Genomic DNA, 57,671 nt, shown 5'->3' on the forward strand with positions numbered 1-57,671 from the left:
GGTTGGTAGGAGCTCTCTTGGTTGGTATGGCTGCGGCAAAGGCTTTTGCGTGGGCTCACAATCTCCCGCTAATCCCTGTTAATCACATGGCAGGGCATCTGATGGCTGCGAATCAGACGCAGGAACTCCAATATCCCTTGATGGCGCTTTTGGTCAGTGGTGGCCACACGGAGTTGGTTTACGTGGAAAAAGCTGGCGCATATGAAATTGTCGGTGAAACCAGAGATGATGCAGTTGGTGAGGCCTATGACAAGGTCGGCCGTGTTATGGGCTTGACCTATCCAGCAGGTCGTGAAATCGATGAGTTGGCACACAAAGGTCAAGATGTTTACAATTTCCCACGAGCAATGATTAAAGAAGATCACCTAGAATTTTCGTTTTCTGGTCTGAAATCAGCTTTTATCAATCTCCATCATAATGCTGCTCAAAAAGGAGAAACGTTAGTAACAGAAGATTTATGTGCCTCTTTTCAAGAAGCAGTGCTAGACATTTTATTGGCAAAAACGAAAAAAGCTTTAGAACGTTATCCTGTTAGGCAGTTGGTTGTTGCAGGCGGTGTGGCGGCTAATCGAGGACTTAGAGAGCGATTGGCGAAAGAAATTACTGATATCGATGTCGTTATTCCTCCGCTTCGTCTCTGTGGTGATAATGCAGGAATGATTGCCTTAGCAAGCGTTGTTGAATATGAAAACGGACATTTTGCTGACTTATCTCTTAACGCCAAACCAAGCCTTGCTTTTCCCACAAAATAAAGCGAAATAAAATGATTTTCTAAGAAAAAATAGTTGACTTAAAGTACCGTATTTGATATTATATTAGACGGTACTTTTTACTTTTGGTCTCTCAAAAGTGTACAGAGACGTGCTGACAAATGTTGCAAAAGTACACACAGGATTGAGGTTGTCACCAAACGCTCTTTCCAACCAGAATTAAAAAAACACAGGAGAAATGTAGATGCCTACTATCAACCAATTGGTACGTAAACCACGTCAATCAAAAGTTGAAAAATCTAAATCACCAGCACTTAACGTTGGTTACAACAGTCACCGTAAAGTTCAAACAAACGTTTCTGCACCACAAAAACGTGGTGTTGCAACACGTGTTGGAACAATGACACCTAAAAAACCTAACTCAGCCCTTCGTAAATTTGCCCGTGTACGTTTGAGCAACCTTATCGAAGTTACTGCATACATCCCAGGTATCGGACACAACTTGCAAGAGCACAGTGTTGTTCTTATCCGTGGTGGACGTGTAAAAGACCTTCCAGGGGTACGTTACCACATCGTTCGTGGTGCACTTGATACTGCAGGTGTTGCTGATCGTAAACAAAGCCGTTCTAAATACGGTGCTAAACGCCCTAAAGGCGCTAAATAAGGAAGGGAGATAAGATAAATGAGTCGTAAAAACCGTGCTCCAAAACGTGAAGTTTTGCCAGATCCATTATATAATTCTAAACTTGTAACACGTCTTATCAACCGTGTTATGCTTGACGGTAAACGTGGTACTGCTGCGTCAATCGTTTACGGTGCTTTTGAAACAATCAAAGAAGCTACTGGTAATGATGCAAACGAAGTATTCGAAACAGCTATGGAAAACATCATGCCTGTTCTTGAAGTTCGCGCTCGTCGTGTCGGTGGTTCTAACTACCAAGTCCCAGTTGAAGTTCGTCCAGAGCGTCGTACAACTTTAGGTCTTCGTTGGTTGGTAAACGCATCACGTGCACGTGGTGAACACACTATGCAAGATCGTCTTGCAAAAGAAATCATGGATGCTGCTAACAACACAGGTGCATCAGTTAAGAAACGTGAAGATACTCACAAAATGGCTGAAGCTAACCGTGCGTTTGCTCACTTCCGTTGGTAAGATAGGATATTTTAGCGTTAAACAAATACTAGCCAAAATAGGGAAATTGACGCAGGAATCTCAGTTTCTAGGAAATTTTATCTTCTTGGCAGACATTTGTAGCTAAAATTCAACTAAGAACAGGATGCGAGGGCGTCAAGAAAAGTCTAGGAAGATTTATCTTTTTGACCGTTCGCTCTCAAGTCGAGTTCAATTTAACGCATAAACGTTAAAACGGGTGGGCCTCTGCCTATCCGTTTTTGTTAAAATATGCTATAATAAAACGTAAACAAATTTTTATAGGAGAAATAACCTAATGGCACGCGAATTTTCACTTGCAAAAACTCGTAACATCGGTATCATGGCTCACGTCGATGCCGGTAAAACAACAACAACAGAGCGTATCCTTTACTACACTGGTAAAATCCACAAAATCGGTGAAACTCACGAAGGTGCATCACAAATGGACTGGATGGAGCAAGAGCAAGAACGTGGTATCACAATCACTTCTGCTGCGACAACAGCACAATGGGATGGTCACCGCGTTAACATCATCGATACCCCAGGACACGTTGACTTTACAATCGAAGTTCAACGTTCACTCCGCGTACTTGATGGTGCGGTAACAGTTCTTGACTCACAATCAGGTGTTGAGCCACAAACTGAAACAGTATGGCGTCAAGCGACTGAATACGGTGTTCCACGTATCGTATTTGCTAACAAAATGGACAAAATCGGTGCTGACTTCCTTTACTCAGTAAGCACACTTCATGACCGTCTTCAAGCTAACGCTCATCCAATTCAATTGCCAATCGGTTCAGAAGATGACTTCCGTGGAATCATCGACTTGATCAAAATGAAAGCTGAAATCTATACTAATGACCTTGGTACAGATATCCTTGAAGAAGATATTCCAGCTGAATATGTTGATCAAGCAAATGAATACCGTGAAAAATTGGTTGAAGCAGTTGCTGAAACTGATGAAGAATTGATGATGAAATACCTCGAAGGTGAAGAAATCACTAACGAAGAATTGAAAGCTGGTATCCGTAAAGCGACTATCAACGTTGAATTCTTCCCAGTACTTTGTGGTTCAGCCTTCAAAAACAAAGGTGTTCAATTGATGCTTGATGCAGTTATTGACTACCTTCCAAGCCCAATTGATATCCCTGCAATCAAAGGTATCAACCCAGATACAGACGAAGAAGAAACTCGTCCAGCATCTGACGAAGAGCCATTTGCAGCCCTTGCCTTCAAGATCATGACTGACCCATTCGTAGGTCGTTTGACATTCTTCCGTGTGTACTCAGGTGTTCTTAACTCTGGTTCATACGTATTGAACACATCTAAAGGTAAACGTGAGCGTATCGGACGTATCCTTCAAATGCACGCAAACAGCCGTCAAGAAATTGAAACTGTTTACGCTGGTGATATCGCCGCTGCAGTTGGATTGAAAGATACAACAACTGGTGACTCATTGACTGATGAGAAAGCGAAAGTTATCCTTGAGTCAATCAACGTTCCAGAACCAGTTATCCAATTGATGGTTGAGCCTAAATCTAAAGCTGACCAAGACAAGATGGGTGTTGCCCTTCAAAAACTTGCTGAAGAAGATCCAACATTCCGCGTTGAAACTAACGTTGAAACTGGTGAAACAGTTATCTCAGGTATGGGTGAACTTCACCTTGACGTCCTTGTTGACCGTATGCGTCGTGAGTTCAAAGTTGAAGCTAACGTAGGTGCTCCTCAAGTATCTTACCGTGAAACATTCCGTGCATCAACTCAAGCTCGTGGATTCTTCAAACGCCAATCTGGTGGTAAAGGTCAATTCGGTGATGTTTGGATCGAATTTACACCAAATGAAGAAGGTAAAGGATTCGAGTTCGAGAACGCTATCGTCGGTGGTGTGGTTCCACGTGAATTCATCCCAGCGGTTGAAAAAGGTTTGATCGAATCTATGGCAAACGGTGTTCTTGCTGGTTACCCAATGGTTGACGTTAAAGCTAAACTTTACGATGGTTCATACCACGATGTCGACTCATCTGAAACTGCCTTCAAGATCGCTGCTTCACTTGCTCTTAAAGAAGCTGCTAAATCAGCACAACCAGCTATCCTTGAGCCAATGATGCTTGTTACAATCACAGCACCAGAAGATAATCTTGGTGATGTTATGGGGCACGTGACAGCTCGTCGTGGACGTGTTGACGGTATGGAAGCTCGTGGTAACACACAAGTTGTACGTGCTTACGTTCCGCTTGCTGAAATGTTTGGTTACGCAACAGTTCTTCGTTCTGCAACTCAAGGACGTGGTACATTCATGATGGTATTTGACCACTATGAAGATGTTCCTAAGTCAGTTCAAGAAGAAATCATTAAGAAAAACAAAGGAGAATAATTCTCCAAAGCGCCTGCCTAGTGTAGGTGCTTTTTTGTGGTTGTAGCTTTAGAGATTATTAGAAGGTCTCTGTCAAAAATAATACTCATCCAAAATCAAAATTAGCAGTTTAAGTCAAATCAAGAACCAATAAATGGATTGATTTTCCAGAGCTTCTTCCGCCATAGTGGTATTCTTATTAATGAAACTGTCCAGTGGACAGTTTCAGCCTGAGCTTAGAAGTTAAAGTCAATTAGTTTTTATTTAGTATTTTTGTTAGCACTTCTCCTAATGTGGTGTGGGGCGCTCAAAAGGTCTCCCAGACCTTTTGAGCGTCCGCACTTTTAAGAAAGAAACAAAAAGTAATTTTTTATTTTTGTTAAGTATAAAGTGAGAATAAATGAATTTTTTATGTTGTGAAAAGACTAACAAAAAAAGCAGAGGAAAGCGGTTTAAGAATTTGCATTTTCTTCTTATAAGTTATATAATAGATATGTTGAAAGTTGCTTGTACCTTTTCAAGTTAAGCTTTTCACAATTGCTAAAGGGGTAACCCTTAATAAAAATATTTACTTGATTTTCATAAGGAGGAAATCACACATGGTAGTTAAAGTTGGTATTAACGGTTTCGGACGTATTGGTCGTCTTGCTTTCCGTCGTATCCAAAACGTTGAAGGTGTTGAAGTTACTCGTATCAATGACCTTACAGATCCAAACATGCTTGCTCACTTGTTGAAATACGATACAACTCAAGGTCGTTTCGACGGTACAGTTGAAGTTAAAGATGGTGGATTTGAAGTTAACGGTAAATTCGTTAAAGTTTCTGCTGAACGCGAACCAGCTAACATTGACTGGGCTGCTGACGGTGTAGAAATCGTTCTTGAAGCTACTGGTTTCTTTGCTTCTAAAGAAAAAGCTGAGCAACACATCCATGCAAATGGTGCTAAAAAAGTTGTTATCACAGCTCCTGGTGGAAACGACGTTAAAACTGTTGTTTTCAACACTAACCACGACATTCTTGACGGTACTGAAACAGTTATCTCAGGTGCTTCATGTACTACAAACTGTCTTGCACCAATGGCTAAAGCTCTTCACGACAACTTTGGTGTACAAAAAGGTCTTATGACAACAATCCACGGTTACACTGGTGACCAAATGGTTCTTGACGGACCACACCGTGGTGGTGACCTTCGTCGTGCTCGCGCTGCTGCAGCTAACATCGTACCTAACTCAACAGGTGCTGCTAAAGCTATCGGTCTTGTAATCCCAGAACTTAACGGTAAACTTGACGGTGCTGCACAACGTGTTCCAGTTCCAACAGGTTCTGTAACTGAATTGGTTGCAACTCTTGACAAAAAAGTTACTGCTGAAGAAGTTAACGCTGCTATGAAAGCTGCTTCAAACGAATCATTTGGTTACACTGAAGACCAAATCGTTTCTTCAGATATCGTAGGTATCTCATTTGGTTCATTGTTCGACGCAACTCAAACTAAAGTTCTTGAAGTTGATGGTGAGCAATTGGTTAAAGTTGTTTCATGGTACGACAACGAAATGTCATACACTTCACAACTTGTACGTACTCTTGAGTACTTCGCAAAAATCGCTAAATAATTAGTGTGAAAAGAACCTTAGGGTTCTTTTCTTTTGTAATAAAATGTTATCGTTTTCAAAAAATGATACCTGAACGACATTTTCCTCTTTACAGATAATATGCTGAGTTGTAAAATAAGCTTATAAAAATTAAAGGAGCTATTTTATGACGGTTGAAACAAAGGTTTTAGAGGTTATTGATGGTAAAGAAATTGTTCAAATTCGGTTAGTCAATAAAAATCAAATTACTGCAAGTTTTTTAACATTGGGAGCGACCTGGCAAGAATTTTTGGTACCAACAGGTGCTGGTGACTCTAAAAATCTGTTATTAGGGTTTGATAAACCTAATGATTATGGGAAAAATACACTCTATGCTGCTCATACCATTGGGCGAACAGCGGGACGAATTGCAAATGGTCAGGCGACTATTGATGGAAAAGTTCATCGATTACCAGTCAATAATAATGCTAATACGCTTCATGGTGGTCCTAATGGATTTCACAACCAAGTTTGGGACTATAAAATTGTTGAAGGTGATGGATTTGTAGCAGTTAAATTTAGCTATAAGGCGAAGCAGGAGATTGATGGTTACCCAGGGGATATGGATGTTGTAGCTACTTTTGCTTTAAGCGATGATAACCGTTTGACGATGACTTTCACTGGAAAAAATGCTACTGAGACAACTCTTTTTAACCCAACGACTCACCCATATTTTAATCTGAGTCAGTATCAGGATCTGCATACGCACCGCTTGGAAGTTCGAGCAGATCATGTTTTGGAAGTGAATCATGAATTGATTCCTTCAGGAAATTTCTTAGATGTGACGAATACTCCTTATGATTTTAGAGGAGGACAAAATTTAAGCTCTGCTATTTCCAAAAACGATGGTTTCGATGATGCTTGGGTGGTTAATAGCAAAGTTGGCGAGCCGATTGTAATTTTAACTGATGAAGAAAGTGGCGATCAACTTAGAATCTTCTCAGAGCGGCAAGGAGTTGTTATTTATACGATGAACTCACTTGAAAATGGAGTCTATTTTGCGCGTGATAATGGACTAGTAGGCAAGGCGAAGGAAGGTGTTGCGATAGAGCCTCAAGATTTGCCAGATGCCGTTAACCATGACAATTTTAACCAAGTTTTCTTGAAACCTGGTGAAGAAAAAACATATGAAATTGTTTTTGTTTATGAGAATGTGAATTAATAAAAAAGAAGGAGCCTCTCACAAAAAGGCTCCATTTTCATTGTGGTTTGCGAAAGCTGGTAGGTGATTTTTTGAAATACTGTTTAAAAGCCTTTGAAAAATATAGAGGATCTGAAAAGCCGACAGAATAGGCGATGAATTTGATAGGTTCTTGAGTATTTTCAAGGAGATACTTTGCCCGTTTCATTCGAACTTGATTGAGGTATTCTTTGGGAGATATTTTAAAATAATTACCGAATGTGTTAGTGAGATAGCTTCGGTTAACATTGAGTGTATCGGCGATTGTTTGGATTGTGAGGTTGGTTGATGTGTAGGTTGTTTCAATGATACGACGGCAATTGATGCAAAGCTGTTCAGAGGGATGGATTTCCTTGTGTTTTATTTCTGGTGCTATTGTTGCAAGGTTAAAAAGAAGTTCATAGACCCCGCCTAGGAGATGGAGTTGGCTTGGAACAGAGTGTTGCATTTTTTCGCTTTGTTCAATGATTGATTTGACTAAACGATAAATTGTCTTTGTTTTTGATTTATTGGTTGTCATCAAGATAGCGTCTCTGTTAATTTTTGATAGGTTAAAGTAATCGGTGGCTTTACTTCCGCTTATCCCAATCCAGTAGTAGCTCCACGGATCGTGCTCATCTGCTTCGTAGTAGGTTAATTCATTGGGTTTTAGGAGAAATAAATCACCTGCATTTAATTGTGTTTTAGTTCCTTTATAATAGAATGTCCCTTTTCCGCTTTCGATGTAATGCAAAACGTAATTTTCTCGGATAGCAGGACCAAATCCATATTTTGGTAGACATTGCTCAAAACCGTAAAAGTCAATGCTGAGATCAATCGTATCGTTTTGAAATTCAGAAAAAATCATAAAACACCTCCACCTAACATTTTACCATATTATAAGAACATAATTCCATTTATTAAAACGTTTTCAAGTCCTATAATGTAATCATAAAAGGAGAGAGAGTATGATTGAATATAAGGAATGTAAGCGGCTTTTTCATTTGAAAACACGAGAATTTTCGTATGTTATACAAATTTTAGAGAATAATCTTCTTATTAATCGTTATTTTGGGAAAAAAATAAAATACTTTAGTGATGATAACAAAATAGCATATCAAGATCGTGCATTTTCTCCAAATCCAACAAGTAAGGATAGAACATTCTCCTTAGATACGTTGCCGTTGGAGTTTAGTAGTAATGGTTTAGGAGATTTTAGAACTTCTGCAATTGAGGTGTCTAATGAGTATGGTACAGCATTAGATTTGAAGTACAAGAGTCATAGAATTTATCAAGGTAAAGATTATCTGAAAGGCCTACCAGCTAGTTTTGGTAATGAGGATGTGGTTGAGACACTTGAAATTGAGTTGTATGATTCTCTGTCAGATGTTACGGTGGTTTTATCTTATAGCGTCTTTGAAGAGCGTAATGTCATTACTCGGTCAGCTAAGGTTATAGCTGGAAAAACAGCTATTCATCTTGAAAAATTACTCAGTTTCACTTTGGATTTTCCTCATAAAGACTTTGATGTCCATACTTTAACTGGTAGGTATGGCTATGAGAAAGAATGGACAAAGACACCCTTAACTCAAGGAAAATATAGTATTGGTAGTATTCGAGGGGCCTCAAGTCACTCACGTACACCATTTATAGCTCTTGCTAGTCCAGAAGCGACTGAGCAAAGTGGAGAGATTTATTCTGCTCATCTGATTTATAGCGGAAATTTTACAGCCTTTGCTGAAACGACTGCCATTCATACTACTCGTCTGGGAATGGGCCTAAATGATGAGAAATTTAGATGGGTCTTAGAACCTGGTCAAGAGTTCCAATCACCAGAAGCAATCTTGTCTTACACAGATAAGGGATTTACAGGAATGACTAGAGATAGTCATGAATTTATTCGTCACCATTTGACTAGAGGAACATTTGCTCAGAAAGAGCGTCCTATTTTAATTAATAACTGGGAAGGGACTTACTTCGATTTTACCGAAGATAAATTAATTTCTCTAGCTTCTGAGGCTGCTAAGGTTGGTATTGAGTTATTTGTTCTTGATGACGGTTGGTTTGGTAAACGAAACTCTGATACCTGTTCGCTAGGCGATTGGGTAGAAAATAGAGAAAAATTGCCTAATGGTCTTAAAGGTCTAGCTAAAAAAGTTAACGATTTAGGAATGACTTTTGGTCTATGGTTTGAACCAGAGATGGTTTCAGAAGATAGTGATTTGTATAGAGAACATCCTAACTGGGCTATTCAAATTACTGGAAGAGGTCATACTTATAGTCGTGAGCAATTAGTGCTTGACTTATCTCAGGATGAGGTGTGCGACTATATTATTGAAAGTGTCTCAAATGTTTTAAATTCTGCAAATATTGGTTATGTTAAGTGGGATATGAATAGAAATATAACAAATATTCCTGAGAATCAAGCTAACCATGAAAAACATGAATTTTACCATCGTTATATATTAGGTCTGTATCGTATTTTAGAGACGCTAAATCAGCGATTCCCGAATGTTTTATTTGAAAGTTGTTCGGGAGGCGGAGGTCGTAATGACTTAGGTATGCTTTACTATATGCCTCAGGCTTGGGCTAGTGATAATACAGATGCGATTGGTCGATTATCAATTCAAGAAGGGACTAGTCTGATTTATCCAACAATCAGCATGGGTTCTCATGTATCAGCTGTTCCTAACCATCAAGTTGGACGTATCACACCACTAGAAACTCGTGGAAATGTTGCTATGTTAGGAAATTTGGGTTATGAACTTGATTTGACACAATTAGAGTCAAGTGAATTAGAAGAGATTGCGGAACAAGTAGAAACCTATAAATCAATTCGTCAAACTGTTCAATTCGGTGATTATTATCGTTTACAAAAAACTGATAATACCTATGCTTACAATTTGATATCAAAAGATAAGAGTCAAGTTGTATTTACCTTTGTCAAAATTTTATCACAACCAGAAGCTCCCTTTATTAGAGTTCGATTAGAAGGTTTAGATCCAGAAGCTACCTATTACTGTGAGAAATTATCTGCTAGTTTTGGTGGAGATGAATTAATGAATATTGGGTTAACAATTCCCTATGTTCAAAAAGATTATTTTAGTTTACAATATATTTTCAATAAAAAATAAGGAGAATTTTTATGAAATTCAAAACAGTTTTAAAATGTGCTGCAGTTTGTAGCTTTGCAAGTTTCCTAGTAGCTTGTGGTAACGGTGGTTCAGGTAGTGATGCTAAAGAAATTGAATTTTTCTCACAAAAACCTGAAATGCAAGCCACTTTACAAGAAATTGTAGATAATTATAATAAATCACAAGACGATGTTAAAGTAAAATTAACAAGTGTACCAGATGCAGGAACTGTTTTAAAAACACGTATTGCAAATGGAGAAACACCGGATGTTGTGAATATTTATCCTCAAAATGCAGATTTTAAAGGATGGGCTAAGGATGGTCAATTCGTTGATTTAACAAAAGAAAAAGATATTCTTGGTAACTTGAATGAAGGTGCAGCAGAAGCATATGCAGTAGATGATAAAATTTATAATGTTCCTTTAACCACAAATGTGTCTGGTGTTTACTATAATAAAACAGCTTTTGAAAAATTAGGTATTGAAGTTCCAAAATCATTAGCTGAATTCCAAGATATTGTTAAGAAAATTAAGGAAGATGGTCAAACACCATTTGCAGAAGCACTCGGAGATGCTTGGACAGTGAATGGATTTGCACAATTAGCTTGGATTCAAAGTGCTGGTGGTGCTGATAAGGCAAACGATGTTCTTCGTTTCAGTTATAAAGGTGGTATTAAATCCGACGAAGTAACTAAAAACGTAGCGGCATATTTGGATTTACTTGCTGGCAATGGTCAATCTAACTCTGATGGAGCTCTTTATGCAGATACAGTAGCAGTCTTTGCAGAAGGTAAAGCTTTGATGATGGCTAACGGATCATGGGCATTGACAGTTATCAATCAGCAACAACCTGATTTTGAAGTTGGCTTCTTTGCGATGCCAGGCTTGGCAGCTGATGCTCCGGCAATGACAGTTGGTGCAGCAGATATGGCTGTTTCAGTTTCTGCGGATTCTAAGAATGTAGATGGTGCAAAAGACTTTGTTGAATATTTAAGCTCAAAAGAAGCAATGCAGAAATACTATGATGTTGACGGCTCACCAACTTCTGTTAAGGGTATTAAGACAGATGGAAAATTTGAAGAATTGGCTGACGTAGCTTCACTTGCCTTCACAGATAAACAAGCGATTTGGTTACATTCAGAATGGACTTCTGAAGAAACATTCTGGGACGCAAATGTATCTTACATCAAGAACAAAGACTTAGACGGTTACATTGGTAATTTGAATACATTCTTTGATACAATGAAATAAACCATCATAGTATCTTATTGAAAGTAAGGAGTCTGGATAGTTAACCAGACTCTTTGACTTAGTGATTAAGGAGACTTGCATGAAAAAACAAGGTTTTATTAGTAAATATTGGGCATATCTTTTTGTAGCTATACCAGTGCTTCTTCAGTTAATTTTCTTCTTTTACCCGCTTGTCAATGGATTGATTTATTCATTGACAGACTGGACTGGTTTAACTCGCAATTATAATATTATAGGTTTTGAAAACTATGTCAAGATCTTTCAAGATCAGGCTTTCTATAAAAGTTTAGGATTTACTCTTCTTTTTACAGTAGGGTTAGTTGTTGGGGAAATTACAATTGGTATTTGGCTAGCAACTTTATTAAATCGTAAAATTCGTGCGGTTGGATTCTTTAGAACTTGGTATTTCTTTCCAGCAGTTCTATCAACGGTAACGATTGGTTTAATTTTTAGTCAATTGTTTAACTATGGATTGCCTCAGATTGGTGAGTTATTTGGAATCAAATGGTTAAGTTCCAATCTTCTTTTTCAAGAAAAATCAGTATTTTGGTCTGTTCTATTTGTAGCCCTATGGCAAGGTCTTGCAATGCCGGTCGTTATTCTCTTATCTGGTTTGCAGTCTATTCCTGAGGATGTTAAGGAAGCGGCAGCCATTGATGGAGCCAATAAGCGTCAACAATTTTTCCAAATTGAACTACCATTCTTGCTTCCTTCTATTTCTATGGTTTTTATTTTAGCTATGAAATCTGGTCTTACAGCCTTTGATTTGGTTTATTCATTGACAAAAGGTGGTCCAGATGGGGCGACTAGGACCTTGGGTCTATTGGTTTATGATAATGCATTTACTAATAACCAATTTGGTTATGCTAATGCCTTAGCAGTTGTTCTGTTTGTAATTATTACCATTATTTCAGTGATACAAATTACTCTTTCTAAAAAATATGAAGTGTGAGGTAAACTATTATGAAATCTAAGAAACAAAATAATATCGTTGCCTACACTGTGCTAAGCATCGGGATTTTTCTCATGTTAATCCCATTAGCGGTAACGATTATTAGTTCGTTTAAGACAACTAAAGAGATTACAGGGAATTTCTTTGGTTTGCCTGAAGAGTGGACCTTGTCTAACTATGAACGTCTATTTAATGATGGCATTGTTCATTATTTTCTTAATTCAGCCTTTTTAACAGTTGTTAGTGTGGGATTAATTATCTTGGTAATTCCGATGGCAGCTTTTGCCATTGCCCGCCATATGGATCGTAAGAAAGTATTTGCTATCATGTATACTTTGTTAATCATAGGGATGTTTGTTCCTTTTCAAGTTATCATGTTGCCAATGGCTAAATTGATGAGTAATCTTGGGATGACTAATCTGGTTGGTTTAACTATTTTGTATCTTACTTATGCGATTCCTCAGACCCTGTTTCTATATGTGGGATATATTAAAACTATTGTCCCAACAGAAATGGATGAGGCAGCAGCTATTGATGGTGCCGGTCGCTTTATGATGTATCGAAAAATTATCTTTCCTTTGATGAAACCGATGCATGCCACTGTATTGATTATTAATGCTTTGTGGGTCTGGAATGACTTCTTGATGCCTCTTCTTGTACTTAACAGAGATTCAAGTACATGGACAATGCCACTTTTTCAATATAATTACCAAGGACAATATTTTAGTGACTACGGACCAAGTTTTGCTTCATATGTCGTCGGTATTATACCAATTCTAATCGTTTATCTAATCTTCCAAAAGAATATCATTTCTGGAATGACAAGTGGTTCAGTTAAATAGAAAAGAAACTTTTATAGAAATTAGAAATAAAATCATGTTTATCACATGCTCAGATAGCAAGGATAATATAAAAGAATATGATTAGATTTTAGATGAGGATTTTTAGAGGGACAGTTAGTGATAGTTACTTTTTGCACTTTTTCTGTCAATGGATAAGTAAGTTTTTGCTCCGTTTAACGACTCAGCAGTGAATTTAGACTTAGTGAACTCAGCTCATGCTATGGCGGAAAAGGATTAAGTAATTGTATTTGAGTAATGCTCCCTTAGAGTTGGCTGATTGAGTCAACTCTTTTTATAGAGAAAGAAGGTCAACATGGAAAAACATTGGTGGCACACAGCAACTATCTATCAAATTTATCCAAAATCTTTTATGGATAGTAATGGAGATGGTGTTGGTGATTTACAGGGTATCATTAGTAAATTAGATTATCTGGAGAAGTTAGGGATTACAGCGATTTGGTTATCACCAGTTTACCAATCTCCTATGGATGATAATGGTTATGATATATCCGATTATGAAGCTATTGCTGATATTTTTGGAGATATGTCTGATATGGAAGAACTAATTGAACAGGCACATCAAAGAGGCATTAAGATTATTATGGATTTGGTTGTCAATCATACCTCGGATGAACATGCTTGGTTTGTTGAAGCTAAAAATAACCCTCATAGTGAAAAGAGAGATTTTTATATTTGGCGTAACGAACCTAATGAATTAGTCTCTACCTTTTCCGGTTCTGCTTGGGAATTTGATGAACAATCACAACAATACTATCTTCATTTGTTTAGTAAAAAGCAGCCTGATTTGAATTGGGAAAATGAAGTTCTTAGGCATAAGATTTATGAGATGATAAATTTTTGGGTTGACAAAGGTATTGGTGGTTTCCGCATGGACGTCATCGATTTATTAGGAAAATTACCTGATCAACTTATTAAAGAAAATGGGCCAAAGCTTCATGATTATTTAAAAGAGATGCATCAGTATACACTAGCTGGCAAGGACTTGCTAACTGTGGGTGAGACTTGGGGAGCAACACCTGAAATTGCAAAACGTTATTCTAATCCGGATGAAAAAGAATTGTCAATGGTTTTCCAATTTGAACATATTGGTTTACAACATAAAGAAAATAGACCGAAATGGGAATACATCAAAGAATTAGATGTTCCTGCGTTAAAAATGATTTTCAATAAGTGGCAGACAGAATTGAAATTAGGCGAGGGATGGAACTCTTTATTTTGGAATAACCATGATTTACCTCGGGTTCTATCTATTTGGGGTAATACAGGTGAATATAGGGAAAAATCTGCTAAGGCACTTGCTATCTTACTTCATTTGATGCGTGGTACGCCATACATTTATCAAGGAGAAGAAATTGGAATGACTAACTATCCTTTTGAAAGTTTGTCTGAATTGGATGATATTGAGTCCCTCAACTACGCTAAGGAAGCCTTAGACCTTGGACAATCAGAAGCAGTTATTATGGATAACATTCGAATGATTGGTCGAGATAACGCTCGTACACCTATGCAGTGGAATACTGAAAAGAATGCAGGATTTTCAACATCTGATGAAACTTGGTTACCAGTTAATCCAAACTTCACATTGATTAATGTAGAAGAAGCAGTAAGTAACCCTAATTCTATTTTTTATACTTATCAAAAGTTGGTTAATCTTCGTAAAGAAAAAAGTTGGCTGATAGATGCCGATTTTGAATTACTGGAAACGGAGGATAAAGTTTTTGCCTATAGAAGGTACACTGATGAGGAATCTTATTTAGTGGTCGTGAACTTATCAGATGAGGAACAGTCATTTAGTATTGATGTTGATTACATTGAAATTATTATTTCAAATACAGATGAAGCGGTTATTATTAATAATCATTGTCTAGCTCCTTGGGATGCTTTCTGCGTAAAGATTAGATAAAAATATGAAAACTGAACTAGGACTCAAATCACCAGTTCAGTTTTTTGGTTAATTAGACATGCTTCTGTATTGTATGTTAATCAAGTAATTTTTTAATAACTCGACAAGGTTGACCATATGCTAGAACCCCACTAGGAATATCCTTAGTTACTAGGCTACCAGCTCCTATGACGGTATTATCACCTATTGTTACTCCTGGAAGTACGGTCACATTAGCCCCTAACCAACAATTTTCACCTATAGTAACTGGCAAGTTAAATTGATAAGAGAGGTCACGTAGTTTTGGAGAAAGAGGGTGGCTGGCAGTTGCGATAGTTACATTGGGACCAATCATTGTCTTGCTACCGATTGTAATCGTTGTATCATCAACAAGAGTTAGATTGTAATTGGCATAGACATTATCACCTAGTTTACAGAAGTGGCCACCCCAATTCGCATGAAGAAGTGGTTCTATGTAAACATTATGACCGACCTCCGCAAACATCATTTTTAATAAATCGTTCCGTTTTTCTTTCTCGGAGGGATGTGTGTGGTTATAAATCATATAAGCGTTCTTGACATTTTAATTGCTTTTCAAGAATCTCAGGATCATTTGGAAGATAAAGGTCTCCGGTGTGCATTTTAGGATTAACTGGCATAATGATATATTTCTCCTATAAACTACTATCTCTAATGGTTAATGTAGTAGCTAGACGTGTCATTGTTGGTACTGTGTTGGAGTTAATTAGCTGACGATTTAAAATATCAACTGCAGTCCGTCCCATTTCGTGTGTATGGACTGTCACACTGCTTAATAGTGGAAAAACTTGGCGTGTTAAAGGTGTGTCATTAAAAGAGATGAGGCTGACTTGCTCAGGAACGGCAATTTTTTCCTCGTGTAAGGCTCGAAGAGCGCCGATTGCCATGGTATCATTTGCGATGAAAAAGGCAGGTGGAAGTTGCTCACCTAATGTTGATATGGCTTTTTTCATTAAATCATATCCAGATTGTGTTGAAAAGTTTCCTTGAAAAATCAAGTCACGATTGGAAAGACCCTTATTTACAGCATATTGTTGGAAAAATGTTAGCCGTGGATCTGATAGTGTTTCCTTTTGATCTGTAGTTATTTCCTGACCAGCTAGCATACCTATAGGAGTTAGCTTTTTATGGGAAAAATCATCAATAACAGATTTTACAGCATATTCAAAATCAGTTGTGATACAGGAATAACCTAAGCTGAGTGTGTCACTATCTACAAAAACTAATTGGAAAGAAAGTTTAGCTAGTTTACGTAATTGATTTTTACTAAATTTACCAATTGCAATCAACCCACAAATATCTGTAGAATTTGTAGGAATACTATCGTTAAAAAAGCGGACAATATCGTAGTCCAATTCTTGGGCTCGTTTTTCAATTCCCATGCGGATAGCATAGTAGTAGAGATCATTTAATTCTTCTTGCTCACTATACCATTGTAAAATAGCAATTTTTTGCTTAGTTTTAGAGGAGTTTGTCGATTTTTGATGTTTAGTGTACCCTAGTTCGTCAGCGATAGCTAAAATGCGATGTCTTGTTTCTTGACCTACAGATAGGCTTTCATCACGATTAAGAACACGTGAGACAGTAGCTTGGGAAACGTTGGCCAGTCTAGCTATATCTTTAAGTGTAGCCATAATATATCCTTATTTTTTGTTTTTTATAGTATAACATAAGATGATTATTTAGTAAAACTTTAGTAAAAATATTGACTGTCTATTTATATCATTTTATAATATAACTGAAAACGATATCAAAGGAGTATTTTATGGATACTGAACAATTAAAACAGGCTTTTCTAGACAATTTTGGTGTTGCACCTGATGCAACTTTCTTTTCACCGGGTCGTATCAATTTGATTGGGGAGCATACCGATTATAATGGTGGTCATGTTTTTCCAGCAGCGATTACGCTTGGGACTTATGGGGCTGCTCGTAAACGTGATGACCGCACCTTACGTTTTTATTCAGGCAACTTTGAAGATCTGGGAATCATTGAGTTGAGTTTGGATGATCTTGTGTTCAAAAAAGAGGATAATTGGACTAACTATCCTAAAGGAGTGATTAAGTTTTTGAAAGAAGCAGGGCATGTGATTGAATCTGGTATGGATGTCTATGTTTATGGTAATATTCCAAATGGTTCGGGATTGTCCTCATCTGCTTCGCTGGAATTGTTGATAGGTGTTATTTGTGAAGAGTTGTTTGGGTTGACACTTAATCGTCTTGATTTGGTTAAAATTGGGAAACAAACTGAAAATGACTTCATTGGTGTTAACTCAGGTATTATGGACCAATTCGCTATTGGAATGGGCGCAGATAAGCAGGCAATTTATTTGGATACAAATACTTTGGAATATGAGCTTGTACCACTTGATTTAGGTGACTATGTTGTTGTTATCATGAACACTAATAAACGTCGTGAATTAGCGGATTCCAAATATAACGAGCGCCGTAGCGAATGTGAAACGGCTGTGACCGAATTAAATGCTCTGCTATCTATCGAAACTTTAGGTGAGCTTGATGAAGCAACCTTTGATCAATATGCTTATCTCATTAAAGATGGCAATCGTATCAAGCGTGCTCGCCATGCAGTTTCGGAAAATCAACGGACTCTGAAAGCCAAGGCGGCCTTGGTTGCTGGTGATTTGGACCAATTTGGTCGTTTAGTCAATGCTTCTCATGTGTCTTTAGAGCATGATTACGAGGTAACTGGTGTTGAGCTTGATACTCTTGTTCATACAGCGTGGGAACAAGAGGGTGTCCTTGGTGCTCGAATGACTGGTGCTGGTTTTGGTGGCTGTGCCATTGCAATTGTCCAAAAGGACAAGGTGGAGCAGTTTACTGAAACTGTTGGTCATATTTATGAAGAAAAAATTGGGTATGCGCCAGCTTTTTATATTGCAGAAGTAGCCGGTGGCAGCCGAGTTCTTTCTAGAAAGTAAGCTTATGACAATATTAGAACGTTTTGTAGTAGGTGTTATTGCGAATAGCGATTACACTGACTTAGATGCTATTTACTTAAAAAATCGGATCATGGCCTTGGTTGGTGAGGAACAGGTTAATGAAGAAACGGATGAGACATTCTTAATTCCTCTAAAAAATCGTCTTGTGGATATAGCTGTGGAAAATGGGAAATGTGGCATTTGCAGGAGGAAAAAAACTGTTTGGGTGCGGAATTGATGGATTTCATCACGCCCATTCCGAGTGTGCTCAATCAAAGTTTTTGGCAAACCTATAATGAAAGTCCAGCAAAAGCTATTGCAGATTTCTATGAACTTAGTCAGAAAAATGACTATATTAAAGTTGATGCCATTGCTAAAAATATTGCTTTTTCAACGCCTTCTAAATACGGGGATATGCAGATTACCATTAATTTGTCTAAACCTGAAAAGGATCCCAAAGCCATTGCGGCGGCCAAGCTAGCCAAGGCTAGTGATTACCCTAAGTGCCAGTTGTGCATGGAAAATGAAGGTTATCAAGGCCGCATTAACCATCCAGACCGTGCCAATCACCGCATTATTCGGATGAAGCTAGGTGAGGAAACATGGGGCTTTCAATATTCGCCCTATGCTTATTTCAATGAGCACTGCATTTTCCTAAATACGGAGCATGTACCAATGGTGATTAGCCGTGAGACCTTTGTGCAGTTGCTAGATATTGTAGAGATGTATCCAGGATACTTTGCTGGCTCTAATTCTGACTTACCAATTGTTGGTGGCTCCATCTTGACTCACAATCATTATCAAGGTGGGCGACATACCTTCCCTATGGAAATAGCAGAGCTGACAGAGTGTTTCACCTTCAAAGGGTTTGACAGTGTAGAAGCAGGGATAGTCAACTGGCCTATGTCAGTGATTCGTTTGACATCAGAGAATAAGGATGATTTGGTTGACCTGGCTGAGAAGATTCGTCTAGCTTGGAGAGATTATAGTGATGATGCTGTGGATATTATTGCCTATACAGGCGATACACCACATCATACGGTAACTCCGATTGCTCGTAAACGCGATGGCAAATTTGAATTAGATTTGGTCTTGAGAGACAATCACACGTCTGAAGAACATCCAGATGGCGTCTATCATCCACACCAAGATGTGCAACACATCAAAAAAGAAAATATTGGTCTCATCGAAGTGATGGGCTTGGCTATTTTACCGCCTCGCTTGAAAGAAGAATTGCAAGAGGTTGAAAAATATCTTTTAGGCCAAGAACATAAGGTGGCGGACTATCATTTGGATTGGGCAAAACAAATCAAAATCACTCATCCAGAGGTGACAGCTGAGACAGTGACTGGTATTATACAGGGAGCGGTTGGTAATGTTTTTGCACGTGTGCTAGAAGATGCTGGGGTGTACAAAACGGATGTGACTGGACAAGCTGCTTTTAAACGTTTCATAGCGTCTGTTGGTATCAAATAGTCAAATAAAACGTTTTTTGATATAATAAGGGCACTTAAATAAAAGGAGATAAGCATGACAGTAGTCGTTCTAGGTGGGGCTGGGTATATCGGTTCTCACATGGTTGACCGTTTGATTTCAGAAGGAAAAGAAGAAGTTATCGTAGTTGATAACTTGGTGACAGGACACCGTGCAGCGGTCCATCCAGATGCAGTCTTCTACGAGGGAGATTTAGCCGATAAGGCGTTTATGCGCCGTGTCTTCGCTGAGAATCCTAATGTAGATGCTGTGATTCACTTTGCGGCCTTTTCATTGGTCGCGGAGTCTATGGAAAATCCTTTGAAATACTTTGACAATAACACCTCAGGTATGGTGAATTTACTGGAAGTGATGAATGAATGTGGCGTGAAAAACATTGTTTTTTCATCAACAGCAGCCACTTATGGCATTCCAGAGCAAATTCCAATCCTTGAGACCACACCACAAAATCCAATCAATCCTTACGGTGAGAGTAAGTTGATGATGGAAACTATTATGAAATGGTCTGACAGTGCCTATGGCATTAAATTTGTAGCCCTTCGTTATTTCAATGTTGCTGGTGCTAAGCCAGATGGGTCTATTGGTGAAGATCACGGACCTGAAACACACTTGCTTCCAATTATCTTGCAAGTTGCTCAAGGTGAGCGCGAGAAAATCATGATCTTTGGTGATGATTACAACACTCCAGATGGAACTAATGTTCGTGACTATGTACATCCATTTGACTTGGCAGATGCTCATATTTTAGCGGTTGATTATTTACGCAATGGCGGAGCGTCAACAGCCTTTAACTTGGGATCATCGACAGGTTTCTCAAACTTGCAAATCTTAGAAGCAGCGCGTAAAGTGACTGGTAAAGAAATCCCAGCTGAATTAGCAGACCGTCGTCCTGGTGATCCAGACACGCTGATTGCAAGTTCAGAAAAAGCGCGTGAAGTACTTGGCTGGAAACCACAATTTGATGATATTGAAAAAATCATTGAAACTGCTTGGGCATGGCACTCAAGCCATCCAAAAGGTTATGATGATCGTGCATAAATGCTAAAGCCTCAATTAGGGGCTTTTTGTGATGATTTCTTTTATGAAAATAGCGGTACAGGCGTCTTTATGATATAATAAAAAAGATTATGTAGACTAATAGAAGAGGTAACTCATGAAAATTTCTGAAGAAGAAGTACGCCATGTTGCTAAGTTGTCGAAATTGTCATTTTCAGACGAAGAAACAGCTGAATTTGCAACAACATTGACAAAAATTGTCGATATGGTGGAATTGTTAAATGAAGTCGATACAACTGGTGTGCCAGTCACCACAACGATGGCAGATCGCAAAACAGTTATTCGTGAAGATAAAGCTGAAGTGGGAACAGATCGTGAATTGTTATTTAAAAATGTACCAGAAAGTGCAAATAACTTTATCAAGGTACCAGCTATCTTTGAAGAAGGAGGAGATGCTTAATGTCATTCAATCATAAAACGATTAACGAATTGCACGATCTCTTGGTAGCCAAAGAAATCTCAGCAACAGAATTGACACAGGCCACGCTTGATGATATCAAGTCACGTGAAGAAGCGGTCGGCTCTTTCATCACTGTCTCAGAAGAAGCTGCGCTTGCCCAAGCAAAAGCGATTGATGAAAAAGGAATTGATGCAGACAATATCATGTCAGGGATTCCCCTTGCGGTTAAAGACAATATCTCAACTAAGGGAATATTGACAACCGCTGCCTCAAAGATGCTTTACAACTACGAACCGATTTTTGATGCGACAGCGGTTGCCAATGCCTATCAAAATGGCATGATTGTGGTTGGTAAGACTAACATGGATGAATTTGCCATGGGTGGTTCAACGGAGACGTCTTATTTCAAGAAGACGAAAAACGCTTGGGACCATTCAAAGGTTCCTGGAGGGTCATCAGGTGGTTCGGCGACAGCGGTTGCTTCTGGACAAGTGCGTTTATCATTGGGATCTGATACAGGTGGTTCCATTCGTCAGCCGGCTGCCTTTAACGGCATTGTCGGTCTCAAACCAACTTATGGAACCGTATCCCGTTTTGGTCTCTTTGCTTTTGGTAGCTCGCTGGATCAAATCGGGCCGTTCTCTCAAACGGTTGAAGAAAATGCTCAGCTGCTTAATGTCATTGCAGGAGCAGATAGCAAAGATGCGACTTCTGCACCAGTACAAGTGGCTGATTTTACCAGCAAGATTGGCCAAGACATCAAAGGGATGAAGATTGCTCTTCCTAAAGAATACTTGGGCGAAGGAATTGATCCTAAAATTAAGGAAAATATTTTGGCGGCCGCTAAACAGTTTGAAAAATTGGGTGCCATTATTGAAGAAGTTTCTCTTCCACATAGCAAGTACGGGGTAGCGGTTTACTACATTATTGCGTCATCAGAAGCGTCATCAAACTTGCAACGTTTTGATGGGATTCGTTACGGTTTCCGTGCAGAAGACGCGACAAATCTTGATGAGATTTATGTTAACACACGTAGCCAAGGTTTTGGTGAAGAGGTGAAACGTCGTATCATGCTTGGTACATTCTCATTGTCTTCAGGTTATTACGATGCTTACTTCAAGAAAGCTGGTCAGGTTCGTACCTTGATTATTCAAGATTTTGAGAAGGTCTTTGCGGATTATGATTTGATTCTTGGTCCAACGGCTCCGACAGTTGCTTATGATTTGGGCAGTCAAAGTCAGGACCCAGTCGCTATGTATTTGGCTGACTTGTTGACGATTCCAGTGAACCTTGCAGGACTTCCAGGGATTTCTATTCCATCTGGATTTGTCGATGGTTTGCCAGTTGGCTTGCAGTTGATTGGTCCAAAATACAGTGAAGAGACGATTTATCAAGCAGCAGCAGCTTTTGAAGCAACAACAGATTATCACAAACAACAACCAGTGATTTTTGGAGGTGACAACTAATGAACTTTGAAACCATTATCGGACTTGAAGTCCATGTGGAATTAAATACCAATTCAAAAATTTTCTCACCTTCATCAGCGCATTTTGGTGAGGATCCTAATGCCAATACCAACGTGATTGACTGGTCGTTCCCAGGAGTGCTTCCAGTGATGAACAAAGGGGTTATTGATGCGGGTATCAAGGCTGCGCTAGCTTTGAATATGGACATTCACCAGCACATGCACTTTGACCGTAAGAATTATTTCTACCCAGATAATCCCAAAGCTTACCAAATTTCACAATTTGATGAGCCAATCGGTTACAACGGCTGGATTGATATTACCTTGGAGGATGGTTCGACCAAGAAAATCCGCGTGGAACGCGCCCATCTTGAAGAAGATGCTGGTAAAAACACTCATGGAACGGACGGTTATTCTTACGTTGACCTCAACCGTCAAGGGGTGCCATTGATCGAAATCGTGTCGGAAGCCGATATGCGTTCACCAGAAGAAGCCTATGCCTATTTGACAGCGTTGAAAGAAATCATCCAGTACACAGGGATTTCAGATGTCAAGATGGAAGAGGGATCAATGCGTGTGGATGCTAATATTTCCCTTCGTCCGTATGGTCAAGAAAAATTTGGTACTAAGACTGAGTTGAAAAACTTGAACTCTTTCAGCAATGTTCGCAAAGGGTTGGAGTATGAGGTGGAGCGTCAAGCAAAAATCCTTCGCTCAGGTGGTATTATCCAGCAAGAAACCCGTCGTTATGACGAGGCGAATAAATCAACCATCCTCATGCGTGTCAAAGAAGGTGCGGCAGATTACCGTTACTTCCCAGAACCAGACCTTCCGCTTTATGAGATTTCAGATGAATGGATTGCGGAAATGCGTGCGGAATTACCAAAATTCCCTGCAGAGCGTCGCGCGGAATATGTTGAAAAATTGGGTCTTTCGGGCTACGATGCTGGTCAGTTGACGGCTACTAAAGCCCTTTCTGATTTCTTTGAACAAGCTGTGGCTATTGGTGGTGATGCTAAACAAGTCTCAAACTGGTTACAAGGTGAAGTGGCTCAATTCCTCAATGCGGAAAACAAAACCATTGAAACCATCGCCTTGACTCCAGAAAACTTGGTGGAAATGATTGGTCTCATCCAAGACGGTACGATTTCATCTAAGATTGCTAAGAAAGTCTTTGTGCATTTAGCTAAAAATGGTGGTTCTGCTAAGGAATACGTTGAGAAAGCTGGTCTAGTACAAGTATCAGACCCAGCCGTCTTGATTCCAATTATCCACCAAGTCTTTGCGGATAACGAAGCTGCCGTAGCAGACTTTAAGTCAGGAAAACGAAATGCAGACAAAGCCTTTACCGGATTTCTTATGAAAGCCACAAAAGGTCAAGCCAACCCGCAGGTTGCTCAGCAACTCCTTGCTCAAGAATTGCAGAAATTATTGGAAGACTAAGATTAGAAAGCTAAGCAGAAATGCTTGGCTTTTTCTAGTACGACGGGCATGTCGTACATCTGAGGTGCAAGTCCTCCGTGGGGACCCGTTGAAGGTAGAACCCAATAGCGATTCCCAAGCCTGACTATCGTGAGGTAGAGGGGAGAGGAAGGGATAGCGAAATCGTGGCTCTACGAACAGAAACGTGATACTAAGGCGTATATAGCGGATGAGGGGGCTAGAAACTCTAAAGTCCAAATAGGTAGTCGTAACCTATATGCGTAAATCACGAGAGTAAACGAGGAAAGATGTACGACTTATCCCGTGAGGTCTCATGAGCGTCAAAGACGTAGTAACAACGAATCATGAGAAGTCAGCCGAGGCCATAGTAGTGAAGAAACTTCTGTAATGGAAGTGGAGCGAAGGGCTGAATATTCAAACAGTCTGGGGAGAGACTGTTTGAAGTCTGGTGTTGAAAATACAAGATACCAGATGATTATCGCTTAAATTAGAGTTGTCTATTCAATTCTTGGTCTGAAAAGACGGTAGACTGAAAACGTAAATGATGGCTATTGTTCATAAATATAGGACAGGACAAATAGAACGACTCTACAGAATGAGAGATGAGGGAGTTTAGGCTCTCTCGTTAAAATTTAGTTGAACCGCCGTGTGCCGAACGGCACGCACGGTGGTGTGAGAGGGGCTCAAAAAATAGCAATGAAACTCCGAAGGAGGTTATGACACTGACTTCGTCAGCTTTATTTCCTACCTCAAAAGGTCTCCCAGACCTTTTGCGCGTCCGCACTTTTAAGAAAGAAACAAAGAAAGTCATTTTTGAATTTGGTTAAGTATTAACGCTAATAAGCAGGTGAGGATTCGGATAAAAGAATAAAATTATAAAAAAATAGCATATTTTTTTAAAAAGTGCTAAAATAATACAAACGTTTAAATTTAAGGAGAACTTTTATGAAAAAGATTAAAATGTTACTTGCCCTGCCGCTGGCGCTGACTTTGGCCGCTTGCTCAAAATCACCTAAGGATGAATTCCTTGACTTGATTAAAAAGCAACAGAATGAAGACAAGGGTGCTTATGAATATGTGATTAAACTAGACGAAGCTAGTGGTGAAATGGCTTCTCAATTGGAGTCTTTTAAAGGTAAGAGCGTAAAAGCGACAGCTTCACAAGATTTGAAAAATGGTTTGATTGGATTGACAGTAAACTTATCAGATTTTAACAGTGAGTTATCAGATTTTGATTTTATTTATTCTGACGATAAAGCTTATATGAGCGTTGCTCCTGTTGCGCAATTTTCAGCAGGTCTCGCTTCAGATTCTCTGGATGGAAAATTTGCAGACCTTGAGGAATTTTCTGGTGAAAAAATGCCTTCACTAGCAGAGTTGTCAAAAGAAAACAAGGCAAATGCTGAGCTATTTGAAGAGGTAGATGAGAAGAACTTTACAAAAAATGGCGATAAAGTTACGATGACCTTATCATTTGATGAGTTATTTGATTTGACTAATAAAGTCGTTAAAAACTCTCAAAAAGAGCTCAAAGATGTAAGTGCTGAACAACTAAAAACGTATTTGGATTTAGCTAAAGCAAGCATTGATGACAGTTCAAAATTTGTGATGACTCTAGATGAAAAAGGAAATGGTAAAGCAAAAATTCAGCTGAAAACAGCAGCTGGTGTTGGCGAATCTGTTTCAGAATTAAAATTGACTCTTGACTATAAGAAGGTAACTTACAAAGCACCAAAAGTTCCTTCAAAATCTGACATTGTCTCTCAAGACGAATTGACAAACTTGATGACGGAAGAAATGAGTGCGTCAACTGAAGAAGTTAAAATGACTGATGAAGAGTTCAATGAACTTTATGCTAGTTTGGAAGCAGAGGCGTCTAAGGCAACTAAAGAAGAAATCCAACTCTACATTGACGCAATGGCTCCATACTTAACAGAAGAACAAGCTAAAAAAATGCAAGAGCTTTTGAAAAAAGCAAGTGATGCTTAATGTGATGAGATAGACAATCAAGTGCATAGCAGCATTGTTAATGACGATGCAATTCTATGCACTTTTAATTTGTTTTCAACAGATACAACTGCTGTTTTTGGTATGGGAATAATTTGGATTGTAATGCGTCTGGAATAGTTTGTCTAATAAAATCACTTCAATAATGAAATTATAATTTCATTCAAAAATTTATAATTTTATTCAAAAAAACTTTACATTTTATGAAAAAGTGATAAAATTACTTTGAAAAGAAAATGGTTTCTTTTTAAAAATATTTTAGGAGAAAATATTTATGAAATTTAAGTGGTTAAGTATGCTATCACTTTTGTTTTTAATCTTAGGAATTATTTCTGTTCCGAAATGGCATATCAAGGCTAATGAAATTACAGATTATAGCGGTGAAGCGACATTGTATTATGATCCAGACAGAAGTAATATTCAGATTACGAGCGAAACTGTTAATGTTGTGGCAGAGCCGGGAGTTGATTTTAGATTTGTGAACAAATTGTCTTTCCCAGATAGTCAAATCATCAAAGAAGGCGATACGCTGGTTTTGAAAATTCCAGAGGAATTTAATCTCATTACAGTAATGACCTTTCCAGTTAAAAATGCAGAAGGAACAATAGTTGCTCAAGCGGTAGCAAATCCTGAAACGGATACGATAACGCTGACCTTTACGGATCACTTCTCGAAAGTTCCTGAAAATAAAAAATTAGAAATTTCATTTGATGCTGTTATTGACCGTAGTAATGTGGCTGATGGCGAAAAAATGGTTCAATACGGTGGTGGTCTGTTCAAGTTTACCTTCAAGAATAACCGAGGCAGTGCTGGATTTACTGAGATGAAATACGGCTACCAAGATGCTAAAAATCCAGATCAAATCCAATGGCGCATTGTGATAAATGCGGGGCAGTCTGTTCTTGAGGATTTAGTGATTGTTGATAGTTTTGGCGAAAATCAAACCTTAGTTGAGGGAAGTCTACGTATTGTTGATTACGCAAAACAGCCTGAGGCGATAAAATCAGAAGATCAGCTATGGGGATTGGATGCCTTAACAAATCTTACAGATAAAGCTATTCTTAACCGTAATGTTACAGGTGATGTTACAGGTTTTACTTTACCATACGGTAATAACGAGGGGCGCGTGGTTTATTTTGAGTATGCGACTCATATTCCAGAAGATACTGTGGAAGGTGCAACGCTTAGCAATGATTTGTCATGGTCCTCGACAACTACTGCTGGTAAAGTTATCGAAGCTCTTGTTAAATTGCAGGCTGGTTCTGGTAAAGCTTCCTCTGAAAAATCTGAAAATGTTGTTTTAAAGGCAACGAAACTTCTAGAGGGACGTGAGTTGAAAGAGGGTGAGTTTACATTTGCACTTTATGCTGCAGATAATTTAACAACGCCACTTCAAACAAAGACAAATGCCAATGATGGTACAGTAACCTTTGATACGATCCGTTACAGTCAAGAGGGAGTCTATCAATATGTCATCAAAGAGCTTGCAGGTTCAAATCAAGAAATTAGTTACGACTCGACAGAATATCATGTTACTGTTTCAGTGACAGATGTGAATGGAGTTAAAATGGGAGAGGTTAGCTATGATCAGAAGCCTGTATTTAAAAATGTTTATACTCCAATAACAACGGAAAGTACAACTGAAGTAACGACTGAGTCAACAACGGAAAGTACAACTGAAGCAACGACTGAGTCAACAACGGAAAGTACAACTGAAGCAACGACCGATTCAACAACGGAAAGTACAACTGAAACAACGACCGAGTCTACTACCGATTCAACAACGGAAAGTACAACTGAAACAACGACCGATTCAACAACGGAAAGTACAACTGAAGCAACGACTGAGTCAACAACGGAAAGTACAACTGAAGCAACGACTGAGTCAACAACGGAAAGTACAACTGAAACAACGACCGAGTCAACAACGGAAAGTACAACTGAAGCAACGACCGAGTCAACAACGGAAAGTACAACTGAAACAACGACCGAGTCAACAACGGAAAGTACAACTGAAGCAACGACCGAGTCAACAACGGAAAGTACAACTGAAGCAACGACTGAGTCAACAACGGAAAGTACAACTGAAACAACGACCGAGTCTACCACCGAGTCAACAACAGAAGGCAAGAAAAAGACTCCTAAATTACCTAAAACGGGTGATGCTTCAGGACTTAGTGCTTTTGTTGCTGGAGCCGCCCTACTTACTTTAGGTATGCTTAGTAAAAAAGCATATAGAAAAAAATAATGGGTAACGTTACGATGGGTAAGTCATAAAAACGTAAAGAGGCTGAGACAAACCAGCACGATGGCAAAGCCCACGCCCTCAAAACAATGAAAACCAATAGGCAAAGAACCCTCGCTAAGTGCTATACTCTTAGTGAGGGCTTTTTTGAAGTTTTCGTATAAAATGTATTCCAGTCTTTTTATACTTAACAAAAATCAAAAATTACTTTTTGTTTCTTTCTTAAAAGTGCGGACGCTCCAAAGGTCTGGGAGACCTTTGGAGGTGGGAAATGAAGCTGAAGAATTCGGCGTCAAAACCTCCTACGGAGTTTCATTACTAGATTTGAGCTTATCTCTATCGCAGTAGATGATTGGCTGTACTTGTCGACGACTCGACAGCGTCCACCCCAATCATCCTTGCGGAGGAACTACTACGAAATTGACTTTCAATTTCTGTAGTTCTCCCAAAAATCCGTTCATATCAAGCCAATTACCCTCGCTTTTTGATTTCTAAGCTAAGGCTGAAATTGTCCACTGGACCGTTTCACTAATAAGAATACCACTATAGCGAAAGAAGCTCTGGTAAATCAAGCCATTTATTGGTTCTTGATTTTACTTAAACTGCTAATTTTGATTTTGAATGAGTATTAGTACTGATTATTTGATGTAGTGGGTGGTTGGAGGTATATAACTGGATATTTCTTCATTTTCCAGTATCTACCTAAAACATTCACTGGATTATCCTCGCTCTATGATTTTCAAACTTGAACCTAAACATACTGGATGGTTTATACCCCACAATCGTTAGCGGTCATCATATAACCATTGTTCGTCACATTCAGCATATACCAGATTGTTCCAGCCTGATTTTAGAAATAAGATAGCAAAGGGAATCCGATTTCTTTGGAATCGTGACTTCAGTCCCTATCTCTTTCAGTAGTGATAGGTTGTGGCTAATTACAATACGCTACCTTCTGAACAAAGACTATTTTTGAAGTTAACGTTTCTCCGGCGATGATAGTTTTATATTATATCAGTGATAACTTTTCTGTATTAGCCAGCGTTTTAATTTTACGATAAAATATAAGATATTAGAAATGGAAAGTGAGGGTATCGCATGAAACCAGTTATTATTGGCATTACAGGAAATGAAAGGACATGTACATTTATGGCTGGCGTTCGTCTTGATGCCGTCTCACGTCACTTGTCTGAAGGAGTTAAGGCGGCTGGGGGCGTGCCGATTATTTTGCCCCTAGGGACTCCAGATTTAGCTAAAACCTACATTGATATGATTGATAAATTAATCTTATCTGGTGGTCAAAATGTTGATCCTCGATTTTATGGTGAAGATCGTGAAATTGATTGTGATGATTATCATGTAGAGCGTGATGAATTTGAATTGGCTCTTGTTAAGGAAGCCTTGAAACAAGGCAAGCCTATTATGGCGGTTTGTCGTGGGATGCAGTTGCTTAATGTTGCTCTTGGTGGAACCCTTAATCAAAAGGTTGAGAACCATTGGCAAAATGAATACACAGGAACTTCTCATGAAGTTATCATTGAAAAAAATAGCCGTGTTAGTCAACTCTTATCACCTAATAGTCGTGTTAATTCTATCCACAGACAATCGGTTAAAAAATTAGCACCAGGTCTTAAAGTTACGGCTCGTGACCCTCGTGATGGGACAATTGAAGCTTATGAGGCTAAAAACGGAGCGCCACTCATAGGTTTACAATGGCACCCAGAACTTTTATTAGAAGATGGGGAAACACAAAGTCAAGGACTTTTTAACTATCTAGTCCAATCATTATAATAAGCATTTTAGAAACTTAAAATCACTTAATCGGATTTTAAGTTTTTTGATTTTTGTTAAGTAATAAGTTGAAAATACGGCCTGTCATATTTTTATAATAAATTAGAAGAAAACTCTTTTAAAACATGATGAATATGCTAAAATAATAACATTATAGATGGGAGAGATTTGAATGAGTAAAGCATTAAAAGGTTCACTCATGGTTGTTATTGCAGGTATCGCTTGGGGGATTTCAGGAGTGTCAGGGCAATATTTGATGGCGAATGGTGTGCATGTTAATTTATTGACTAGTTTGAGATTGTTGGTTTCTGGAATAGCCTTGACGGGCCTAGCGTTCATGACTCAGCGAGAACGTCTTATGTCAGCTATGAAGCGAAAAGATGTCTGGCTTGGAATAGCCTTGTTTAGCCTGTTTGGGCTCTTATTAAATCAGTATGCTTATTTATCAGCCATTCATTATACAAATGCAGGAACAGCAACGGTTTTACAGTATCTTACGCCAGTTTTAATATTGGCAGTTGTATGTTTAAAAGGCCGAGTAATGCCGACAGTTGGTGAATTGTCTGCCATTATCTTAGCTATTTTGGGAACCTATATCATTGCTACCCACGGGCAGTGGACGAGTTTAGCGATGACACCCAAAGGGCTCTTCTGGGGACTTCTATCCGCGGTGACCTACGCCCTATACATTTTAATTCCTGCTCGCTTAATCCGTAAATTAGGAAGTTTAATCGTTATTGGACCAGGCATGTTATTGAGTGGCATTCTTTTTCCAGTTGCCGTTCAAGCGTGGCGGTATGAATTGACGTTTTCTACGGAAAATGTGCTGGCGCTGATAGGAATAGTAGGGATTGGTACCATTTTTGCCTATACCGTTTTTCTAAAAGGAACAACCATAGTCGGAGCCGTCAAAGGCAGTTTACTAGCTTCAGTAGAACCAATTGCCTCTGTCGTCTTTGGCATACTCATCATGAAAGAGACTTTTTATCTGATTGATTTGCTGGGAATGCTCTTGATTTTACTAGCCGTCTTTTTAATATCACTTAAAGACCTTTATCAGCAAAAACGACACGCCGCTCCCAAATCGTAAGTTATCTCACCAAAAAGACCGATAGTTATCTTGTTATGTTTTCAAGAATCTATCGGTTGTTTTTTGTTTTAAAGTCAATTAGTTTTTATTTAGTATTTTTGTTAGCACTTCTCCTAATGTGGTGTGGGACGCTCAAAAGGTCTAGGAGACCTTTTGAGGTGGGAAATGAAGCTGACTAAGTCAGTGTCAGAACCTCCCCTCCTACAGAGTTCCATTTCTTCTTGGCAAGCCTAGGTTTCCTTCGCTCTCTATTTTCTAAGCTCAGGCTGAAACTGTCCACTGGACAATTTCAGCCCCACGAGGTTGGGACATAAATATCTCAACCTTCTATTTTTAATGGTAATAACAGATTGACGCAGTGGTTGATTGGAGGTCTGCAACTGGACACTTCTTCATTTTCAAGTGTCCACCTAAAATAGTCCACTGGACTATTTTACTACCACGCAATCGTTAGCGGACATCCTAATCAAACTGTGCGGAGGTGGGACGACGAAGTCAATTTCTTCGAAATTGCGGAAAGTGCTAGTTGTGGCGACTTCGTCGCTCGCAGTGATTGCAGAAAATACCAGCAATAAGATATTATAAAACAACCGTATGTTGAAGGGAAATTCATTGTGACTGAGACAATTTATCTTAAACGAGTTTACTATTTTATACTCAACCAAAATCAAAATTAGCATATTGAGCAAACTCAAGGACCAATAAAGGTATCAATTTCCCAGCGCTTCTTTCGCCATGGTGGTATTATAATCAAGAGTTTACTCTTGATTATAACGGACTTTTTGAGACCTAGGCTCAAAAAGTAGCAATGAAACTCCAAAGGAGGTTGCTTGCGTCCGCACCTTTTTAGAAAGAAGCAAAAAAGTAATTTTTGATTTTGGTTAAGTATTAAAGCTAAAACACTATATCCGAAGTAATATTAAAGAGGCTGGGGATTTCCAACCTCTTTTTAAGTGTTATTAACGGATTATTCTACTCAAAGAAAGCGTCGTAGAGTGCGCGCACAGCTGTTTTTTCGTCCTCAGTTCTAACGACAAACATGACAGAAAGTTCGCTGGCTCCTTGCGAAATCATCATCAGGTTGATGCCTGCTTCTGATAGTGCTTTGGTAGCAGTTGCAGTAACACCGATTTTACTCTTCATGTTTTCGCCCACAATCATTAGAATAGAGAGATTACGCTCGATAGAAACTTCATCTACTTCTAATTTACGGGTCAGTTGAGAGATGATTTCTTGTTCCTTGATAGGGGTTAACTCACGTCCACGGACAATAATGGACATGTCATCAATTCCAGTTGGCATATGTTCAAAGCGGATATTGAGTTCTTCAAGGATTTGGAGGACTTTTCGTCCAAAGCCAACTTCTCGATTCATCAAGTATTTGGACATATTGATACTTACAAAGTCGTTATCGCCAGAAATTCCCACAACAGGGGTAGCACTACTACTTGGTTCAAGTACAATGCGAGTCCCAGGGTGATCTGGATTATTGGTGTTTTTAATAACAAGCGGGATTTGACCACGATAGGCTGGAATAAGCGCTTCGTCGTGGAGAACAGAGAAACCAGCATAGGCTAATTCACGCATTTCGCGATAGGTTAACTCTTTAATGGAGTGTGGTTTGTCGACAACACCAGGGTGGGCGGCAAAAATCCCATCAACATCTGTAAAGTTTTCATAAAGATCTGCCTTAACACCTGCAGCGATAATAGAACCTGTAATGTCAGAACCGCCTCGAGAAAAGGTACAAATGTGATTGTCAACGGTCACCCCAAAGAAGCCAGGAATGACTAAAATCTCATCGCTTTCGCGAAGTTCCTCTAATTTATCATAGCTAGATGGCAAAATACGAGCATTACCAGGTTCGCTAGTAACGATTAACCCAGCTTCTTTAGGATGGATGTAACGTGCATTTAAGCCTTCGGTACGGAAATATTCTGCAATGAGCTTGGCATTATTATCTTCTCCAGCTGCTAAGAAAGTATCGTATAAAAAGGCGTTATCTTCCTTTGGTAGCGTTGCTAAATCTTTAATAGCGCCAGCAATTTCTTCTAAAATAGCAGGGCGAAGTCCTAGTTCGTCAGTGATTGACTGGTAACGGTTGATAATCCAATCTTGATCTTCACTAAAATTGTAGTCGGTAATGTAGTGTTTATAGTATTTGATGAGTGCATCAGTAACTTTAGTATCTTCTGAATGGCGTTTACCAGGTGCAGAAACCACGACAAAACGACGAGTAGAATCACTTTTTACAATGTTTAAAACTTTTTTAAGCTGCTCAGCTGAAGCCAAGGAACTGCCACCAAATTTGATAACTTTCATATAAATCCTCTAAAAATCAAAAGTGAGATAATTATAGCAAAATTCTGATAATTTGTCATTTACTTTAAAAATTTAAAAAATCTTATCGATATTTTGCTTGACGAATAATTTCTTTGTGATATAATTTGATACAGAAATTATTTATAAATCAAATAAATAATTTTAAGGAGGAGGTTATATGAACTTTCAAACCATCCTATACGATGTGTCGGGTGATTTAGCGACTGTGACGTTTAATCGTCCAGAAGTGTCAAATGGATTCAATATTCCAATGTGTGAGGAGATTTTAACAGCACTGAAACTTGCTGAGGAAGACTCTTCTGTCAGACTAGTCTTAATCCGTGCAGAGGGGAAAGTATTTTCTGTCGGTGGCGATTTGTCTGAAATGCAAAGAGCAGTTGAATCTGATGACATTCAGTCATTAGTTGATATTGCTAAATTGGTTCAAGACATTTCTTATCAGATGAAACGACTTCCTAAACCAGTTATCATGGCTGTTGATGGCCCTGTTGCTGGTGCGGCATTTAACATGGTTTTGGCAGCAGACTTTTGTGTTGCTAGTGAAAAATCTAAGTTTATTCAGGCCTTTGTCAATGTTGGGTTAGCACCTGATGCAGGTGGTCTCTACCTACTCATGCGAGCTGTCGGCATGAATAAGGCAACGCATTTAGTAATGACAGGTGAAGCTGTTACTGCTGAAAAAGCCTTAGATTATGGTTTTGTTTATAAGACCTGTTTGTCGGAGAAATTAGAAACGACAACGCAACAGCTCATTAAACGCTTAAAGCGAGGATCGTTCAATTCTTATCGTGCGATGAAAGAATTGGTTTGGCAAAGTTTCTTTTCCGGTTGGAAAGAATATGCTGGTATGGAATTAAAGCTTCAAGAAGCTCTTGCCTTTAAAGAGGATTTTAAAGAGGGTGTGAAAGCTTATTCTGAACGCCGTAGACCAAATTTTTCAGGTGAATGGTAGATTGTTCTACTTGTCAAATGATTTACAATGAGATATAATTTCATCATCAAATTATAAAGGAGTCTGATATGGACTTTCATCAGATTAATGATTATCTCGTTGACATCTTTAATCGCATTTTAGTTATTGAAGAAAACACTTTGCGTAGTAGCCCATTTAGCGATTGTACGATCAAGGAAGTGCATACCATTGATATTATTGGTAAGAGCCGTTTGGTGACGCCAAGCGATATTGCCAAAGAACTGATGGTCACTTTGGGAACAGTCACAACTGCTCTTAACAAATTAGAGAGTAAAGGATATGTTGTCCGTACCCGTTCTCAAGAAGATCGTCGGGTTGTCTACCTCAGTTTGACCAAAAAAGGTCGTGTCGTCTATCACTTGCATAAGAAATTCCATCGCGTGATGATTGACCAGATTTTAGCTGGCATGTCAGAAAATGAATTGGAAGGTTTAGAACGTGGCCTTGTTAATCTCCATACATTCTTGGAGGAGAGACGATAATGACTTTTGCAAAAATTAGTCAAGTGGCACATTATGTTCCTCAACAGGTAGTGAGTAATGATGACTTAGCTAAGATTATGGATACCTCAGACGAATGGATTTCAAGCAGAACAGGTATTCGTGAGCGCCATATCTCAGTGAATGAAAATACGAGTGATTTGGCGATTAAAGTAGCTTGGCAATTGCTCGAAAAATCTCATCTAGCTCCAGAGGAACTTGACTTTATCCTTGTCGCAACAATGTCTCCTGACTCAATGATGCCATCAACGGCAGCGCGTGTTCAAGGTGCCCTTGGTGCAACAAATGCCTTTGCTTTTGACTTATCAGCTGCTTGTTCGGGATTTGTTTTTGCTCTTGCAACAGCTGAAAAATTAATTCGTTCAGGTGCCTACGGCAAAGGTCTAGTTATTGGAGCAGAGGTCTTGTCTAAGCAATTAGACTGGTCAGACCGCTCAACCGCCGTTCTGTTTGGTGATGGTGCCGGTGGTGTCCTTTTGGAAAAGGCGTCAACTCCGCATTTTTTAGCAGAATCGCTTAATACTGACGGAAGTAAAGGTGGACTTCTAGGAGGAGATACTAAGGTTTGTTCTCCTTTCTCAGAAGAACAAGAAGAGGTAAATCCCTTCATTCAGATGGACGGGAGAGCTATCTTTGACTTCACCATTCGAACAGTTTCTAAGAGTATTTTGGCTATCATGGAGGAAGCTGGAGAACCAGATTATTTCTTGCTCCATCAGGCCAATGAACGTATTTTAGATAAAATGGCTAAAAAAATTGGCGTCAGTCGCGACAAGTTTTTAGCCAACATGCAACACTATGGTAATACAAGTGCAGCATCTATTCCGATTTTGCTTTCTGAAAATGTCGCAAACGGAACCCTTAAATTAGATGGCTCTCAAAAAATTCTTCTATCAGGATTCGGTGGAGGTTTGACTTGGGGCAATTTAATTGTTAGAATTTAGTTAATCTGCGTAAAACGCAAATAAAATTTTATATTATACAGAGGAGAAATCTCATGGCAGTATTTGAAAAAGTACAAGAAATTATCGTTGAAGAACTTGGTAAAGAAGCAGAAGAAGTAAAATTGGAAACAACTTTTGATGATCTTGATGCAGACTCACTTGATGTTTTCCAAGTTATCTCAGAAATTGAAGATGCTTTTGACATCCAAATTGAAACTGAAGAAGGTCTTAACACTGTAGGTGACCTTGTTGCTTACGTTGAAGAAAAAACAAAATAAAACAGTGAATGTTTAAAAGAAGAAATGAGGTTGTGAGTAATATCCAACCTTTCTTCTTAAATCTATACTTTGATTTTCAAATCATTATATGAAGTTTATTTGTTAGAAGGTTAGTAGAAAAATGAAATCTCGCATTACAGAACTTTTGGGGATTGACTATCCTATTTTCCAAGGGGGCATGGCTTGGGTGGCTGATGGTGATTTAGCTGGTGCCGTTTCAAATGCAGGAGGCCTTGGAATTATAGGTGGTGGAAATGCTCCGAAAGAGGTAGTAAAAGCTAATATTGATAGGGTAAAAGCAATCACTGACAAACCTTTTGGGGTTAATATCATGCTTTTATCTCCCTTTGCTGATGACATTGTCAATCTTGTGATTGAAGAGGGAGTTAAGGTTGTGACAACAGGGGCTGGAAACCCAGGAAAATACATGGAACGTTTCCATGAAGCAGGTATCACGGTTATTCCAGTTGTTCCTTCAGTAGCTCTTGCTAAACGTATGGAAAAATTAGGGGCAGACGCCGTTATTGCGGAAGGGATGGAAGCTGGTGGTCACATCGGTAAATTGACCACAATGACGCTTGTTCGCCAAGTGGTTGATGCAGTTGATATTCCAGTGATTGCAGCAGGTGGTATTGCTGATGGAAATGGCGCAGCTGCTGCCTTTATGCTAGGCGCTGAGGCGATTCAAGTTGGAACTCGTTTTGTTGTCGCTAAAGAGTCAAATGCTCACCAAAATTTCAAAGATAAAATTTTGAAGGCTAAAGACATTGATACCGTAGTATCAGCTTCTGTCGTTGGTCACCCAGTTCGTGCGATTAAAAATAAATTATCGACGAGCTATGCTAACGCAGAAAAAGAATTTTTAGCAGGTCGAAAAACAGCAGAAGAAATTGAAGAACTTGGTGCAGGTGCCCTCAAAAATGCTGTTGTTGATGGTGATGTCGTTAACGGTTCTGTAATGGCAGGTCAAATTGCAGGACTTGTACGCAAAGAAGAAACCTGTCAAGAAATCTTGGAAGACCTCTATAACGGAGCACGTCAAGTCATTCTGGCAGAAGCAAAACGCTGGATGGATTAAGAATTTGCTACGAAGCAAGTGTCTTTGTTATTAGTTTAATAATAGTAGCTATCTAATAACTATTAAAAATAAAGAAAAGATGGGCAAATGCTCAAAAAGGATATTAACATGTCTAAAAAAGCTTTTTTATTCGCAGGACAGGGTGCTCAAAAACTTGGGATGGCTAGAGATCTTTATGATGCCTATCCTATTGTTAAGGAGACCTTTGATACCGCTAGTAGCATTTTGGGTTATGACTTGCGTGAGTTGATTGATAACAATGAGGAAAAATTAAATCAGACTCGTTACACTCAGCCAGCTATTTTAACAACATCGGTTGCTATTTACCGTCTTTTAGCTGAAAAGGGAATGACTCCTGATATTGTAGCTGGCTTGTCTCTTGGTGAATACTCAGCTCTTGTAGCAAGTGGTGCATTGCGATTTGAAGATGCAGTTGCTCTGGTTGCTAAGCGTGGTGAATTTATGGAGACTGCCGCACCGGCTGGTAGTGGTAAAATGGTCGCGGTTATGAATACAGATCCTGCTTTAATTGAAGAGATTTGCCAAAAAGCCTCTGAAAAGGGTGTGGTAACTCCTGCTAACTACAACACTCCCGCACAAATTGTTATCGGCGGTGAAGTGGAAGCAGTCGACTATGCTGTCGAGTTGTTGAAAGAAGCAGGAGCTAAGCGATTAATTCCGCTTAATGTTTCTGGGCCGTTCCATACAGCTCTACTAGCATCGGCCTCTCAGAAATTGTCTAGTGAACTTGATAAGGTTGATTTTTCGGACTTTAATTGTCCTTTAGTTGGAAATACCGAAGCTAACATAATGGCTAAAGAGGCTATTAAGTCTTTACTTGCTCGTCAAGTGATGGAACCTGTTCGTTTTTATGACTCGGTAGCAACTATTCAGGAGTTTGGTATAGAAGAAGTGATTGAAATTGGGCCTGGTAAGGTTTTGTCAGGATTTATTAAAAAAATTGATAAAAACCTTCCAGTAAAAACAGTAGAGGATTTAGATTCTTTACAATATCTTCTGGAGTGTAATTAAATGGAAATTAAATCAAAAAATGTTTTTGTCACAGGGTCAACTCGAGGAATTGGTCTCGCGATTGCCCATAAATTTGCTAGCCTTGGTGCTAATGTCGTTCTTAATGGTCGCTCTGCTATTTCTGAAGAATTGCTGGCGCAATTTGCTGATTATGGCGTTAAAGTGTGTGCTATTTCTGGCGACATCTCAAAATTTGAAGATGCCGAACGTATGGTTAAGGAAGCAACTGCTATTTTAGGTAGTGTTGATATCTTAGTCAACAATGCTGGTATCACTAATGACAAATTAATGCTTAAAATGACTGAGGAAGACTTTGAAAAAGTTCTCAAGATCAATTTGACTGGTGCCTTTAACATGACAAAATCAGTCTTAAAACCGATGACTAAAGCCAGAGAAGGTGCTATCATCAATGTGTCATCTGTTGTCGGTTTAGCTGGTAACATTGGTCAGGCTAATTACGCAGCTTCAAAAGCGGGGCTCATTGGTTTTACCAAGTCTGTGGCTAAAGAAGTAGCCATGCGTGGTGTTCGTGTCAATGCTATTGCTCCTGGCTTTATTGAGTCAGATATGACTGATGTTATTCCAGAAAAAATGAAAGAAGCAATGTTGTCACAAATTCCAATGAAAGTGATTGGAAAACCTGAACAAGTTGCAGAAGTTGCGGTTTTCTTAGCCCAACAAGAGTACCTAACTGGTCAAGTGATTGCTATTGATGGTGGCATGACCATGCAAGGTTAAGCCAAGTCAATAAAGCGTTTATGTTGCTAAATAGGAAAGATAAGTGAGAAGGCAGATTGCCAAGGAGAAAGAAGATGACAAATCGTGTTGTAATCACAGGTTATGGTGTGACCTCGCCAATCGGAAATACACCAGAAGAATTTTGGGCTAGTCTTCGTGATGGTAAGATTGGAATCAAGCCAATTACGAAGTTTGACACAAGCGACTTTGCAGTTAAAAATGCAGCTGAAATTCAAGATTTTCCTTTTGATAAGTATTTTGTCAAGAAAGATACAAACCGTTACGATTTGTATTCATTATATGCTCTTTATGCCGCTAACGAAGCTGTCAATCATGCTAATTTAGATGTTGAAACGATTGATACAGACCGTTTTGGTGTTATCGTTGCCTCAGGTATTGGTGGTATCCAAGAAATTGAAGAGCAGGTTATTCGTTTGCACGAAAAAGGACCAAAACGTGTGAAACCAATGACGCTACCAAAATGCTTGCCAAATATGGCGGCAGGAAATGTTGCAATGGCATTTAATGCTCACGGTGTTTGTAAGTCTGTAAACACAGCTTGTGCCTCATCGAATGATGCTATTGGTGATGCTTTCCGTACTATCAAATTTGGTTTACAGGATATCATGCTAGTTGGTGGAGCAGAAGCGTCAATTACGCGCTTTGCGATTGCTGGTTTCCAAAGTTTAACAGCATTGTCTACAACAGAAAATCCAGAACGTGCCTCTATTCCATTTGACAAAGACCGTAATGGTTTTGTCATGGGAGAAGGGTCAGGGATGCTTGTCCTAGAAAGTCTTGAGCATGCACAAAAACGTGGAGCGACTATCTTAGCAGAAGTAGTTGGTTACGGCAATACCTGCGATGCTTACCACATGACTTCACCGCATCCAGAAGGTTTGGGTGCTCGTAAGGCAATGTCACTTGCCCTTCAAGAAGCAGGTATTGAAGCATCGGATGTTGATTATGTTAATGCTCATGGAACGTCAACTCCTGCTAATGAAAAAGGTGAAAGCCAAGCTATCGTAGCGGTTTTAGGCAAAGATGTCCCAGTATCATCAACAAAATCATTTACAGGTCACCTATTGGGTGCTGCTGGAGCTGTTGAGGCGATTGCAACTGTTGAAGCCATTCGCCATAGCTTTATTCCTAAAACTGCGGGAACGCAAGAATTATCAGAAGACATTGAGGCCAATGTCGTTATGGGACAAGGTTTAGAACGAGAAGTTAAATATGCGATTTCAAATACCTTTGGATTTGGTGGGCATAATGCGGTTCTTGCCTTGAAGCGTTGGGAGGATTAAAACGTGAATATTAGTGAAATCAAAGATTTGATGGCTCAATTTGATCAATCGAGTCTTCGTGAATTTACTTATAAAAAAGACGGAAACGAATTGTCGTTTTCAAAAAATAAGCAAAGCAATTTTTCTGCAGCCCCTGTAGAAAGCCAAGCACCTGTTATGCAAACGGCAGCTGTTGAGACTGTGCCAACTCCTCAAAAAGAAGAGGGTCAAAGTTCTTCGCCAGCTCAACTTGCAGCAGAGGGGGATGTGGTTGAAAGTCCTCTAGTTGGAATTGCCTACTTGTCACCAGGACCAGACAAACCTACCTTTGTATCCGTTGGTGATACCGTTAAAAAAGGTCAGACGCTTCTCATTGTTGAAGCCATGAAGGTGATGAATGAAGTTCCAGCACCAAAGGATGGTGTGGTAACAGAAATTTTAGTAGCCAATGAAGAAGTGGTAGACTTTGGAAAAGGATTGGTGCGTATCAAATGACGATAGATATTGCTCAAATCAAAGAAGCCTTACCACATCGCTACCCATTTTTGTTGGTTGACCGTGTTCTTGAAGTTTCAGAAGATGAAATTGTAGCCATCAAAAATGTAACGATTAATGAGCCGTTTTTCCAAGGTCATTTTCCACAATACCCTGTAATGCCTGGCGTTCTTATCATGGAAGCCTTGGCACAGACTGCAGGTGTTTTGGAGCTATCTAAAGAAGAAAACAAGGGGAAATTGGTCTTCTACGCAGGGATGGATAAGGTTAAATTTAAAAAACAAGTTATCCCAGGAGATCAACTTGTGATGACAGCTAAATTTGTTAAGCGTCGTGGGACTATTGCTGTCGTTGAAGCGAAAGCAGAAGTTGATGGCAAACTAGCTGCGAGTGGTGTCCTCACATTTGCCATTGGAAACTAATGGCATCTTCCTGTGAACCGATTAAGTTGTATTAAATGGGATAACTTATATCGGGATGGTTTCATTTGTCTAGCCATAATGGTAGTGGCAAATGATGACGCATTAGTCTTTAAAAAATGAGAGAGGATGAAACGTAAATGGCATTTCTGCGATAGGTTGAGATGTTGTTTATGGACTCATAATTATGTTTAAAAAAATTCTTATTGCCAATCGTGGCGAGATTGCGGTGCGCATTATCCGTGCAGCGCGTGAACTGGGAATTGCAACGGTTGCGATTTATTCAGAAGCTGACAAAGAAGCTCTTCATGTAGCTCTTGCTGATGAGGCTATCTGTGTCGGTCCTGCAAAATCCACAGATTCCTATCTTAATATGAACGCGGTGCTATCAGCAGCGATTGTGACAAAGGCGGAAGCGATTCACCCAGGATTTGGTTTTTTAAGTGAAAATTCAAAATTTGCAACCATGTGTGAAGAGATGAATATTAAATTCATAGGACCATCTGGAGCAGTCATGGATAAAATGGGCGATAAAATCAACGCTCGTGCTGAAATGATAAAGGCAGAGGTCCCAGTAATCCCAGGTTCTGATGGAGAAGTTTTTACTGCTAAAGAAGCAATAGCTGTCGCAGACCAATTAGGTTATCCTGTAATGCTTAAAGCCTCAGCGGGTGGCGGTGGAAAAGGGATTCGAAAAGTGAACAGTCACGAAGAATTGGAGCCGGCATTTGAATCTGCCTCTCAAGAAGCCCAAGCTGCTTTTGGTAATGGCGCTATGTATATTGAGAAAGTGATTTATCCAGCACGTCATATCGAAGTGCAAATCTTGGGAGATTCTTTTGGCAATATTGTCCACTTGGGAGAACGTGATTGTTCTTTACAACGAAATAATCAAAAAGTTCTAGAAGAGGCACCATCTGTTGCTATTGGGAAAACTCTCAGACAATCTTTAGGTGAAGCAGCTGTTCGTGCTGCCCGTGCTGTGAATTATGAGAATGCAGGAACGATAGAATTTTTATTGGATGAACAGAGTGGAAATTTCTATTTTATGGAAATGAATACGCGTGTTCAGGTTGAACATCCCGTGACAGAGTTTGTGACTGGCGTTGATATTGTTAAGGAACAAATTCGTATTGCTGCCGGTCAACCGTTATCGTTTACTCAAGAAGAGGTTCAAATCACAGGGCATGCCATTGAATGTCGAATCAATGCTGAAAATCCAAAATTTAACTTTGCACCAAGTCCAGGGAAGATAAAGGAGCTTTACCTTCCATCAGGAGGTGTGGGATTGCGCGTGGATTCAGCTGTTTATAGTGGATATACGATACCGCCTTACTATGATTCAATGATTGCTAAAGTCATTGTGCACGGTGAAAATCGTTTTGATGCCTTAATGAAAATGCAACGTGCCCTTTATGAGCTTGAAATTGAAGGTGTCGTCACCAATGTTGATTTCCAGCTAGATTTAATTTCAGATAAGCATGTTATTGCAGGTGATTATGACACGAGTTTCCTAATGGAAACATTTTTACCTGCCTATGCTAAAACAAAAGACTGAATAGTGTAGAGCCTCAGTTTTATTTGGGGCTTTTATCAAAAAAATAAGAAAAAGAGGATAGTGATGGGATTATTTGATAGAAAAGAAAAATATATCCGAATCAATCCAAACAGGTCACTAAAAAAGACAGTTGAGCGTGAGGCACCAGAAGTTCCAGATGAACTCTTTGCCAAATGCCCAGCTTGTAAACATATGATTTACCAAAAGGATTTAGGGCCTGCTAAGATTTGTCCGACGTGCTGTTATAATTTTAGAATTTCAGCACAAGAACGCCTGAGTTTAACCGTTGACGAGGGGACCTTTGAGGAGTTATTTACAGGTCTTGAAACCAGTAATCCTCTTCATTTTCCTAAGTACCAAGAAAAGCTACAGGCGGCTAAAGAGGCGACAGGTCTCGATGAAGCTGTTTTAACGGGACTTGCTGAAATAGGTGGTTCAAAAATTGCTTTGGCGATTATGGATGCTAACTTTATTATGGGGTCTATGGGGACGGTTGTTGGAGAAAAGTTGACACTTCTTTTTGAATTAGCGACTGAAAAAAAATTACCAGTTGTTGTCTTTACAGCCTCTGGCGGTGCCCGTATGCAAGAAGGGATTATGTCCTTGATGCAGATGGCTAAAATTTCAGCAGCGGTTAAATGTCATTCCAATGCAGGGCTTTTTTACCTAACGATTTTAACGGATCCAACGACAGGTGGTGTTACAGCCTCTTTTGCTATGGAGGGTGATATTATCTTGGCAGAACCACAGGCTTTGATTGGTTTTGCTGGTCGTCGTGTGATTGAAACGACAGTACGTGAAGATTTGCCAGAGGATTTCCAAAAGGCAGAGTTTTTACAGGATCATGGTTTTGTCGACGCTATTGTCAATCGTTTGGAGTTGAAAGACACGATTGCCCAGTTAGTAGCTTTCCATGGAGGTGAAAAATGAGTACAGTAGGACGCATTTTAAAAGAAGCTAGAAGTCAGACGCGTCTGACCGCCTTAGACTACGCTAATCTTCTTCTGGACGATGTGATGGAATTACATGGCGATCGACAATTTTCGGACGATGGAGCAATTGTGGGTGGCATTGGTCGCTTAGCTGGTCAACCAATTACCTTTGTTGGAATCCAAAAGGGTAAGAATCTCCAAGAAAACCTCAAGTGTAATTTTGGGCAACCCCATCCAGAAGGGTATCGTAAAGCATTGCGCTTGATGAAACAGGCTGAAAAATTTGGACGGCCGATTTTGACCTTGATTAACACGCCAGGGGCTTACCCAGGTGTTGGAGCTGAGGAGCGTGGACAAGGTGAGGCAATTGCTCGTAATCTCATGGAAATGAGTGACCTGAAAGTCCCCATCATTGCTGTTATTATTGGTGAAGGTGGTTCTGGAGGTGCCCTTGCCTTAGCAGTAGCAGACAGGGTTTGGATGTTGGAAAATACGGTTTATTCCATTTTGAGTCCAGAAGGCTTTGCGTCAATCCTGTGGAAAGACGGTAGCCGTGCTTCAGAAGCGGCAGATCTGATGAAGATTACTGCGGGTGAACTTTTAAACATGAAGGTTGTGGATAAGGTTATTGCTGAACGAGGTTACTTTTCAAGTGAAATCGTTGAAGACTTGAAGCAACATTTGATGACAACATTTGATGAACTTGCCCAACTAGACACAGAAACCCTACTTCAAGAACGTTATCAAAGGTTTAGAAAATATTGAGATTGGAACTATCCAATCTTTTTATTGACACTTTTTTCTCTGAAAAACAAGGCTATTTTTGATATAATTAAGGGATAATGTAAAGGCGGTATGATATGGCAAAATTAATTCCTGGACGGGTCAGAAATGCTGGGATTTCTCTTTATGAGGAAGGGAAAGTGTCTTTTCTGTCGGAAAATGACAGTCGTTTGACCTTGCAAGTCGATAAGGAGCAGTTGACCTATGCAGAAGATGATAGTCTGATTACGTGTACCTGTCATTTCTTTACAGGGAAGGGCTACTGTGAACATCTAGCAGCGGCAGAAGCTTTTTTTAAGCATGATGCTGAGGGTAAGGATTTAGCGGCGCAGTTTTTGTCAAAAGAAAAAGAGAGAGAAACTAAAACGGTCGAGACATCTTTTGGTTCCTTATTTTTAGATGGACTTGTGATGAATGAAGACGATAGGGTGAAATATCGTTTATCTGCTGAAGGAGAGGAAGCTTTTTACACAAAAGAAATTCATTGGACATTGAGACTTAATCGCTTGCCTGATGAGCGTGCCTATGTGATTCGAGATATTGCAAGTTTTTTACAGTCTGTCGCAAAGGAGACCTCTTATCAGATAGGCAAAGGCTATTTCGAGCCACTTTCGTACATCCAGTTTGATGAAGCTAGTCAGAAAGTGATTGATTTTTTGTGGCGATTGATGCCTGATGAGAATCGTTTAGGGCTTGAAAGATTATTTCCTAGTCAGGGGCGCTACTTGAATCTACCAGCAGGCTTTTTTGAAGATGGGGTGGAATTGCTACAAGATTTGTATGACTTCTCTGTAGTGTTAAAAGGCGTTCATTTTAATCATGTCTCTTTTGATGAGTTGTCGGAAGCTAGTGAGCTATATCAGTTTGAGGTTTTGGTTCACAGACAATCTTTGGAGCTGGTTGTGGCAGAAAAGCAGGCGCAGGTTGTTTTTCATTTTGCCTATCTTTACTATGGTGGTGTTTTTTATCGGTTGACGAAGCGCCAGCAGAAATTGGCACAGGCACTAACGAGTTTGCCTATAGGAGCTGATTTAAGAAAACATTTGCACTTTAATCTTGATGATCAAGCAAAGTTAGCCGCAAGCCTTCTAGACTTTAAAACATTGGGCGTTGTCAAGGCGCCTAAATCGTTTGAAATACGAGATTTTGAGGTTCTTTTTTCTGTAGAAATGGCAGAGCAAAATCAGGTTTCCTTACAGATGACATTTGATTATGGCACTGTGAAGGTTTCTAACCGTGAGGACCTCAATCAACTTCCCTTTACCAGTCATTTTAAAAAAGAAGAAAAAATTATTCGAGTACTCCGAGAAGAGGGATTCCCGTTAGGATTTTTAAGTCAAAAAACGATTGACACTCCTGAATCCCTATATCATTTCTTTAATCAAACCCTGCCACGCTTAGAGAAATTAGGACAGGTAACCGTATCAGAGGGGTTGGCTGAGAAAGGTTTTTCCAAAGCTCCTGAAATAACCGTTGATAGCCAAGGGGGGCTGTTAGATATTTCTTTTGATTTTTCAGAAATTGATGCTGGTGATGTTGATGATGCCTTGCAGGCACTGATGACTCAAGCTCCTTACTTTGTTGGTAAGACAGGAAAATTACTGATTTTTGATGATGAAACCAAGCGCATTAGTCAAGTGTTGCAGCGGTTACGCCATAAAAACTTGGATAATGGGCATATTCAGCTCAACCAAGCCGCAGCTTTTCAGGTAATGGATGTTTTTAAGGATAATAAAGATATTTCCTTTACAAAAAGTTTTGAAGCGCTAGCTTTTGACTTAAGACATCCCGAAACGTTTGCACTTCCTAAAATTAGTGTAAATGTTCAAATGAGAGACTATCAGCAACTAGGTGTGAAATGGTTATCAATGCTTGCTCACTATGGATTTGGTGGCGTTTTAGCTGATGATATGGGGCTAGGAAAGACGCTTCAGACAATCGCCTTTTTGTCTGCTCACCTTTCAGAGGGAGATAAGGTCTTGATTTTAGCACCTTCTAGTTTGATTTATAACTGGAAAGATGAATTTTCTAAATTTACTCCTCATTTGGATGTGGCGGTTGCCTATGGACCTAAGCACCAACGTGATGTGACGATTTCAGAAGGGCACCAGATTACGGTAACGAGCTATGCTTCGTTCCGTCAGGATTTTTCTGAATACAATAAAACGACATATGATTGCCTCATCCTAGACGAGGCGCAGGTCATGAAAAATAGCCAGACCAAGATTGCGCAACATCTGAGAGAATTTGAGGTGAAGCACTGCTTTGCCTTGTCTGGGACACCTATTGAAAATCATCTTTTGGAAATCTGGTCAATTTTTCAAATTGTGTTACCAGGCTTTTTACCAAGCAAAAAAGAGTTTTTGAAGTTATCTGCCAAAGATATTGCGCGTTATATTAAGCCTTTTATCCTTAGAAGGCGCAAGGAAGATGTCTTGCCAGAATTGCCAGATTTGATTGAGATGACTTATCCAAATGAGTTAACAGAAGAACAAAAGGCAGTCTACCTTGCTCAATTAAGGCAAATGCAAGACTCTGTCCGTGGGGCAACAGATGATCAAATCAATGGTCGTAAAATGGAGATCCTCTCAGGCATTACAAGGCTCCGCCAAATTTGTGATACACCAAAACTCTTTATGGATTATGCAGGTGATAGCGGGAAGCTTGAAAGTCTGCGCCAGCTTTTGTCCCAAATCAAAGAAAATGGCAGACGTGCGCTTATCTTCTCCCAATTTAGAGAGATGTTAGATTTGGTGGAGATGGAATTAAGCGCTTTGGAGCTGACGGCTTATAAGCTGACGGGGTCAACTCCAGCCAAAGAGCGTCAAGAGATGACTAGAGCCTTTAACAAAGGGGCCAAGGACGTTTTTCTGATTTCTCTAAAAGCAGGTGGAGTAGGGCTTAATTTAACGGGTGCTGATACGGTGATTTTGATTGACCTGTGGTGGAATCCTGCAGTAGAAATGCAGGCGATCAGCCGTGCTCATCGTCTTGGACAAAAAGAGAATGTTGAAGTTTATCGCCTGATTACCAAGGGAACCATTGAGGAAAAAATTCTGGAATTGCAGGAAAATAAGAAGAACCTAGTGACCACGGTTCTTGACGGCAATGAAAGTCGCAGTAGCTTAAGTGTTGATGACATCAAAGAAATTTTGGGCATCAGCCATTAGGCGAAAGAAGTGAGAAAAAGAGAGTGGGACAGAAGTCATGATTTCGAAGAAATTGACTTCGTCGTCCCACCTCCGCACAGTTGATTAGGATGGCCGCTAACGATTGCGTAGCAAGGGTTTAGGACCTCCAATCAACCACTGCGTCAATCTGTTATTACCATTAAAAATAGAAGGTTGAGATATTTATGTCCCAACCTCTTTTGTGTTTCAGGATAGACCAACTTGTCTCAAAGTAAGTTCTATCTAATATTCTGTCACACCTAGAACTTCTTTGAGATTTAACCTCAGAAAGAAGCAAAAAAGTAATTTTTGATAAAATATGAATTTTAGTTTATAATAGGAATGCTACTATCGAGTTTTAGGGGAACTGATGATAGTAAGTGTCCAGATGTAGAAAGGTGAGCCTGTGGATAATTCTGTGAAACGATTTCCTTTAGTGGCTGATGACGAACCTGTTGTCGGCCCATTGAGGCAGATGGCCTTGTATAATGATGAGGATTTAATCACTAACATTCATGGTGATTATCAAGACAAAGATTACTATGATGTGACGAGAGACTTTCATGTTGTCAAGGATGTGGCTGACGTTCAGCAAGTCGCACCTGACCGCGCAGCCACAATTGAGGCTGGTAAGTCTTATGCCACACAGGCTCGTCAAGAAGCTAAGCGTGATGTCAAACAGAAGCGTCAAGCTTTTCTTGCCAAGGAAACTAAAAAAATGGCTAAGCCGACCTTTGGAAAAGAGGTCAAGCAAGCTCCAACGGTCAAACTGGTACATGTTAAAGAAGAATTGACAGGTCTGGCGCGTGCAGCACGAAAGTTGCATCAGGAACAGTACATTTTAGCGGAGATACCACGGACTTATGTCCCAGGTCAGACAACTGATGTCTCCCAAAAACCTAAAAATTCTTACGATTTTTTAAAGAAAAGTCAAATCTACAATTACGAAGAAAACCAAAATCGAAAAGAATATCAAGTGGCTCAGGAACTGAACCTTAGTCGCTTTGATTAAGTAATGACAATTTGTAAACGACTATAGAAAGGACTGTTCAACTGATATCAGTTGGGCATAGGACGACTTTCCTGCGGGCAAAATCGTCTGTTAGTGTGTTAAAACGTGATGACAAAAACCTATCATTTTATTGGCATTAAGGGCTCAGGTATGAGTGCTCTTGCGCTGATGCTTCATCAAATGGGGCATAGGGTGCAAGGTTCGGATGTTGAAAAATATTACTTTACCCAACGAGAACTAGAGCAAGCAGGTATTCCTATTTTGCCATTCTCAGCAGATAACATCACAGAAGATGTTGAATTGATTGCTGGAAATGCTTTTAAAGAAGGAAAAAATATCGAAGTTGATACGGCTGTAGCCAAAGGACTTCCTTATAAACGTTACCATGAGTTTCTTGGTGAATTTATGCGTCAATTTACCAGCATGGGTGTGGCTGGTGCGCATGGTAAAACCTCAACGACAGGTCTATTATCACATGTCTTGAAAAATATTACAGATACTTCTTATCTTATCGGAGATGGAACAGGACGTGGTTCAGAAAAAGCGCAATACTTTGTTTTTGAATCAGATGAATATGAGCGCCACTTCATGCCTTATCATCCAGAGTATTCAATTATCACCAACATTGATTTTGACCACCCAGATTATTTTACTAGCATTGATGATGTTTTCAACGCCTTTGATGATTATGCTAAGCAAGTGACTAAGGGACTTTTCATTTACGGAGAGGACACTTACTTGCGCCAAATCACCTCAGATGCTCCAATTTATTATTATGGTTTTGAGGAAAATAATGATTTTACAGCCTATGATTTAGTACGTACGACAACAGGTTCGGATTTCAAAGTTAAGCACGGAGATACAGAATTAGGAACTTTCCATGTTCCAGCATTCGGTAAGCACAACATTCTTAATGCTACGGCAGTGATTGCTAACCTCTATACTGCTGGATTTGATATGGAGCTTGTGGCTGAGCATTTAAAAACTTTTTCTGGTGTGAAACGTCGCTTTACGGAAAAAATTGTAAATAACCAAGTGATTATTGATGACTTTGCTCATCATCCAACGGAAATTATTGCCACTCTTGATGCGGCGCGTCAAAAATACCCATCTAAGGAAATTGTAGCGATTTTCCAACCGCATACTTTCACACGCACGATTGCGCTCTTAGATGAATTTGCTAGTGCCTTGAATGAGGCTGACGCTGTCTACTTAGCTCAAATCTACGGCTCAGCGCGTGAAGTGGATAATGGCGATGTCAAAGTGGAAGATTTAGCGGCTAAAATTAACAAACCGTCTGCAGTGGTAACTGTTGAAAATGTCTCTCCGCTTCTCAATCATGACAATGCTGTTTATGTCTTCATGGGAGCAGGGGATATCCAACTCTACGAACGTTCGTTTGAAGAACTCTTGTCTAATTTGAGTAAAAATAACCAATAGATAGCCGTTGTCAGTTGACGCTAAAGTTAAAAATGAAAATTCAGCTGAAGGAATCGTTTTGACTGCTTTTGGCGTTTTTCTGAGAAGGGGTTTGATGATTTAAAACGTGGCTATCACAAAGGTCGAGACTGCCATTGACAGGGTCACAGCTCTAATCATATGGCAACAATTAGGAAGAAGGGGCGGAACAAGGTTCCAGCCTTTTCCTATTAGGAGAAAGGAAAGTCCTATCGGAGAATAAGAGGCCTCTGAAAGTAACCTCTTTTGCTTCAATGATAGGAATAGGATGTCATTCGTGCTAATTAGGTATGTTACGATGGAAGACTGGGAGGCGATTTGTCAGATAGAGGCGGAGAATTTTTCCCAGCAAGAAGCCTCACCGCCAGAGGATTTGCAAAAGCGTATTGAGTACCTTAGGGATACGTTTTTGGTGGCTGAAATTGATGGGAATATCGCAGGATACATTGTCGGTCCAGCGGTCTGTCAACGTTATTTAAGTGATGATTTGTTTCATGAGGTTAGAAAAAATGCAGAGCAGGGTGGGTTTATTGTTTTAACCAGCTTATCAATTGCAAAAGCATTTCAGGGGCAAGGCGTTGGGACTGCTCTGCTTGCTGCCTTAAAAGACCTAGCCGTTTCTCAAAACCGTCAGGGGATAAGCTTAACATGTCATGATTACCTCATCACCTACTATGAAGCCAATGGCTTTTGTGATGAGGGTGAGTCAGAATCAAGGCATGGCGGAGCTTTTTGGTATAATTTGGTCTGGGAAAACCCTTATTTGGATAAAAAACTTTGAAAATCGGACAAGAAATGCTGAGATACGCCCTAAACAGTTGATTCTAAGCGCTTTTTAGGATATAATGGCGATTGATAATATTAGGAGGACGAAGCTTGACCGATACAAATAAGGACAAGAATGTTCAAGAAGAGTTAGCTAACCTGAGTTTCAAAGAAAAAATCTTGGCAGAGTTAGCCGCTGCGACACAGGAACGTCAGCGAAAACGTGAAGAATGGCAACAGCAAAGCCTAACACCCAATCAAAATTCTGTAGATGACAGTCGCTCATTAGATGAAGCGTTTAGCAACCAAGAATCTAGGGAGATTTCAGAAAATCCAGAGATTGCTGGTTCAGAGACTGTTGAAAGCATCACTGAAATAAAGGCTATCGTTCAAGAGGTTAATGACAGTCAGAGTAATGAGGAACAAAGTGAGTCAATCTCGCCTGATTATTTTGAAAGCTCAGCTGAGCCAGATTATAGTAACCTAGTAGAAGGAATGCTACAAAAAGCTCGTGAGTTTGAAGTTAGTGCTCCTGAGGAAGTTGTTGAAGAAGCTCAAACAAGTGCTGTGATGTCTGACATTCAAGAAAGTAGAGACGATTCTTTAGAAGAAACAAAAGAATTGTTTGATATCAAAGAGTTGGACAGCAAGATTCTTCCGACAAATGAGCATGAGGAGTCTTACAGGGACTCAGAGGATGATATTGAAGAAGTAGGAGTTAAAGACATGAGCCGAGAAAGTCGCAGGAAAACCAATCGCCTTGCCGCTAAAATTTCGACCTTTTTTGTTAGTCTACTAGTTTTCATTATTCTAGTGGGTGGTTTTTTCACTTATCGCTATGTAACGAGTGCTATTGGGCCTTTGGATAGTAAAGCGACAGATTATATCCAAGTTGAAATCCCATCAGGTTCTGGCAATAAGCTTATTGGTAATATCTTAGAGAAAAATGGTGTTATTAAGGATTCACGAGTCTTTAATTTCTATACCAAGTTTAAAAACTACAGTAATTTCCAAAGTGGCTATTATAATTTCCAAAAGAGTATGTCACTAGATGATATTGCAAAATATTTGCAAAAAGGTGGTACAGCGGAACCACAAATGCCTGTTTTAGGTAAGATTGTCGTTCCTGAAGGTTATACGCTTAAGCAAATTTCAGAAGCAGTGACACTAAATGCCAACACTGAAAATGCCCAAGATAAGACGCCGTATACGACAGAAGAGTTCATGGCTACCGTTCAGGATGATGCCTTTATTGCTGAAATGGTGAAGAAATATCCAAAACTTCTAGGAAGTCTTCCAGAAGCTTCTGCGGTTAAATATCGTTTAGAAGGTTATCTTTTCCCAGCGACTTACGACTACTATGAAGGAACGACTATCAAAGATATCGTAGATCAAATGTTAGCTGCTATGGATACTAATCTAGCGCCTTATTACGCAACAATTGAAACTAATGGCATGACTGTTAATCAAATCTTGACCATGGCTTCACTTGTTGAGAAAGAAGGAGCTACAGACGACGATCGTGAAATGATTGCTAGCGTCTTCTATAACCGTTGGAATATTGGGCAACCACTTCAAAGTAACATTGCCATTCTTTATGCGATGGACAAACTTGGAGAAAAAACAACCTTAGCAGAGGATGCTGCTATTGACACTAGCATTAATTCTCCTTATAATATTTATTTGAATACTGGTTTGATGCCTGGTCCAGTAGACAGTCCAGGGTTATCTGCAATCGTTGCAACGATTAGCCCTGCGAATACGAAATATTATTATTTTGTGGCTGATGTCACAACAGGTGCAGTTTACTTCGCTGAAAGTTATGAAGAACATTCAGCAAATGTTGAAAAATATGTTAATAGTAAACTGAATAATTAAAATAGAAATTAAGAAAAGAGAAAAAGATGGCTGAAAAAACCTACCCTATGACCCTTGCTGAGAAAGAGCAACTTGAGAAAGAATTAGAAGAACTTAAATTAGTGCGTCGTCCAGAAGTTGTTGAGCGTATTAAAATTGCACGTTCATATGGCGACCTTTCAGAGAACTCTGAGTACGATGCAGCAAAAGATGAGCAAGCTTTCATCGAAGGACAAATTGTGACAATTGAGACGAAAATTCGCTACGCAGAAATCGTTGATAGCGATGCGATTGCTAAAGATGAAGTTGCTATTGGTAAGACTGTTATCGTCCAAGAAGTTGGAACAACAGATACAGACACTTACCACATTGTTGGTGCTGCTGGAGCAGATATCTTCTCAGGTAAGATTTCTAATGAAAGCCCAATCGCTCAAGCACTTATCGGTAAGAAAAAAGGTGATCTTGCTACTATTGAATCACCTGCAGGTAGCTACGAAGTGAAAATCGTGAGTGTTGAAAAAACAGCATAAGTTTAAAGCTCTAGCATTCGCTAGAGTTTTTTTATTTCACATATAATGTTTACAAATGTAGACATAAAACTTGCATTTTTTCAAAATGGTGATAAAATAAATTTACAGATGTAAATCAAACAGAAAGGAGTTTTTATGTATCACATTTCAGATTCTGAGTGGGAAATCATGCGAGTGATTTGGGCAAAGGAACGTGTTGGAAGTTCAGAGATTATAGAGACCTTATCTCGTAAATGGTCTTGGTCTCCTTCTACTGTTAAGACGTTGCTTGGTCGCTTGGTGGATAAGGGGTTGGTTTCAAGTCAGCGGCAGGGGAGAGCCTATCTTTACCAAGCTGAAATTTCAGAAAAAGAGGCTCATCGTTCGGAAGTTGATGGTGTATTTGCTAAAATTTGCATGACAGAGCATACTAGTCTTATTGACCATCTGATCTCACAAACACCGATGACCTTATCTGATATTGAACGGTTAGAAGCTCTGCTGTTGTCCAAAAAAGAACAGGCAGTTGAGCGTGTCGTTTGTAACTGCGAACCAGGGCAATGTCGCTGCGCTCGTCATATGGAGGTGACTGATGAGTAAGATGAAAGAAACTTTTCTGGTTGAAGGGATGACTTGTGCTTCTTGCGTGCTAAATGTTGAAAATGCGGTAAAAAAACTTGATGGTATTGAATCTGCGGTGGTCAATTTGACAACGGAGAAAATGTCTGTGAATTTTGACAGTGAAAAAGTTTCATCAGAGGTGATTGCTGCAGCAGTTGCAGATGCTGGATACGGGGCTCATGTCTTTGTTGAAGGGCAAGAAAAAAGTCAAGAGGAGCGAGAGCAAGAACATCTTTTGGGGATGAAGACGAGATTAATCTGGTCTGCTGTATTCACCGTCCCTTTGCTTTATATTTCTATGGGGTCAATGTTAGGACTTCCTCTGCCAGAATGGCTGGCGCATGAAACCTCGTCGATACTGTTTGCCCTCAGTCAGTTTCTATTGACTGTGCCAGTTATGGTGATTAGCAGGCGGTTTTATAGCAATGGGTTTAGAGCACTCGTTAAAGGCCATCCCAATATGGATAGTCTAGTGGCAGTGGCTACCAGCGCCGCTTTTCTTTATAGTTTATATGGTTCTTACCACATTTTATTAGGACACTATCATTTTGCCCATGAGTTGTATTACGAGTCAGTTGCGGTGATTTTAACCCTCATTACGCTAGGTAAGTTTTTTGAAACCTTGTCAAAAGGTAGAACTTCTGAGGCTATCAAGAAATTGATGCATTTATCAGCTAAAGAAGCGCGTGTGCTTAGGGATGGTCAGGAAATGACACTTCCTATTGATCAGGTAGTGCTAGGTGACCATGTGATTGTCCGTCCAGGTGAGAAGATTGCAGTAGATGGCAAAGTTATCTCTGGAACATCTTCTGTGGATGAATCAATGCTAACAGGTGAGTCTATTCCAGTAGAAAAGGGGATAGATAGCCAAGTGTTCGGAGGCTCCATCAATTTACAAGGGTCGTTAACGATTCTTGCTGAAAAATTAGGAGAAGAAACCCTCCTCTCGCAGATTATTAAATTAGTTGAAGATGCCCAACAAACCAAGGCACCGATTGCTAAAATGGCAGACCGTGTCTCAGGCGTCTTTGTTCCGATTGTAATGGTGATTGCGGCTGTTTCTGGTTTAGCTTGGTATGTTATTGGTGGTGAGAGTTTCACCTTTGCAATGACGGTTGCGGTGGCAGTTCTTGTCATTGCCTGCCCGTGTGCCTTGGGGCTAGCGACACCAACGGCTATCATGGTGGGAACTGGTTTGGGGGCTTCTAACGGCATTCTCTTTAAAACAGGTGATAGTCTTGAGATGACACATCAAGTGGATACCATCGTTTTTGACAAAACAGGGACGATTACAAGAGGAAAGCCAGAGCTGGTATCGTTTTATAGCTATGATAGTCGAGGGGATATCTTGCAACTCGTGGCTTCTTTGGAACGTTTGTCAGAACATCCTATTAGCTCTGCCATTGTCCACAAAGCAAAACAAGAGCAATTAGCCTTACAAACAGTTGTTGATTTTGAGTCCTTGTCTGGATTTGGTCTAAAAGGCAAGGTTGCAGGGCTGGAACTTCTAGTCGGCAATCGCGCCCTCATGGAAAACAATGCTATTGATTTATCGGTAACCCAAGAGGATTTTGTCAGGTTAACAAGAGAAGGTCAAACGCCAGTATTCGCAGCTATTAATGGTCGTCTTGTGGCATTAATTGGGGTAGCTGATCAGCTGAAAGACGACAGTCAGCTAGCGCTTGAGAGATTGAAAAAGCAAGGTCTAGAAGTGATTATGCTGACAGGAGACAATGAGGTGACGGCGTCTGCCATTGCCCAAAAAGCAGGGATTGATCAGGTTATTAGCCAAGTCTTACCAGATCAGAAAGCTAAAGTCATTGCTGACCTCAAAGCCCAAGGTAAAAAGGTGGCGATGGTAGGTGATGGCATCAACGATGCGCCTGCTCTAGCTTTGGCAGATATTGGGCTTGCAATGGGAGCTGGTACTGATATCGCAATTGAATCGGCGGATGTTGTCTTGATGAAGCCTGAGTTGATGGATGTGGTAAAGGCTTTGCAAATTAGCAGAGCTACCCTGACCACTATTAAGGAAAATCTATTCTGGGCCTTTATCTACAATGTCTTAGCCATTCCAGTGGCGATGGGAATCTTGCATCTCTTTGGTGGACCGCTTCTGAATCCCATGTTAGCAGGGCTTGCGATGAGCTTTAGCTCGGTTTCTGTGGTAGCAAATAGCCTGCGCCTAAAATTTAAAAAGTTTTAGCTATTTAGATAATAAGAACCCAGAAAAATGTTATCAAACGAAAGGAAAAACATATGAAAACTTATCAAATTCTCGGAATGAAATGTGATGGCTGTGTCAAAACAGTCACTGAAAAACTGTCAAAAGTTCCAGGTGTCAAATCTGTTCAAGTTGACCTAGAGAAAAAACAAGCAACAATTGAAGGAAAACCTTTGAAATTCTTGCTCAAAGGCGCTCTAAAAGGAACAAAATTTGAGCTAGGTGAAGAAGTGTAATTAGGAAATAAGATGAACGAAGTTCATCACGTTCGTATAGGATGGCCGCTAACGATTGCGTGGTAGTAAAATAGTCTAGTGGACTATTTTAGGTGGACACTTGAAAATGAAGAAGTGTCCAGTTAGAGACTTCCGATCAACCACTGCGTCAATCTGCTATTTCTATCCCAAAAAGGAGGTTGAGACATTTTGTCCCAGTCTCGTTTTTCATAACTGTAACCCTTTTCTTTCTCATCAAATCATGGTAAACTAAGAGAGCTAAAAGAGGACGTCGCTAAATAGACAAACGGACTCGCAAAACAGGTAACAATTATTTTTTAGAAGGAATATGAAGCGGTCTTATATGGGGGATAGCTCTTATGTCAGACGGTTTTGGTATGAACATTGGACGGGACATTTTGGAATATTTTAAGTTTGATTGGAACGGTTGCTTTTGCCTTGTCGGGAGCCATTGTTGCGATGGAAGAAGATTTTGATATCTTGGGGATCTTTGTTCTAGGCTTTATGACGGCTTTTGGCGGTGGAACTATCAGAAATCTGCTAATTGGGCTTCCTATGTCTGCCCTTTGGAGCCAAGGGATTGGGTTTAATGTAGCTTTTATTGCCATGCTTTTGCTCATTTTCATGCCTCAGCTGGTGACGCGTCATTGGGAAAAAGCAGGGCTTCTCACAGATGCCATAGGTCTTGCAGCTTTTTCGATTCAAGGAGCGATTTATGCTGAAAACCTTGGTCAACCCTTGAGTGCAGTCATTGTTGCCGCAGTTTTAACGGGAACAGGTGGCGGTGTTGTTCGTGATGTTTTAGCGGGACGAAAACCAGGAATTCTCAGAAGTGAAATTTATGCAGGATGGTCAATCTTAGCAGCAGTATTAATCCATTTTCATTTTATTAAGGGAGAAATTGCCTACTACCTTTTGGTTGTCATTATCACAGCCTTAAGAGTTTATGGCGTCAAACGCAACTGGCACCTACCAAAAGCAAAATGGACAAAAGAGATGTGATAAGGTGATACGTATTAAGTACAGTTATTAGGAAATACCTCATTGATGAAAGCGGTAATATTTTTCTTTACCGCTTTTTATTCTATGCTATAATAATAGAGAAAGGTTAAGAACTTCTACTATTAGTTATTTGAATTGAAATCGTCGCTTTCGGCTTGCTGTATTTTTTGAGTTGTCTGCGTTTTTAAAGATAATTCATTTCGCGGTAATCTTCTAAAAGCTTGATATATCAGTGATGTTGGATTGGATTACAAACAGAAGTTCTAGGGATTGAATATGATAAAATTAATTGCAATAGATATGGATGGCACACTTCTCAATCACGATAAAAAGATTCCTGAGGATAATATCCGTGCTATCCGAAAAGCTGCAGAAGCGGGCATCAAGGTGGTAATCTGCACAGGGCGTA

47 protein-coding genes and 2 pseudogenes (2 of these 49 only partly in view) are annotated in these 57,671 nt (G+C 39.6%); 45 read left to right on the top strand and 4 right to left on the bottom strand.

The features are described from left to right. The 6 genes from tsaD to AB6M99_RS01480 all read left to right on the top strand — a co-directional run. On the top strand, window positions 1–752 hold the 3' portion of the coding sequence (gene tsaD / locus AB6M99_RS01455) for a tRNA (adenosine(37)-N6)-threonylcarbamoyltransferase complex transferase subunit TsaD (RefSeq protein WP_121835062.1). 256 nt of this gene lie to the left of the window's left edge; only the last 752 of its 1,008 coding nucleotides appear in the window; its start codon lies beyond the left edge, outside the window; the stop codon is at window positions 750–752. Between the two features lie 202 nt (window positions 753–954). Next, on the top strand, window positions 955–1,374 hold the full coding sequence (gene rpsL / locus AB6M99_RS01460; RefSeq protein WP_121835063.1) for a 30S ribosomal protein S12: 420 nt from the start codon (window positions 955–957) through the stop codon (window positions 1,372–1,374). Between the two features lie 18 nt (window positions 1,375–1,392). Further along, on the top strand, window positions 1,393–1,863 hold the full coding sequence (gene rpsG / locus AB6M99_RS01465; RefSeq protein ID WP_121835064.1) for a 30S ribosomal protein S7: 471 nt from the start codon (window positions 1,393–1,395) through the stop codon (window positions 1,861–1,863). Window positions 1,864–2,158: 295 nt separating this feature from the next. Further along, entirely contained in the window at window positions 2,159–4,237 is a 2,079-nt protein-coding gene (gene fusA / locus AB6M99_RS01470) for an elongation factor G (protein WP_121835065.1), read from the top strand. A gap of 578 nt (window positions 4,238–4,815) precedes the next feature. Next, entirely contained in the window at window positions 4,816–5,826 is a 1,011-nt protein-coding gene (gap, locus tag AB6M99_RS01475; RefSeq protein ID WP_121835066.1) for a type I glyceraldehyde-3-phosphate dehydrogenase, read from the top strand. A gap of 145 nt (window positions 5,827–5,971) precedes the next feature. Further along, complete coding sequence (locus AB6M99_RS01480) at window positions 5,972–7,006, top strand: aldose epimerase family protein (protein WP_121835067.1); 1,035 nt, start codon at window positions 5,972–5,974, stop codon at window positions 7,004–7,006. A gap of 37 nt (window positions 7,007–7,043) precedes the next feature. Here AB6M99_RS01480 and AB6M99_RS01485 read toward each other — a convergent pair whose 3' ends face one another. Then, on the bottom strand, window positions 7,044–7,871 hold the full coding sequence (locus tag AB6M99_RS01485; protein WP_121835068.1) for an AraC family transcriptional regulator: 828 nt from the start codon (window positions 7,869–7,871) through the stop codon (window positions 7,044–7,046). A 100-nt stretch (window positions 7,872–7,971) separates the two neighbouring features. Here AB6M99_RS01485 and AB6M99_RS01490 point away from each other — a divergent pair, with 100 nt between their 5' ends. The 5 genes from AB6M99_RS01490 (at window position 7,972) to AB6M99_RS01510 (ending at window position 15,105) form a co-directional block, all read left to right on the top strand. Beyond that, complete coding sequence (locus AB6M99_RS01490; protein ID WP_121835069.1) at window positions 7,972–10,137, top strand: alpha-galactosidase; 2,166 nt, start codon at window positions 7,972–7,974, stop codon at window positions 10,135–10,137. Window positions 10,138–10,148: 11 nt separating this feature from the next. Next, window positions 10,149–11,387, top strand: a complete 1,239-nt coding sequence (locus tag AB6M99_RS01495; RefSeq protein WP_369350987.1) for an extracellular solute-binding protein — start codon at window positions 10,149–10,151, stop codon at window positions 11,385–11,387. Between the two features lie 79 nt (window positions 11,388–11,466). Further along, on the top strand, window positions 11,467–12,339 hold the full coding sequence (locus tag AB6M99_RS01500; protein ID WP_121835071.1) for a carbohydrate ABC transporter permease: 873 nt from the start codon (window positions 11,467–11,469) through the stop codon (window positions 12,337–12,339). A gap of 11 nt (window positions 12,340–12,350) precedes the next feature. Continuing rightward, window positions 12,351–13,181 carry a carbohydrate ABC transporter permease gene (locus AB6M99_RS01505; RefSeq protein ID WP_121835072.1) on the top strand — a complete coding sequence of 277 codons (831 nt, stop codon included), beginning with the start codon at window positions 12,351–12,353 and terminating at the stop codon, window positions 13,179–13,181. 313 nt (window positions 13,182–13,494) lie between these two features. Then, the gene (locus tag AB6M99_RS01510; RefSeq protein ID WP_121835073.1) at window positions 13,495–15,105 is read left to right on the top strand and encodes an alpha-glucosidase; all 1,611 of its coding nucleotides are present in this window, start codon (window positions 13,495–13,497) and stop codon (window positions 15,103–15,105) included. Between the two features lie 76 nt (window positions 15,106–15,181). Here the strand turns inward: AB6M99_RS01510 and AB6M99_RS01515 are convergent. Continuing rightward, window positions 15,182–15,743 (bottom strand): annotated as a pseudogene (locus AB6M99_RS01515) (sugar O-acetyltransferase). 15 nt (window positions 15,744–15,758) lie between these two features. Continuing rightward, on the bottom strand, window positions 15,759–16,757 hold the full coding sequence (locus tag AB6M99_RS01520; protein WP_369350988.1) for a LacI family DNA-binding transcriptional regulator: 999 nt from the start codon (window positions 16,755–16,757) through the stop codon (window positions 15,759–15,761). Between the two features lie 131 nt (window positions 16,758–16,888). Between AB6M99_RS01520 and AB6M99_RS01525 the strand changes: the two genes are divergently transcribed. The 10 genes and pseudogenes from AB6M99_RS01525 to AB6M99_RS01570 all read left to right on the top strand — a co-directional run bounded on the left by AB6M99_RS01525 (window position 16,889) and on the right by AB6M99_RS01570 (window position 31,052). Then, complete coding sequence (locus AB6M99_RS01525) at window positions 16,889–18,061, top strand: galactokinase (RefSeq protein WP_121835075.1); 1,173 nt, start codon at window positions 16,889–16,891, stop codon at window positions 18,059–18,061. A 4-nt stretch (window positions 18,062–18,065) separates the two neighbouring features. Beyond that, window positions 18,066–19,537: pseudogene (galT, locus tag AB6M99_RS01530) on the top strand (UDP-glucose--hexose-1-phosphate uridylyltransferase). A gap of 54 nt (window positions 19,538–19,591) precedes the next feature. Continuing rightward, window positions 19,592–20,593, top strand: coding sequence for a UDP-glucose 4-epimerase GalE (gene galE, locus AB6M99_RS01535; RefSeq protein WP_369350989.1), 1,002 nt, complete (start codon window positions 19,592–19,594; stop codon window positions 20,591–20,593). Window positions 20,594–20,708: 115 nt separating this feature from the next. Continuing rightward, complete coding sequence (gatC, locus tag AB6M99_RS01540; RefSeq protein ID WP_121835078.1) at window positions 20,709–21,011, top strand: Asp-tRNA(Asn)/Glu-tRNA(Gln) amidotransferase subunit GatC; 303 nt, start codon at window positions 20,709–20,711, stop codon at window positions 21,009–21,011. Then, on the top strand, window positions 21,011–22,477 hold the full coding sequence (gatA, locus tag AB6M99_RS01545; RefSeq protein WP_369350990.1) for an Asp-tRNA(Asn)/Glu-tRNA(Gln) amidotransferase subunit GatA: 1,467 nt from the start codon (window positions 21,011–21,013) through the stop codon (window positions 22,475–22,477). Before gatC ends, gatA begins: the two co-directional genes overlap by 1 nt. Further along, complete coding sequence (gatB, locus tag AB6M99_RS01550) at window positions 22,477–23,919, top strand: Asp-tRNA(Asn)/Glu-tRNA(Gln) amidotransferase subunit GatB (RefSeq protein WP_121835080.1); 1,443 nt, start codon at window positions 22,477–22,479, stop codon at window positions 23,917–23,919. The genes gatA and gatB overlap by 1 nt, the downstream gene beginning before the upstream one ends. Window positions 23,920–24,864: 945 nt before the next feature. Then, a complete protein-coding gene (locus AB6M99_RS01555) occupies window positions 24,865–25,908 on the top strand; it encodes a hypothetical protein (RefSeq protein ID WP_121835081.1) in 1,044 nt (347 codons plus the stop codon). Between the two features lie 292 nt (window positions 25,909–26,200). Beyond that, window positions 26,201–28,174, top strand: a complete 1,974-nt coding sequence (locus AB6M99_RS01560) for an FctA domain-containing protein (protein WP_369350991.1) — start codon at window positions 26,201–26,203, stop codon at window positions 28,172–28,174. Between the two features lie 1,095 nt (window positions 28,175–29,269). Beyond that, on the top strand, window positions 29,270–29,962 hold the full coding sequence (locus tag AB6M99_RS01565; RefSeq protein ID WP_369350992.1) for a gamma-glutamyl-gamma-aminobutyrate hydrolase family protein: 693 nt from the start codon (window positions 29,270–29,272) through the stop codon (window positions 29,960–29,962). A 172-nt stretch (window positions 29,963–30,134) separates the two neighbouring features. Continuing rightward, window positions 30,135–31,052, top strand: a complete 918-nt coding sequence (locus tag AB6M99_RS01570) for a DMT family transporter (RefSeq protein WP_369351246.1) — start codon at window positions 30,135–30,137, stop codon at window positions 31,050–31,052. Window positions 31,053–32,024: 972 nt separating this feature from the next. Here AB6M99_RS01570 and AB6M99_RS01575 read toward each other — a convergent pair. After that, on the bottom strand, window positions 32,025–33,374 hold the full coding sequence (locus tag AB6M99_RS01575) for an aspartate kinase (protein WP_121835085.1): 1,350 nt from the start codon (window positions 33,372–33,374) through the stop codon (window positions 32,025–32,027). Window positions 33,375–33,552: 178 nt separating this feature from the next. On the opposite strand from AB6M99_RS01575, the gene AB6M99_RS01580 reads away from it, so the two are divergent. The 24 genes from AB6M99_RS01580 to AB6M99_RS01695 all read left to right on the top strand — a co-directional run. Beyond that, window positions 33,553–34,347 (top strand): enoyl-CoA hydratase, encoded by a 795-nt coding sequence (locus AB6M99_RS01580; RefSeq protein WP_121835086.1) that lies wholly within the window; start codon window positions 33,553–33,555, stop codon window positions 34,345–34,347. A gap of 68 nt (window positions 34,348–34,415) precedes the next feature. Continuing rightward, window positions 34,416–34,850: a MarR family transcriptional regulator gene (locus tag AB6M99_RS01585; RefSeq protein ID WP_121835087.1), complete on the top strand. Its 435-nt coding sequence runs from the start codon at window positions 34,416–34,418 to the stop codon at window positions 34,848–34,850. Continuing rightward, window positions 34,850–35,812 (top strand): beta-ketoacyl-ACP synthase III, encoded by a 963-nt coding sequence (locus tag AB6M99_RS01590; protein ID WP_121835088.1) that lies wholly within the window; start codon window positions 34,850–34,852, stop codon window positions 35,810–35,812. The genes AB6M99_RS01585 and AB6M99_RS01590 overlap by 1 nt, the downstream gene beginning before the upstream one ends. A 53-nt stretch (window positions 35,813–35,865) precedes the next feature. Continuing rightward, window positions 35,866–36,090 (top strand): acyl carrier protein, encoded by a 225-nt coding sequence (locus tag AB6M99_RS01595; protein WP_121835089.1) that lies wholly within the window; start codon window positions 35,866–35,868, stop codon window positions 36,088–36,090. A 121-nt stretch (window positions 36,091–36,211) separates the two neighbouring features. Beyond that, entirely contained in the window at window positions 36,212–37,168 is a 957-nt protein-coding gene (gene fabK / locus AB6M99_RS01600; RefSeq protein ID WP_121835090.1) for an enoyl-[acyl-carrier-protein] reductase FabK, read from the top strand. A gap of 108 nt (window positions 37,169–37,276) precedes the next feature. Then, the gene (fabD, locus tag AB6M99_RS01605) at window positions 37,277–38,200 is read left to right on the top strand and encodes an ACP S-malonyltransferase (protein ID WP_121835091.1); all 924 of its coding nucleotides are present in this window, start codon (window positions 37,277–37,279) and stop codon (window positions 38,198–38,200) included. Next, a complete protein-coding gene (fabG, locus tag AB6M99_RS01610; protein ID WP_121835092.1) occupies window positions 38,201–38,938 on the top strand; it encodes a 3-oxoacyl-[acyl-carrier-protein] reductase in 738 nt (245 codons plus the stop codon). A 74-nt stretch (window positions 38,939–39,012) separates the two neighbouring features. Continuing rightward, a complete protein-coding gene (gene fabF / locus AB6M99_RS01615; RefSeq protein WP_121835093.1) occupies window positions 39,013–40,242 on the top strand; it encodes a beta-ketoacyl-ACP synthase II in 1,230 nt (409 codons plus the stop codon). A 3-nt stretch (window positions 40,243–40,245) separates the two neighbouring features. After that, window positions 40,246–40,716: an acetyl-CoA carboxylase biotin carboxyl carrier protein gene (gene accB / locus AB6M99_RS01620; RefSeq protein WP_121835094.1), complete on the top strand. Its 471-nt coding sequence runs from the start codon at window positions 40,246–40,248 to the stop codon at window positions 40,714–40,716. Further along, window positions 40,713–41,138, top strand: coding sequence for a 3-hydroxyacyl-ACP dehydratase FabZ (gene fabZ / locus AB6M99_RS01625; protein WP_121835095.1), 426 nt, complete (start codon window positions 40,713–40,715; stop codon window positions 41,136–41,138). The genes accB and fabZ overlap by 4 nt, the downstream gene beginning before the upstream one ends. Before the next feature lie 184 nt (window positions 41,139–41,322). Then, window positions 41,323–42,693: an acetyl-CoA carboxylase biotin carboxylase subunit gene (locus AB6M99_RS01630; protein ID WP_121835096.1), complete on the top strand. Its 1,371-nt coding sequence runs from the start codon at window positions 41,323–41,325 to the stop codon at window positions 42,691–42,693. Between the two features lie 63 nt (window positions 42,694–42,756). Beyond that, window positions 42,757–43,623 carry an acetyl-CoA carboxylase, carboxyltransferase subunit beta gene (gene accD / locus AB6M99_RS01635; RefSeq protein WP_121835097.1) on the top strand — a complete coding sequence of 289 codons (867 nt, stop codon included), beginning with the start codon at window positions 42,757–42,759 and terminating at the stop codon, window positions 43,621–43,623. Next, on the top strand, window positions 43,620–44,390 hold the full coding sequence (locus tag AB6M99_RS01640) for an acetyl-CoA carboxylase carboxyl transferase subunit alpha (protein WP_121835098.1): 771 nt from the start codon (window positions 43,620–43,622) through the stop codon (window positions 44,388–44,390). The genes accD and AB6M99_RS01640 overlap by 4 nt, the downstream gene beginning before the upstream one ends. Window positions 44,391–44,485: 95 nt before the next feature. Then, complete coding sequence (locus AB6M99_RS01645; RefSeq protein WP_121835099.1) at window positions 44,486–47,578, top strand: DEAD/DEAH box helicase; 3,093 nt, start codon at window positions 44,486–44,488, stop codon at window positions 47,576–47,578. Between the two features lie 406 nt (window positions 47,579–47,984). Further along, window positions 47,985–48,590, top strand: coding sequence for a hypothetical protein (locus tag AB6M99_RS01650; RefSeq protein WP_121835100.1), 606 nt, complete (start codon window positions 47,985–47,987; stop codon window positions 48,588–48,590). A gap of 108 nt (window positions 48,591–48,698) precedes the next feature. Next, complete coding sequence (murC, locus tag AB6M99_RS01655; RefSeq protein ID WP_121835101.1) at window positions 48,699–50,030, top strand: UDP-N-acetylmuramate--L-alanine ligase; 1,332 nt, start codon at window positions 48,699–48,701, stop codon at window positions 50,028–50,030. Window positions 50,031–50,325: 295 nt separating this feature from the next. Beyond that, window positions 50,326–50,829 (top strand): GNAT family N-acetyltransferase, encoded by a 504-nt coding sequence (locus AB6M99_RS01660; RefSeq protein ID WP_121835131.1) that lies wholly within the window; start codon window positions 50,326–50,328, stop codon window positions 50,827–50,829. Between the two features lie 95 nt (window positions 50,830–50,924). Next, complete coding sequence (mltG, locus tag AB6M99_RS01665) at window positions 50,925–52,691, top strand: endolytic transglycosylase MltG (protein WP_183121650.1); 1,767 nt, start codon at window positions 50,925–50,927, stop codon at window positions 52,689–52,691. 26 nt (window positions 52,692–52,717) lie between these two features. Continuing rightward, on the top strand, window positions 52,718–53,200 hold the full coding sequence (gene greA / locus AB6M99_RS01670) for a transcription elongation factor GreA (protein ID WP_121835102.1): 483 nt from the start codon (window positions 52,718–52,720) through the stop codon (window positions 53,198–53,200). Between the two features lie 135 nt (window positions 53,201–53,335). Then, window positions 53,336–53,779 (top strand): CopY/TcrY family copper transport repressor, encoded by a 444-nt coding sequence (locus AB6M99_RS01675; protein ID WP_121835103.1) that lies wholly within the window; start codon window positions 53,336–53,338, stop codon window positions 53,777–53,779. A gap of 1 nt (window position 53,780) precedes the next feature. Continuing rightward, window positions 53,781–56,006 carry a heavy metal translocating P-type ATPase gene (locus tag AB6M99_RS01680; RefSeq protein WP_121835135.1) on the top strand — a complete coding sequence of 742 codons (2,226 nt, stop codon included), beginning with the start codon at window positions 53,781–53,783 and terminating at the stop codon, window positions 56,004–56,006. 53 nt (window positions 56,007–56,059) lie between these two features. Further along, window positions 56,060–56,260, top strand: coding sequence for a heavy-metal-associated domain-containing protein (locus AB6M99_RS01685; protein ID WP_121835104.1), 201 nt, complete (start codon window positions 56,060–56,062; stop codon window positions 56,258–56,260). A 384-nt stretch (window positions 56,261–56,644) separates the two neighbouring features. Next, the gene (locus AB6M99_RS01690) at window positions 56,645–57,262 is read left to right on the top strand and encodes a trimeric intracellular cation channel family protein (RefSeq protein WP_121835105.1); all 618 of its coding nucleotides are present in this window, start codon (window positions 56,645–56,647) and stop codon (window positions 57,260–57,262) included. A gap of 276 nt (window positions 57,263–57,538) precedes the next feature. After that, window positions 57,539–57,671, top strand: the 5' portion of a protein-coding gene (locus tag AB6M99_RS01695) for a Cof-type HAD-IIB family hydrolase (RefSeq protein ID WP_121835106.1). 680 nt of this gene lie beyond the right edge of the window; only the first 133 of its 813 coding nucleotides appear in the window; it begins with the start codon at window positions 57,539–57,541; its stop codon lies off the right edge, out of view.

The organism is Streptococcus hillyeri, assembly GCF_041081565.1.
GTDB lineage: Bacteria > Bacillota > Bacilli > Lactobacillales > Streptococcaceae > Streptococcus > Streptococcus hillyeri.

Coding starts and splice junctions, on each gene's coding strand:
- rpsL (WP_121835063.1), top strand. CDS start 955: ATGCCTACTATCAACCAATTGGTACGTAAACCACGTCAATCAAAAGTT.
- rpsG (WP_121835064.1), top strand. CDS start 1,393: ATGAGTCGTAAAAACCGTGCTCCAAAACGTGAAGTTTTGCCAGATCCA.
- fusA (WP_121835065.1), top strand. CDS start 2,159: ATGGCACGCGAATTTTCACTTGCAAAAACTCGTAACATCGGTATCATG.
- gap (WP_121835066.1), top strand. CDS start 4,816: ATGGTAGTTAAAGTTGGTATTAACGGTTTCGGACGTATTGGTCGTCTT.
- AB6M99_RS01480 (WP_121835067.1), top strand. CDS start 5,972: ATGACGGTTGAAACAAAGGTTTTAGAGGTTATTGATGGTAAAGAAATT.
- AB6M99_RS01485 (WP_121835068.1), bottom strand. CDS start 7,871: ATGATTTTTTCTGAATTTCAAAACGATACGATTGATCTCAGCATTGAC.
- AB6M99_RS01490 (WP_121835069.1), top strand. CDS start 7,972: ATGATTGAATATAAGGAATGTAAGCGGCTTTTTCATTTGAAAACACGA.
- AB6M99_RS01495 (WP_369350987.1), top strand. CDS start 10,149: ATGAAATTCAAAACAGTTTTAAAATGTGCTGCAGTTTGTAGCTTTGCA.
- AB6M99_RS01500 (WP_121835071.1), top strand. CDS start 11,467: ATGAAAAAACAAGGTTTTATTAGTAAATATTGGGCATATCTTTTTGTA.
- AB6M99_RS01505 (WP_121835072.1), top strand. CDS start 12,351: ATGAAATCTAAGAAACAAAATAATATCGTTGCCTACACTGTGCTAAGC.
- AB6M99_RS01510 (WP_121835073.1), top strand. CDS start 13,495: ATGGAAAAACATTGGTGGCACACAGCAACTATCTATCAAATTTATCCA.
- AB6M99_RS01520 (WP_369350988.1), bottom strand. CDS start 16,757: ATGGCTACACTTAAAGATATAGCTAGACTGGCCAACGTTTCCCAAGCT.
- AB6M99_RS01525 (WP_121835075.1), top strand. CDS start 16,889: ATGGATACTGAACAATTAAAACAGGCTTTTCTAGACAATTTTGGTGTT.
- galE (WP_369350989.1), top strand. CDS start 19,592: ATGACAGTAGTCGTTCTAGGTGGGGCTGGGTATATCGGTTCTCACATG.
- gatC (WP_121835078.1), top strand. CDS start 20,709: ATGAAAATTTCTGAAGAAGAAGTACGCCATGTTGCTAAGTTGTCGAAA.
- gatA (WP_369350990.1), top strand. CDS start 21,011: ATGTCATTCAATCATAAAACGATTAACGAATTGCACGATCTCTTGGTA.
- gatB (WP_121835080.1), top strand. CDS start 22,477: ATGAACTTTGAAACCATTATCGGACTTGAAGTCCATGTGGAATTAAAT.
- AB6M99_RS01555 (WP_121835081.1), top strand. CDS start 24,865: ATGAAAAAGATTAAAATGTTACTTGCCCTGCCGCTGGCGCTGACTTTG.
- AB6M99_RS01560 (WP_369350991.1), top strand. CDS start 26,201: ATGAAATTTAAGTGGTTAAGTATGCTATCACTTTTGTTTTTAATCTTA.
- AB6M99_RS01565 (WP_369350992.1), top strand. CDS start 29,270: ATGAAACCAGTTATTATTGGCATTACAGGAAATGAAAGGACATGTACA.
- AB6M99_RS01570 (WP_369351246.1), top strand. CDS start 30,135: ATGAGTAAAGCATTAAAAGGTTCACTCATGGTTGTTATTGCAGGTATC.
- AB6M99_RS01575 (WP_121835085.1), bottom strand. CDS start 33,374: ATGAAAGTTATCAAATTTGGTGGCAGTTCCTTGGCTTCAGCTGAGCAG.
- AB6M99_RS01580 (WP_121835086.1), top strand. CDS start 33,553: ATGAACTTTCAAACCATCCTATACGATGTGTCGGGTGATTTAGCGACT.
- AB6M99_RS01585 (WP_121835087.1), top strand. CDS start 34,416: ATGGACTTTCATCAGATTAATGATTATCTCGTTGACATCTTTAATCGC.
- AB6M99_RS01590 (WP_121835088.1), top strand. CDS start 34,850: ATGACTTTTGCAAAAATTAGTCAAGTGGCACATTATGTTCCTCAACAG.
- AB6M99_RS01595 (WP_121835089.1), top strand. CDS start 35,866: ATGGCAGTATTTGAAAAAGTACAAGAAATTATCGTTGAAGAACTTGGT.
- fabK (WP_121835090.1), top strand. CDS start 36,212: ATGAAATCTCGCATTACAGAACTTTTGGGGATTGACTATCCTATTTTC.
- fabD (WP_121835091.1), top strand. CDS start 37,277: ATGTCTAAAAAAGCTTTTTTATTCGCAGGACAGGGTGCTCAAAAACTT.
- fabG (WP_121835092.1), top strand. CDS start 38,201: ATGGAAATTAAATCAAAAAATGTTTTTGTCACAGGGTCAACTCGAGGA.
- fabF (WP_121835093.1), top strand. CDS start 39,013: ATGACAAATCGTGTTGTAATCACAGGTTATGGTGTGACCTCGCCAATC.
- fabZ (WP_121835095.1), top strand. CDS start 40,713: ATGACGATAGATATTGCTCAAATCAAAGAAGCCTTACCACATCGCTAC.
- AB6M99_RS01630 (WP_121835096.1), top strand. CDS start 41,323: ATGTTTAAAAAAATTCTTATTGCCAATCGTGGCGAGATTGCGGTGCGC.
- accD (WP_121835097.1), top strand. CDS start 42,757: ATGGGATTATTTGATAGAAAAGAAAAATATATCCGAATCAATCCAAAC.
- AB6M99_RS01640 (WP_121835098.1), top strand. CDS start 43,620: ATGAGTACAGTAGGACGCATTTTAAAAGAAGCTAGAAGTCAGACGCGT.
- AB6M99_RS01645 (WP_121835099.1), top strand. CDS start 44,486: ATGGCAAAATTAATTCCTGGACGGGTCAGAAATGCTGGGATTTCTCTT.
- murC (WP_121835101.1), top strand. CDS start 48,699: ATGACAAAAACCTATCATTTTATTGGCATTAAGGGCTCAGGTATGAGT.
- greA (WP_121835102.1), top strand. CDS start 52,718: ATGGCTGAAAAAACCTACCCTATGACCCTTGCTGAGAAAGAGCAACTT.
- AB6M99_RS01675 (WP_121835103.1), top strand. CDS start 53,336: ATGTATCACATTTCAGATTCTGAGTGGGAAATCATGCGAGTGATTTGG.
- AB6M99_RS01680 (WP_121835135.1), top strand. CDS start 53,781: ATGAAAGAAACTTTTCTGGTTGAAGGGATGACTTGTGCTTCTTGCGTG.
- AB6M99_RS01685 (WP_121835104.1), top strand. CDS start 56,060: ATGAAAACTTATCAAATTCTCGGAATGAAATGTGATGGCTGTGTCAAA.